Here is a 47776-nt window from a genome sequence, read left to right on the forward strand (position 1 = left end):
CCAGCCGCTGTAGGTCACCAACCGAATGCCGGTGGTCCACCCGTACCACGTCCTGCTCGATGATCGGCCCTTCATCGAGGTCACCGGTCACGTAATGCGCTGTCGCACCGACCAACTTGACCCCACGCTCCTTTGCCCTGCGGTAAGGCGCCGCACCGATGAAGGGCCGATCATCGAGCAGGACGTGGTACGGGTGGACCACCGGCATTCGGTTGGTGACCTACAGCGGCTGGGCGCCGATGTCGAACGCCTGGTGTTGTCGCGGGCGGTGCTGTGGCACTGTGAGGACCGCGTAATCCGGTTCGGGAATCAGACCGTGGTCTTCTGACCACGGGTCGGGAGGAGTGAGCGTGAAAATCTTCAATGGTCTTGACGAGTTCGTGGCGGCAGCGGGTAGCGAGCTCGGCCCGACGGACTGGATGGAGATCACCCAGGAGCGCGTGAATCTATTCGCCGATGCGACCGACGACCATCAGTGGATTCACGTCGATCCCGAGAAGGCGGCCGGTGGGCCGTTCGGCGGCACCATTGCGCACGGCCTGCTCACCCTGTCGTTGTTGCCGCACTTCACCCATCAGCTGTACCGCGTCGACAATGTGAAGTTGGCGGTCAACTACGGCTACAACAAGGTTCGGTTCATCACGCCGGTGCGGGTCGGGGCCAACGTGCGGGCGCGGGCGGCGATCTCCGACGTCGCGCAGCTCGACGGTGCGGTGCAGGCCACCATGACGGTGACGGTCGAGATCGAGGGCTCCGAGAAGCCCGCCGCGGTCGCCGAGTCGATCGTCCGCTTCATCGGCTGAGGTTTCGTTCTTCCGCGAGCAGACGCAAACCTGTCCCGGCTACGCGATTTATGGACAGGTTTGCGTCTGCTCGCGGCGTTTCTGACACTTGTCAGAATTCATTGACGGCCGTCAAAGGCCGCTGCTAGTGTTCTGCATCACAATGTGAAGGAGCACTGTATTGCAGCGTTCACTGCCGCGGACCGCGATCATCGGCTCGGGCATCAGCGGGCTCACCGCCGGAAAGATGCTCAAGGACTACCGGGTCCCGTACACCACGTTCGAGACGTCGGACCGCATCGGTGGAAACTGGGCCTTCGGCAATCCGAACGGACACAGCAGCGCGTACCGCTCGCTGCACATCGACACCAGCAAGCATCGGTTGTCGTTCAAGGACTTTCCGATCCCCGAGCATTTCCCGTCGTTCCCACACCACTCCGACATCAAGGCCTATCTGGACGCCTATGCAAATGCCTTCGGGCTGTTGGAGAACATCGAGTTCGGCAACGGGGTGGTGCACGCGACACGGGTCGACGGGGGCGGTTGGGAGATCGAGGATCAGGCGGGCGCCCGCCGTGAGTTCGACCTGCTTGTCGTCGCCAACGGCCACCACTGGGATCCTCGACTACCAGAATTTCCCGGCACCTTCACCGGTGAGCAGATCCATTCCCACCACTACATCGACCCGAAAGAGCCGCTCGAGCTGACCGGCAAACGGATCCTGGTGGTAGGCATCGGCAACAGTGCCGCTGACATCACCGTCGAGTTGTCGTCCAAATCCCTGCAGAACCAGGTGACGCTGTCCACCCGATCGAGCGCCTGGATCGTCCCGAAATACATTGCGGGACAACCGGGTGACAAATACTTCCGCACCAATCCCTACTTGCCGTTGTCGTGGCAGCGCAAGATGGTCCAGCTGATCGGGCCGATGCTCGGCACCGATCCGACCATGTACGGACTGCCTGCCCCGAACCACAAGCTGTTCGAGGCGCACCCGACACAGTCGGTCGAGTTGCCGTTACGACTCGGCTCCGGCGATGTCATTCCGAAGCCGAACGTTTCCCGTTTGGACGGTGACACTGTGCATTTCGAGGACGGGACCAGTGACGTCTTCGACGTGATCGTCTACGCGACGGGCTACAACATCACCTTCCCCTTCTTCGACCCCGACGTCGTCGATGCGCCCGGCAACCACATCCGGCTCTACAAGCGTATGTTCAAGCCGGGTATCGATGATCTTGTGTTCATGGGTTTCGCCCAAGCGATTCCGACGTTGTTCCCGTTCGTCGAGTGCCAGTCGCGACTGCTCGCGGCCTACGCGGTCGGGCGTTACGCCCTGCCGTCGGTGGCCGAGATGGAACGGGTGATCGACGCCGATCAGCAACTGCACGGCGGACACTGCACGGACCGTCCTCGGCACACCCAGCAGGTGGATTACTTCTACTACGAGCACGATATCCGGGTGCGCGAACTACCTGCGGGTGCCGCACGTGCGGCAGACGGTGGCGGCGTGACCGCAGGGGTGATCGCATGACTTACGCAGAGTTGACGTTCCACTCGGCCGGCGACCGGTGCAGTGCGTGGCACTTCCAGGCTGGAGACGACGGCTTCGCCGGACCGGAGGGCAGACCGGTCGTGGTGATGGCGCACGGCTTCGGTGGCACCAAGGACTCCGGGCTGCAGCCCTTCGCCGAACGCTTCAGCGCAGCTGGCCTGGATGTGGTGGCCTTCGATTACCGGGGCTTCGGTGCTTCTGAAGGGCTACCGCGGCAAAGCGTTTCGGTCGAACGTCAGATGGCGGATTACGGCGCGGCCATCGCGGCGGCCCAACAACTGCCGGGTGTGGACCGTCGGCGGGTCGTGCTGTGGGGGTCGTCGTTCTCGGGCAGCCACGTGCTGCGGGTCGCCGCGCAGTGCACTGATGTGGCTGCGGTGATCGGCATGACTCCGTTGACCAGCGGGCTGGCTGCCAGCCGCGCGGCCGTGGCGCATCGCGACGTCGCATCGGCATTGCGCTGGACCCTGGCCGGTGTGAAGAGTCGCGTGGCCGTGGCGGCGGGCCGGCAGCCGACGCTGATGCCGCTGGCGGCCAAGCCGGGGCAGGCGGGCGCGCTCGCCCTCGACGGGGCCTACGAAAGCTACAGTGCGATCGCCGGGCCGACGTGGCGCAACGAAGTCGATTCGGCCATCGGCATGGAGCTGGTGCAGATCCGCACCGGTGCTGCGGCCAAGGCGCTGAGATGCCCTGTGCTGATTCAGATCGCGGACTTCGACCGGTTCGTGCCGGCCAACTCTGTGATGAAGACGGCGGTCCAGGCCAGGGCCCAGGTCCATCACTATCCGTGTGATCACTTCGACGTGTGGCCGGGGCATGACTGGTTCGACACCGCCGCCGAGGATCAGCTGAGATTCCTGACCGCTCACCTCTCCTCGCGAGCAGACACTTAGGTACCGCCGGCGGGCCAAATCGGGTACATATGTGTCTGCTCGCGGGGCGATCTTAGGTGCGGTACAGCGCCGCGACGTCGGCCGGCCGCACCTTGAGGGCGGCATTGCGGGGGAGTGCATCGACCACCGCCACGGCCACCGGCACGTGATGGCTGGGTAGTTCCTCGCGCACCAGGTCTTTCAGCTCGGCCTCGGTGGGTGTCGGGGCATCCCGGCGTAGCTCGACCGCGGCGAACGGAACCGCGCCCAGGCGGGCGTCCGGAACTCCCACGACGCAGGCGTCGAGCACACTGGGATGTGAGATCAGAACCCGCCGAACCGTTTCCGGCAGGATCTTGAAGCCGCCGCGGTTGATCGCGCCGTCGCCACGCCCGTGGAGCATGACGAATCCGTCCTCGTCCATCGACGCCAGGTCCGTGGTGCGTACCCAGTCCGGACCGATGACGGCGACGGCGGCTTCGAGCACACCGATGGTCCCGGCGGGCACTTCGGCGGCGGTGTCCGGGTCGACGATGCGGACCCGCACGCCTGGAAGGGGCCGGCCGACGCTGTCGGGTTTGTCCGCGCCGTAGCGGCGATGCAGCTCAGGTGTCCAGCTGCATACCGATCCGGCGAATTCGGTTGCCCCATAGGCCCACAGCAAGGGGATCCCGTAGCGCCCCTCGAACTCGGCCCGCAATTCCGGCTCCAATGGTCCGGAGCCGCCCGAGAGTCCCTCCAACGACGCCAGGTCCTCGCGCGGAACGTCGGCCTGTAGCAGCATGCGCAGGATCGCGGGCTGCACACCCGCACGGGTGATTTGGTAGGTCTTGATCGCGTCGACCCATTCGGGGACGCTGAACTTCTCCAGCAACACCATGCGCTTGCCGGAGCACGGCGCGGCCAGCAACTGGCAGACTCCGATGCTGCCGAACGGCCAGTACACCAAGGCTGGTGGGGTGTCGGCTCCGACCACCTCGGTGCCCGCACCGATCGTCATGCTCAGCACGGTGTGCTCAAGTACGTTGGTGGCGACCGGGATTCGTTTGGGCGGACCGGTGGTGCCACTGGTCAGGATGTGCAGGCCGGTCTTTTCCAGCGTCGGGTCGTGTCGGCTGCCGGGCTGCCGCGTCGCCGTCACACCGACCCGCAGCGGATCGCTGGACAGCACGACGCCGGCCGAGCCCGACGAGGCCACCGCGCCATGGAGCTCCGGTGTCCAGTCATCGACATCGGCGAGAACTGCCGGCAGCGCCAGTTTCTCGACGTCCCGGGCGATCGCGGTGGCGGATTGATAGGAGTAGATCATCACCACCGGGCGTCGCGTCGCGATGAACCCGAGGATCGTCGCCGCGTGGGCAATCCGGTTACGCACGACGATGCCGACCGGTTCGCCCGGCAGCACCCCGGCCTCGTCCAATGCGGTCGAGATCTGCTCGATGAACTGCGTGATCTCATTGCCCGAGTACCATTTTCGGGCGAATTCGATGAACGGCCGGTCACCGTACGCCGTCAGCCCGGTGGCCAGCCTGTCGGCGAAGTCCGTGCTTGTCGGGCTGGTCATGCCGGCCTAGAACTGGGTGGAGCCCAGATCGACGGCGACCCGACTGGCGGTGACATACCGTGACTCGTCGCTCGCCAGCCAGATCGCGGCATCGGCGATGTCCTCGGGTTCGGCGATGTAATCCGGCAGGAACGGCGTCACCATCTGCATCAGGCCGGGGTTGGTGTCATTGGCCCGGTTGAGCGCGGCCAGCATGTCGCCGGTGCCCATCGGGATGTTGACCGCACCCGGGTGCAGGCTGTTGACGCGGATCTTGTGCTTGCCCAGCTCTGCGGCGAATGCCCGGGCCATGCCGGCGACCGCGTGCTTGCTGGCGGTGTAATGCACCATGAACGGCTGCATCTTGATGCCGGCTGCTGAGCTGATCAGGATGATCGACCCGCCGCGGCCGCCGTCGATGATGTGCTGGGCACCGGCCATCACGGTGTTCCACGTCCCGGTGACGTTGATGTCCATCACGTCACGGAATGACTCGGGGGTGGTCTCGTTCCAGGGCTCGGGGACGGTGATGCCCGCGTTGGCCACGATGATGTCGAGCCTGCCGAACTCCGCGACGCCTTTGCCGACGATTTCCCGCAGCGCGTCGTGGTCACGGGTGTCGGCGGCGGTGGCGATGATGCGCTTGCCGGTGGCCTCCACGAGGCGGACGGTTTCGGTCAGATCCTCAGGGGTGGCCGAGTCGTAGGGCACGCTCGGAGGCAGTGGACCGGCGATGTCGACGGCGATGATGTCGGCACCCTCTTTGGCCATCCGAACCGCGTGCGCGCGGCCCTGCCCACGGGCAGCTCCGGTGATGAAGGCGACCTTTCCGGCGAGCCGCTCGGTCATAAATTCTCCTTAGTGAATAGGTATTTCAGAGTTGACGTTGGGCGGCCTTGACCAGGCCGCCGCCGATGATGAGTCGCTGGATCTCACTGGTGCCCTCGTAGAGACGCAGCAGCCGGACCTCGCGGTAGATGCGCTCGACCGGGACCTCGCGCATGTAGCCGGTGCCGCCGTGGATCTGCACCGCGAGATCGGCGACGTTACCTGCCATTTCGGTGCAGAACAGCTTGGCCGCCGAGGGGGCGATGCGGCGGTCCTCGCCGGACACCCACTTGGCGGCGGCGTCGCGTACCAAGGCGCGTCCGGCCATCACCCCGGTCTGCTGGTCGGCGATCATCGCCTGTACCAACTGGAAGCTGCCGATCGGCTGGCCACCCTGGGTGGCCGCGGCGGCGTAGGCGACTGATTCATCGAGGGCGCGCTGGGCGGACCCGACCGCGAGCGCCGCGATGTGGACCCGGCCGCGGGCCAGGGAGGTCATCGCGGCGCGGTAGCCGACGTCCTCGCTACCGCCGACGAGTGCGCTGTTCGGCACCCGGACCGCGTCGAAGGTGACGTCGGCGGTCCAGGCGCCCTCCTGGCCCATCTTGGCGTCCTTGGCCCCGACTTCGACGCCGGCCGCGTCCGCGGGTACCAGGAACACAGCGATGCCGGGGCCATCGGCATCGGCGGGGCGAGTACGGGCGAACACGACGAACAGATTCGCGGTGGGCGCGTTTGTGATGAACCGCTTCTGGCCGTCGATCACCCAGTCGTCCCCGTCGCGAACGGCCTTGGTGCGCAGGCCCGCCGGGTTGGATCCGGCGCCGGGCTCGGTCAGGGCGAACGAGGCGACGACATCGCCGGAAGCGATGCCCTCCAGCCACCGGGACTTCTGCTCGTCGGTGCCGAAACCCACCAGGACCTGGCCGGCGATGCCGTTGTTGGTGCCGAACATCGACCGCAATGCCAGCGACGTGTAGCCGAATTCCATTGCCAGTTCGACATCTTGGGCCAGGTTCAGGCCTAGGCCACCCCATTGCTGGGGGATCGCGTAGCCGAACAGCCCCATTTTCTTGGCCTGGTCACGGAGATCGTCGGGTACCTGGTCGGTGGCCAGGATCTCGTTCTCGCGGGGCACCACGGCGGAGCGGATGAAGCTACGGGTCTGCGCCAGGATCTCGGCGAAGTCCTCGTCGCTGACTTCGGAAGTGGCCGCGGTCGTGGTCACAGGTGAGCTCCATTTCGTCGCGCGGAATCCGCGGGGGCGATGAATCGCCAATATCGTATATGAAATATGATCTGGGCCAGACAGAGCCCCCGCGATCGAAAGTTAGGTGATCAGGTGTCGTTGCTGACCGGTCAGACTGCAGTGGTGACAGGCGGTGCCCAGGGTCTGGGCCTGGCCATCGCGAAACGCTTTATCGGCGAGGGTGCCCGGGTGGTACTCGGCGACGTCAACCTTGAGGCCACCGAGGCCGCCGCCCAGGAACTCGGCGGGCCCGAGGTCGCGACCGCGGTGCGGTGTGACGTGACCTCAGGTGCTGAGGTCGAGGCCCTCGTGCAGGCCGCTGTCGAGCGGTTCGGCGGGCTCGACATCATGGTCAACAACGCCGGCATCACGCGCGACGCGACGCTGCGCAAGATGACCGAGGAGCAGTTCGACCAGGTCATCGCGGTGCACCTGAAGGGCACCTGGAACGGCACCAAGTCGGCTGCGGCGATCATGCGCGAGAACAAGCGTGGCGCGATCGTCAACATGTCCTCGATCTCGGGCAAGGTCGGCCTGGTCGGCCAGACCAACTATTCGGCGGCCAAGGCCGGCATCGTCGGGATGACCAAGGCGTCGGCCAAGGAGCTCGCGCACCTGGGGGTGCGAGTAAACGCGATCCAGCCCGGTCTCATCCGGTCGGCGATGACCGAGGCCATGCCGCAACGGATCTGGGATCAGAAGCTGGCCGAGATCCCGATGGGCCGCGCCGGTGAACCCGACGAGGTGGCCAAGGTCGCGCTGTTCTTGGCCAGCGATCTGTCGTCGTACATGACGGGCACCGTGCTCGAGGTGACCGGGGGTCGGCACGTATGACCCGCGACGCGGTTATCTGCGAACCGGTCCGCACTCCGATCGGCCGCTACGGCGGCATGTTCGCATCCCTGTCCGCCGTCGAACTCGGTGTCGTCGCGCTGAAGGGACTGTTGGAACGCACGGGTGTGGCACCGGAGCAGGTGCAGGACGTGATTCTGGGCCACTGCTATCCCAACAGCGAGGCGCCGGCCATCGGACGGGTCGTCGCGCTCGATGCCGGTCTGCCCGTGACGGTTCCCGGCATGCAGGTGGACCGACGATGCGGTTCCGGGCTGCAGGCCGTGATCCAGGCCTGCCTGCAGGTGCGCAGCGGGGACAACGATCTTGTGGTGGCCGGTGGCGCCGAAAGTATGAGCAACGTCGCGTTCTACTCGACCGACATGCGGTGGGGCGGGGCCCGCAGCGGCGTGCAGATCCATGACGGGCTCGCACGCGGACGCACGACCGCCGGTGGGCAGTTCTACCCGGTGCCGGGCGGAATGCTGGAGACCGCCGAAAACCTGCGGCGTGAGTACGGCATCACCCGCACTGAGCAGGACGAGCTCGCGGTGCGTTCCCATCGCAGCGCGGTGGCGGCACAGGAGTCCGGGGTGCTGGCCGAGGAGATCATCCCCGTCACCGTGCACTCTCGCAAAGGCGAGACCGTCATCGACACCGATGAGCACCCGCGCGCCGACACCACGGTCGAGGCCCTGGCCAAGCTCAAACCCGTTCTGCTCAAGCAGGATCCGGAATCCACCGTGACCGCGGGCAACTCCAGCGGTCAGAACGATGCCGCGTCCATGTGCATCGTGACCACTCCCGAGAAGGCCGCCGAGCTGGGTCTGCGGCCACTCGTGCGGATGGTGTCGTGGGGATCGGCGGGCGTCGCGCCCAACGTCATGGGTATCGGCCCGGTGCCTGCCACCGAGGTGGCCTTGGCCAAGGCCGACCTGCAGCTCAGCGACATCGATCTGATCGAACTGAACGAGGCGTTCGCCGCGCAGGCGCTGGCCGTGATGAAGGAATGGAAGTTCGGCGAGTCCGACTTCGAGCGCACCAACGTCCGGGGATCCGGGATCTCGCTGGGACACCCTGTCGGCGCGACCGGCGGGCGGATGCTCGCCACATTGGCGCGGGAACTGGACCGGCGTTCGGCCCGCTACGGGTTGGAGACCATGTGCATCGGCGGTGGCCAGGGGCTGGCCGCTGTGTTCGAAAGGGTGACCCCATGACCAGACTTGCACAAACCCTGGGGCTCACCGAGTTCCAGACCGAGATCGTCTCGACGGTCAGGCAATTCGTCGACAAGGAGGTCATCCCGACCGCGCAGGAGCTCGAACACTCCGACACCTACCCGCAGGCCATCGTCGACCAGATGAAGGACATGGGCCTGTTCGGGCTGATGATCCCCGAGGAGTACGGCGGGCTCGGCGAGTCGCTGCTCACCTACGCGCTGTGCGTCGAGGAGCTGGCTCGCGGCTGGATGAGCGTGTCCGGGGTGATCAACACCCACTTCATCGTCGCGTACATGATCCGGCAGCACGGAACCGATGCCCAGAAGCAGAAGTTCCTGCCGCGCATGGCCACCGGTGAGACCCGCGGGGCATTCTCGATGTCCGAGCCCGAATTGGGCTCCGACGTGGCGGCGATCCGGACCCGGGCCAAGAAGAACGACGACGGCACGTACACGATCGACGGTCAGAAGATGTGGCTGACCAACGGTGGTAGTTCCACCCTGGTGGCCGCGCTGGTGCGCACCGACGAGGGTGCCGACAAACCGCACCGCAACTTGACGGCCTTCCTGGTCGAAAAGCCCACCGGCTTCGGTGAAGTGGTTCCCGGGCTGACCATCCCGGGCAAGCTCGACAAGCTCGGCTACAAGGGCATCGACACCACCGAGCTGATCTTCGACGGCTACCGGGCCAGTGCCGACGACGTTCTCGGCGGCGTCACCGGTCAGGGCTTCTTCCAGATGATGGACGGCGTCGAGGTTGGTCGCGTGAACGTGTCCGCGCGGGCCTGCGGCGTGGGTATCCGTGCCTTCGAGCTGGCGGTGCGCTACGCCCAGCAGCGCGAGACGTTCGGCAAGCCGATCGCCGAGCACCAGGCGGTGGCGTTCCAATTGGCAGAGATGGCAACCAAAGTCGAGGCCGCGCATCTGATGATGGTCAACGCCGCCCGGCTGAAGGACTCCGGTGAACGCAACGACGTGGCCGCCGGCATGGCCAAATACCTCGCCAGTGAGTTCTGCTCGGAGGTCACCCAGCAGAGCTTCCGGATCCACGGCGGTTATGGATATTCCAAGGAATACGAGATCGAGCGGCTCATGCGGGACGCGCCGTTCCTGCTGATCGGTGAGGGCACCAGCGAGATCCAGAAGAACATCATCAGCAAGCGGCTGCTCTCCGACTATCGGGTCTGAACCGTGTCCATACCCGATTTCGCTGCGCGCCCACAGCTGGCCGAGGATGTGGCCCGGCTGATCCGGCGGCGGATCTTCGACGGCACGTACCCGGCGGGGAACTACATCCGCCTCGAACAGCTCGCAGCCGAACTGGGGATCAGCGTGACGCCGGTGCGCGAGGCGTTGTTCGGCCTGCGCACCGAGGGGCTGCTGAAGCAGCAGCCCCGGCGTGGGTTCCTGGTCCTGCCGGTCACCCGTCGGGACATCGACGACGTGGCCGGGGTGCAGGCCCACATCGGCGGGCAGTTGGCGTCACGCGCCGCCGGCCAGATCACCGACGGTCAACTCGACGACCTCGACCGAATCCAGCGGGAGCTGGAGGTCGCCTACACGGACAACGATCATGAGGCGGCGGTCCGGCTCAACCACGCGTTCCATCGCGGCGTCAACCGGGCAGCCGAATCGCCCAAGCTGGCGCAGCTGATGTCCCAGATCACCCGCTATGCACTGGAATCGGTCTATCCGACGGTCGAGGGCTGGCCCGAGCAGTCCACTCATGACCACCGCCGGATCCTGGCCGCGCTCAAGGCGCGCGACGGGGATGCGGCCCGCGACGCCATGGCCGAGCACCTGTGTGCGGCCTCCAGGCCGTTGAGCGATCACCTCGACCGGCTGGGCGTGCTGGAGTAGCAAATTGATCCGCGAGCAGACGCAAACTCGCACATTTCGGTGCAAAAATGTGCGAGTTTGCGTCTGCTCGCCGAGAGAAGGGTGGGCGCATGGCAGGGGTTCTCGACGGGATACGGGTTCTCGACTACGGCCGCTTCATTGCCGCACCGTGGTGCAGCGCGATCCTGGCCGACATGGGCGCGGATGTGCTGCGGGTGGAGAAACGTGAAGGCGGGGAAGACCGTTGGGTGCAGGCCGTCACCGAGGGCGGCGAGGGCGGCACCTTCCTGCAGTGCAACCGCAACAAGCGGTCGTTGACGCTCGACTCCACCACGGCCGAGGGCGCCGAGATCACCCGACGTCTGGTGGCGCAGGCCGACATCGTGATCGCCAACATGCCGGCGGCCGGGATGCGGGCCAGCGGACTAGATTACGAGACCCTCAAGGCGGTCAAACCCGACATCATCCTGGCCAGCGCCACCGCATACGGCGAGGGCGGCCCGTACAGCGACAAGATCGGTTTCGACGGGGCCGGGCAGGTGATGTCGGGTGCGGTCTACCGGCAGGGTCTACCTGACCTGCCGATCCGAACGGTGGTGCCCTACGCGGATTTCGGGACCGCGCTGACCTTGGCGATCGGCGTCATGATGGCGCTGTATCACCGTGACAAGACGGGCGAGGGACAGCACGTCGAGGGTGCCCTACTACCGACCGCGCTGATGCTGTCGAACGCGTTCTTGATCGAGCGCGAACTGCTGCAGGTCGACAAGCCCAGGATGGGCAACAAGGGTGCGTCGGTCGCGCCGTGCGACCTGTATCGCACCGCTGACGATCAATGGGTTCTGCTGCAGGTCGCCGGACAGCCCATGTTCAAACGCTGGTGCCGACTCGTGGGCCGCGAGGAACTGTTCGACGATCCACGATTCGCCAACGACGACATCCGCTGGGCCAACGGCGACATCCTCAACGACATCATGTCCGACTGGTGCGCCGACAAGACCAAGGCGCAGGTGCTGGAGCTGCTGGAGAAGGCGAAAATGCCTGCTGCCCCGTTGCATTCCACCCAGGATGTCCTCGATGACCCGCATGTGCAGGCCATGGGCTACCTCCAACGGATGCCGTTCCCCGGGGCCTCCCGGGACGTGCCGATCATCGAAACACCGTTCCGGATGTCGGCGACGCCCGGTACGATCCGACGGCGCGCCCCGCTGCTGGGCGAGCACACCGACGAGGTACTGGTCGAGATCGGCTACGACGCAACGCAGATCGCGCAGCTCCGGGCGAACGCGATCGTCTAGCGCAGCAGTTCGCGCGACTCCGGGCTTCCGTTCAGTGCCCGGGTGGTGCGGCGCTCGATCTGCCACCGGCCGTCGATGCGACGCAGCGTGAAGTGGTTGGCGCCGGCGCGTGCGACGATCCACTTTCCGTCGCGGTGCACCACGAGCAGCGATTCGCACACCGCCTCCGCGGTATTGCCGTCGACGGTGACCCGAGCCGGACCGAGAAAGTGACAGGCACCGCGCGAGATGAGCGTTTGATGCGCATCCGAGTTCACCATGGCGGCCACGTCGGCGCGACTGCGCATCTGCCAGCCTTCGACGTCGTAGCCGCCGTCCTTGCTCCATAACGCCGCGACGTCATCGGCGGCACCGGCGTCGACGAGGGGACCGTAGGAGGCGATCAGCTGCGTCACCTCGACCTGGTCGGTCAGCTCCTGCAGTCGTCGCTCCAGGTCGTGCAGCCGGGATTCGAAGGGATCAGTCATAGTCCGGTGCCGATGGTGTGCAGGGCTTCGAGCTGATCGCAGAAATGCTCGGCGCTGCGGGCCTGCAGTGTGCAGTTGGCGATCGTGGCCCCGACGTCGTGCAACCGGCTCAGCCGAGCGCGGGTGCTGTTCGGATCGCCTTGCGGGTCCAGCGGAACCCCCGGGGACAGCACGACATCGAAATTTGCCGGCGGGCGCCGTTGCGCGAGGAAGTCGGCGATCGTATCCGGCGGCAATCCGAAAGGCATCCAGCCGTTGCCCAACTCGACGGCTCGGCGCAGCGAGCGCTTGGTGCGTCCGCCCACCCAGATCGTGAGATCGGTGCTGGTGGCATGTGGTTCGATGGCGAACCCGTCGACCACCGGCTGTCCCCACGCGGCACGCAGCCTGGCGATGTCGCGGTCGGCGGCGGCCCCACGCCCTTCCCATGGGGCACCGAGCAACTCGAACTCCTCGGTGAGCGATCCGACCCCGACGCCGAGGACGACTCGCCCGCCGCTGAGCCGGTCGAGAGTCCCGTAGCTCTTGGCCAGCGCGACCGGGTGGTGGTACGGAAGCACCACAACGGCGGTGACCAGCCGGATCCGTCGAGTCCTGGCGGCCAGGAAGGACAGCGTGGCCAGCGGGTCCCAGTACACCGCCCCGCGCACCGCCGCCGCTGAGGCGGGGATGCCGGTGTGCTCTGCACAGGTGATGTGGTGAAACCCCAGGGCTTCTGCTTTCTCGGCGATCAACGACAACTCGTCGGGGCCGGCGGTCGTTTCCCACGGGGAGAACTCACCGGGGTGTTGCATCACGACGGGGGTGGAGAGTCCGAGCTTCACTGTGCGGACCCCTCTTTCGATCCCATCAGCTGCCGCATCATCTTGTCGGTACGCAGGATGGTGGCGGCGCGGTCCGGATCATTGTGGGTATGAGCGACTTTCGCGTGTCGCGACACGACGTGCACTGGGCCCTGGCCGAGCGCGGCGAGACCTTCGCCGGCGACGTCGTCAGGCTCGGACACCACCATTCCTGGAACGTCGAAGTTGAGTCCGACCCGGTCCATCGCCGGGGTGCGGGTCACGCCCAGGACGAGCTCGAGCACGTCGACGTTGTCGTCCCGCAACTCCAGCCAGAGGCTCTCGGCGAAGATCCTGCCGAAGGCCTTGACGCCGCCATAGACCGTGTGCCGGTTCGAGCCGAGGTATCCGGCCATCGATCCGACGAGCAGGATGCCCCCGCGGCGACGGCTGCGCATCGCCGCCCCGAAATGGTGGACCAGGGCCAGCGGGGTGGTGATGTTCAAGTCGATGACCCGCTGAAACGCGGGGAGGTCACCGTCGAGAAACCGTGCGCTGTGGGTGTTGGCGCCGGCATTGTGGACCAGCAGGCCCACCTCGACGTCCCCAACTGCTTCTGCCACAGCGCCGGCCGAGGACGGCTCCGCGAGATCAGTGCTCAGGGTACGGACCTCGACCCCGCGGGCGCGGCAGAGTTCGGCGCACTCTGCCAGCGGCCCGGGCTTGCGGGCGACCAGAAGCAGATTCACTCCCGCCGCGGCGAGTCGTAGCGCGAAGGATCTACCGACCCCTTCCGAGCCGCCGGTGATGACGGCCCACGGGCCGTACTTCTGCGCATCGAACGCCGTCGCGTCGAGTTGGGAGTCTTCTTCGATCACCAGTCTGTTGTAGCATCACTGCGTACTGATTTCTAGAAGCAATTCTAGTTTTGCGAGGAGTTCGTCCGGATGGCGCGCATCGGAACACCCCGGAAACCCGGGCAGGCGTCGACGCCCCGCCAGCAGGCGCGCATCGCCGCGATTCTTCGGGCCGCGGACCGGCTGGGGGCGGTGCACGGGCTGGAGCGAGTGCAGATGTCCGACATCGCCGCCGAGGCCGGGGTCGCTCTCGGCACGCTCTATCGCTATTACCCGACCAAGCATCACCTCTATGCCGCATCGCTCAACGCATCCATTCGGTCGATGCCGGAATCGGGTGGTATTCCAGACGATCCGGTGGCAGCGGTATGCGACTTCCTGGGGGACGCCGCCGAGCGGTTGCTGGCACAGCCGTCGTTGGCCAGGGCAATGCTGGTTTCCATCAACGCTATTCGGTCCTCTGCCGATGCGCCTGCCGATCTGTCCATGCGGGAACGGATCCTGGCCGAGGCAGGGATTGCCGAACCCACTGCCGAGGATCATCGACTGACCAGGATGGTCGAGCAGTGCATGTACGGCATCCTGACCTGGGCCACTGCAGGGCAACTCGACACGGACAACGCGGTCGCCGATGTGCGGTACGCGTGCCGACTGCTGCTGGCCCCGTGGGACCAGCGGTGGCGGCGTTAGTGCGGAGCCGCGATTCAGGTCCGTGCCCGGATTATCGCGAAACTGACCGTGGCGATGACGGCCAGGTCATCATCGGGCATTGCGCGGATCTCGACTTGCACCACCATGGATCGCTTGCCGGCGTGGACAATTCGTGCCACCGCTCTGGCGGCGCCGTCGGTGACCGGTCGTAGGTAGCGCAGGCTGAGGTCCGACGTCACGACACTGTGACCCGGTGGTAGTCGCCGCATTGCCAGCTTCCCGGCCGCGGTGTCGACGAGGGTGGCCAGCAGACCGCCCTGTAATCCGCCGTTGGTGTTGATCACGTGCGGGGCCACCGGGAGCTCGACCACCGCCTCATCGTCCGCGCCCGCGGCATCGCGGTATCCGATCAGCTGAAAAAGTTCGAAGATGTCAGCGGTCATCGGTCAGCCTCGGTGTAGCGGATGACACCGCGGATGTTGCGCCCCTCCAACATGTCGCGGTAGGCCTCGTTGATTTGATCGAGGCGGTACTCGCGGGTCACCATGTCGTCGAGGTTCAACTTGCCCAGCTGATAGAGGGCGAGCAGTTCAGGAATGTCGAACTGCGGGTTGCCGCCGCCGAACAGGCTTCCTTGCAGGCTCTTCTGTAGCAGGGTCAGGCCGGCCAGGTTCAATGTGGTGTCGGAATCGACCACATTGCCCATCGCAGTGAGCACACTCGTACCACCTTTGGCCGTGAGCCGCATCCACGACTCCACATCTCGCCCCTCGGTACGGCCAACGGTCACAATGACCTTTTGGCACATGCGGCCGCCGGTCGCTTCGGCCACTCCGGTCAAGGCAGCCGCTACGTCCGGGTAGCACTCGCGCGCACCGAATTTGAGTGCCTGGTCCCGCTTCCATTCGACCGGGTCGACGGCGAATATGCGGCGGGCGCCGGCGATCGCCGAACCCTGCAGGGCTGCGACACCGACACCGCCGATGCCGATGACCGCTACGTCCTCGCCCGGCCGGACATCCGCGCTCCGTACTGCCGAACCGTACCCGGTGGTCACCCCACACCCCACCAAACAGGCCACCTCGAAGGGGATTGCCGGGTCGATCTTCACCACCGACGTCCGATGCACGACGACGTATGGAGCGAAGGTGCCGAGCAGTGACATGGGAATCACGTTCTTCCCATTGGTCTGTATGCGGAATGACCCGTCGGAGACCGAAGCGCCCGCGAGTAGTCCCATCCCGAGGTCGCACAGATTGCGCAGGCCAACCTGGCAAGCCGGGCAGGTTCCGCAGGAAGGGATGAAGGACATCACCACGTGGTCGCCGACCGCTAGACCCTCGGTTTCGGGCCCCACCTCCACGATCACTCCGGCACCTTCATGCCCACCCAGGATCGGAAAGTCGGCCATCGGGATGTCTCCGGTCATCAAGTGATGGTCGGAGTGGCACAGCCCCGCGGTTTCCAAAGCCACCTTGACTTCGCCTGTGCGGGGGTCGCCGATCTCGATCTCCTCGATCGACCACGGTTGACCGAAGTCCCATACAAGGGCACCTTTGGTTTTCATCGTCGGTTACCTTCCCTCAACATGGCGTGTAGTGCGGCATTGTCGATCTTTCCCGTGGCTCCGCGCGGCACGGCATCTTCGTCGTCCAACAGCAGCCACAGCGTGGGCACCTTGAACGGACTCAGTACGTCCCGTGCGGCGGTGCGTAGCGAATCGGCCGCGAGACTGTCGCCGACGAGTACTGCCCCGACCTGATTGGTCTGACCATCGGGAACATTCACGACATGAGCGGCGCGGACTCCGGGAAGAGACCGAAGCGCCCGCTGTACTTCACTGGGATACACCGTGGCACCACTGACTTTGAACATGTCATCGGAGCGGCCGCGGTAGAACAGGAACCCGTCGCCATCGAGGTAGCCCAGATCTCCGGTGGGGTAGTAACCGTCGGGCGTGAAGACTTCCTCGCGGCTGCGGCGGCAGATTCCACGCATGACATGCCGCCCGCGGATCTGGATCTCGCCGGTGACGCCCGCGGGTTGTGTTGTGCCGGTCGCGATGTCGGCGATGCGAATGTCCATTCCCGGGAACGGTTTACCGCAGCTGCCCCACGCGGAGCGGGGCATGTCGGCATCTGCCGGGTAGCCACAGTACGGCCCGAACGATTCGGTCATCCCGAACAGCGACGCCCGCGCGCCGGGCTCAGCACGCAGGTGCACCGGGAGCAGGGCCTCCAGGCTGCCCGGCCGTAGCGTCGAGAGGTCGGCGCTCGCGGGATGACGAGCGAGAGATTCGGCCTGCCCGGGCCATCCGCGGAACAACGTAACCTGTTCACGCCGAAGGAGTTCCAAGGTGGCTTCGGGGTGGGGAACAGGCTCGGTCACCAGGGTGGCCCCGGCCACCAGCGCCGACAGGATGCCTGCACCGAAACCGCCCACCCAGAAGAACGGCATCGGCAGGTAAAGGCGTGTCTCGGCGGTGATGCACCGCGCACCGAGCCCGGAACGGACCGCAGCCAAGGCGTTTGCATGGGAGTGGACGACGCCTTTCGGTGCGCCACTGCTGCCCGAGGTGAACATGACGACGAGTGGGTCGCTGGGCCGTACCGGTGGCAACGGTGCGGTGCCGGTGAAAGCGAGGACGTCCTCGGGAGTCCACGTGTGGCGCAGCGACGGCACCGGACCGTGTGGGTAACGGCGGCCGCGGAACTGTTCGATGGCGATCAGGTACTGCACGGAGGCGGTCCGCAACTGGGCCGTGAGTTCCTGGCTGGTCAGTAGTGTGCTCAACGGGACGAGGATCGCCCCGATTCTGGTGATTGCCATGGCAATCCGTACCCAGTCCGTCGAGTTGGGCATGATCAGACCGACCCGGGACCCCTTGGCGACCCCGGCCGTCATCAGCCCGGCCGCCAGCTTCCGAGTGCTGGTGTCGAGCTCGGCGTAACTAATGCGGGTGTCCGGATCGATCACCATGGGTTTGGTGGACGGCGCATGGTGACGCAGCAGCGCATCGACGGTGTCCGGCATCGAGTCAGGCAGAGAGTCAGGCATCGAACAGCCCCGCCAACGCCGGCATATCGACCTTGCCACTGGAAAGCGTCGGCAGCTCGGCGGGTGGGCAGACTGCGAATTCCCGCGGAATCTTGTACGCCGACAACATGTCGCGCAGCGCCCTACGCATCGCGTCGAAGTCAACCGGCGTGTCGGTCACGATCACGGCGGCGACGGTCTGACCGCGCACGGCGTCGGGAAGGCCGAGCACGTGCGCGGTGAACCCCAATGTCGCGAGGGCTTTTTCCACCTCTCCAGGTGTCACATTGGCACCCGCCGTCTTGATCATCGAGCCCGCGCGACCGAGGAAGTAGAAGTATCCGTCCCGGTCCACGCGCACCAGGTCTCCGGTGTGGAACCAGCCGTCGGGGTCGAAACAGTCCTCTCTGCTGCGTCCGTGGTAGCCCTGCATCATGTGCGGGCCGCGGATACATAGTTCGCCCGTCTCGAGCAGCTTGGTCTCGAACCCGGGCGCCGGCCTGCCGTAGCTGCCGCGTCGGCGCTCGGGTTGATCGGTCTCGTCGCCGTCGAGCAGCACGACGCTGCCGGACTCCGTCATGCCGAGCATGTTGTGGCGTAGCTCGGGATCCCGCGGACGGACATCCGGCGCCATGATCGGATAGAGGTTGCCGCGGCGGGCCGTGAACTGCCGGCCGGCGTAGCTCGGGTGGTGCGTGAGATGTGCGATCCCGGCGACGAAACCATTGGTGACAGTGGGTCTCTCGGCCTCGATGAGGTCGAGGGTGAGCGCCGGGTCGGTGGCGTTCGAACAGATCAGGGTGGCACCGGCGGACATGGTGGCCAGCAGACCGAACGCGAAACCTCCGATCCAGAAGAACGGTGAATTGCAGAAGAGCCGATCAGAGCTCGTCAGCCCACGGATCGTGTTGAGGTTGCGTTGATGGCCGATCAGCGATGCGTGAGTATGCACGGCCCCTTTCGGCGGCCCGGTCGAGCCTGAGGTGTAGACAATGGCCAGCGGGTCGCAGCCATCGACGTCGTCTTCGAATTCGGCCAATCCCGGAACATCGGCGTGGGGCATCTCGAACAACACGTGTCGCAGGCACGGGCCGTCGATACCGGAAAGCCGTTGCGCATAGTCGTGATTGCGGTAGGAGCGTGCCGACAGCAGGATCGCGGTATCGCTGTCGCGCAGTTGGGTCTCCAGCTCGGCTGCGGTGAGAAACGTGGAGTACGGCACCACGACGGCGCCGATTCGCGCCGCGGCCAGCATGGCCACCACGAAGTCGACCCCGTTGGGATAGAGCAGCCCGATATGTGTGCCCTTGCCGGCCCCCAGCTGGATCAGGCCTCGAGCCGCCGAGGCAGAACGGCTCTCGGCTTCTGCGTAGCTGATCCGGCTGTTGTCGCAGATCAGCAGGGGATGAGCACCCCGGCCACGCAGTCCGGCGAGCATAGCGGCCAGCGTGTCAGCCACCGGTGGCGAAGTGCTCGCGGACGGCACCCAGGTCGGCCTTGCCCGACGGCGTACGCGGGATGGTGTCGACAATCGCGATCCTGGTGGGGATCTCGTACCGCGCCAGCCGTCCCTGCAGATAATCGGTGAGTTCTGCCGAGGGGGCAGGCGTGCGCAGTTCCACCATGGCCACCGGCGTCTCACCGAGGCGCTCGTCGGGAATGCCGATCACCGCGGCGCCGCGCACGGCGGGGTGGCTCTCCAGGGCGGTGCGCACGTCGTCGGGCATCACTTTGAATCCACCGCGGATGATGGCCTGGTCGGCGCGGCCGAGTATCCAGACGAATCCGTCGGCATCGATGCGGGCCAGGTCGGTGGTTCGTATCCAGTCCGCGTCGGCTTCGAATTGCGCCGGTTTGACCTCCAACAGCCCCTTCTCATCGGACCCCAGCGGGGTGCCGTCCTCGTCGACGACGCGCAGCCGGGCCCCCGGATTGGCGCGGCCGACACTGCCCCGCTTGTCTTTCCAGTGTTTCTGGTGGTCGGCCAGCGTCCAGCTCGCCACCCCGCCACCGAACTCGGTGGCGGCGTACGAGGTCAGCACCGGGATGCCGAACTTCTCGGTGAACGCATCGGCATCGTCGGCCGACAGCGGGGCGGTGCCGGAGGTGACCGCGCGGATGCCGGCGAGGTCGTCGCGGGTGAGGTCGGAGTGCAGCACCATGCGCAGTGCGGCCGGCACCAGTGACACCGCTCGCGGCTGGTGCTCGCGCACGGCGTCGGCCCAGCGTTGGAGCTCGAACTTGGGCAGCAGCACGAATGGCCGTGCCTCGGCGATGCACAACAAGACCCGGAACACGCCGCCGACGTGGACCAAAGGCGAGTTGACGATGGCCACCCCGCGTCGCAGTTCGGTTGGTGCCGGGGAGTTTTCGGGATCGCGGCCGATGACGCTGCGGGCGAGCATGTCGTACGTCAGGTCCACGCGTTTGGGAGGGCCGGTGGTGCCGCTGGTCAACATCCACACCGCCACCCCCGGGCGCCCGGCGTCGTGCGCCGGATCCGGGGCGACAACCACCTCTGGCGCGGTGTCGAGATCGCGGATCGTCACGGTCGTCGTCGCGGGGGACGGCGAGGCCAGCGCGGCGATGTCCTCGGCCAGGCCGACGAGTACCGGCAGGTCGAGTGTCTCGATGTCGGCCCTGGTGCGCTCGTCGCCGCGGGAGGGATTGATCACCACGACGGTGCCGCCGGCCGCCAGCACCCCGAGTAGCGCTGCCACATGGGCGGGTTGGTTGCGCAGGAGGATTCCGACGCGCGTGCCGGCTGTCGATGCACCGATGCGCCGCGCGAGCGTCGCGACCTGTCCCCAGGTGAACCACTGGCCGTCGTACTGGATGGCCGGTGCGGCCGGGTCGAGATCGAGTACGTCGTCGATGCGCCGTGAAAGCGGGTGGGGCATCAGCGGATCCGGGGCTGTGTCTTGGGCAGGGGACGCTCGGACAACTCGGCCTTGGCGATCGGATTGCCCAGTCGCGTATAGATGAGGCCCTGGTCCATCGCGGCACGGTACGGCTTGTCCAGGGACTCCCAGATGGCCTTAACCGTGCCCTGGGTGGCAGTCGGCGGTTTCGCCGCGATCGTGGCGGCGATCTCGTGTGCGCGGTCCCACAGCTGATCTCTCGCTACGACTTCGGTGACCAGTCCGATGCGCAGTGCTGTCTCGGCGCTTACCCGTTCGTCGTTGCCCATCAACGCCATCCGCAACGTATCGCCGAGACCGACCCGGCGCATCAGGCCGATCGGCTCCAGCGCCGAGACCAGTCCGGCGCTGACATGAGAATCGAAGAAGGTGGCCTCCTGGGAGCAGATCACGATGTCGGCCTCGTTGACGAAGTACAGCGCCCCGGCGGTGCACATGCCCTGCACCGCGCAGACCACCGGCTTCCACATCTTCTGCCACTTGGGGCTGAGCAGTTCACCGGGATCCTCGTGGTTCCAGACGATCTCGGGCTGTCCGTAGCTTGATTTCACGTCCAGCCCGGCGCTGAAAGCCCGGTCGCCGGCAGCCCGTAGCACCACCGCGTTGATGCCTTCGTCGTCCTTGATTGCATGCCACGCGTCGCGCATCTCGTGGCACATGGCGCGGTTGAACGAGTTCAGGGCCTCGGGGCGGTTCAGCGTGAGCGTGGCCACCCGGGTTTCGTGGTCGAAGTCGAGGAGCAGTGTCTCCATTGCCTGTTACCGTGCCTGCCAGTTGGGCTTGCGCTTCTCGACGAAGGCCCGCGGTCCTTCGAGCGCGTCTTCGGTGCGGACCACCCGCTCGCGGAACGTTTCGGCCAGGATCTCTCCTTCGTGCAGCGGCAGATCCAGGGTCTTGTGAATGGCCAGTCGGGTTCCTCGGACCGCCAGTGGGGCATTGAGACACACGGTGTCGGCGATCTCGTGGGCACGTTCCAGCAGTTTGTCGTGCTCGACGATCTCGGTGATCAACCCGAGTTCGTACGCACGCTCGACGGTCATGCGCTCGTGCTTGCCCATCAGTGCCATCCGCAGCGCCACCGATCGGGGGAGGGCACGGGCCAGGCGCACCATTTCGCGGGCGGCGACCAGACCGATGCTGACGTGCGGGTCGAAGAACGTCGCCTTGTCTGAGGCGATCACGATGTCACCGGTGGTGACCCAGTCCAGTCCGGCGCCGCAGCAGATTCCGTTGATGGCCACCACGACAGGCTTGGCCATGGTACGAAACGGCGGGGTTCCCTCCTGCGGCGCCTCCCACTGTTCGTACGTGGACAGGTAGGGGCGTTCGTTGACGACCTTTCCGTCGCCGGGGATCTCCTTGACGTCGGCGCCGGTGCAGAAGGCCCGACCGGTCGCGGTGACGATCATCAGCCAGACGTCGTCGTTGTTCTCGGCTTCGGTGTAGGCGGCCCGCAGTTCGGTGATCATGTGCGGGGACAACGCATTGAGCGCGTCGGGCCGATTCAGGGTGATGGTGGCCTTGTGGCCGTCCACCTCGTATTTGATGGTCTCGTAATCTGTCATCGATTCCTCTTATCGCCCGGTGAAGTCGGGATCGCGGTGTTCCCGGAACGCAGCCAGGCCTTCTTTGAAATCGCCTGTACGGCAGGAGAGTTCCAGGTTGGACAATTCTTGGTTCATGGACTGGGTCAGGGTGGCGTGCTGGCCGTAGGCAATGGCCTGTTTGGCCAGTCCGATCGCGACGGTCGGCCCGGCGGCCAGGCGTGCCAATAGCGAAACGACTGCCGTATCCAACTCGTCGACGGGCACCGCGCTGTGGATCAGTCCCCAGTCGGCCGCCTGTGATCCGTTGACCTTCTCACCGAGCAGCAGCATGCGCTTGGCCCGGGCCACCCCCGCCAGTCGTGGCAGCAGCCAGGTCGCCCCCGAGTCGGGGGTGAATCCCCGGTTCATGAACGGTTCCCAGAACGTCGCCCCGTCCTCGGCGATGGTGAAGTCGGCGGCGAGGGCCAGGTTGCAGCCCAGGCCGACCGCCCAGCCCCGCACTGCGCATACCACCGGTAGCTGGATAGTGGCCACCAGCTCGATAATCCGGTGCGCGGTGTGCGGGATCCGCCGGACCAGGTCACCGGTACGGGGTCGCTCTCCGGTGCTGTTGGTGGCGACCCAGTCGGCTCCGGCGCAGAAGTTTTCCGCCGCGCCGGTGATGGCGACGGCGCGTAGTGAATCGTCGTGTGCGGCTGCCGACAGGGTCGCGACCAGATCGTCGATCATCTGATGGCTCAACGAGTTACGCCGCGCCGGACGGTCGAGCGTGATGCGCAGGGTGGCGTCCGCACGGGACGTGGTCACCGAACCGTCAGTCACCTGGAAACCAGCCTTTCCGAATCCATACAGTTGCCCATACAGTAGGCGATGCGGTTACAATCTTGTACAAGTTAGCAAGGAAAGGTCGTCGATGGAAGGACGCGTACGGCGCATCCGGCAGCCTCGGGTTGCCGAGATCGTGGCGTCCAAACTGCGCGACGACATCCTGTCCGGCCGCCTGCGTGAGGGTGACATCCTTCCCACCCAGGAGAGCCTGTTCCAGGAGTTCGGGGTCAGCCCGCCCGCGTTGCGTGAGGCGATCCATCTGCTGGAGACGGACGGGTTGATCTCGGTGCGCCGCGGAAACGTCGGCGGTGCCGTGGTGCAGATGCCCTCGGCTGACCGCACCGCCCACATGATCGGCATGGTGCTGCAGACCCGCGCTGCCACGCCCGCCGATGTGAGCGAGGCGCTGCTGCGTCTCGAACCGATCTGCGCGGGCATGTGTGCGGACCGGGAGGACCGTGCCACCGAGGTGGTGCCTTACCTGCAGGCCGAGATCGACCTTCAGGCAGCACAGTTCGAGGACACCTCGCAGTACGTGCCGAACGCCCGGAGGTTCCACGAAGCCCTGGTGTCCCGATGCGGCAACGAGCCGATGATCCTGCTCATCGGCTCGCTGGAGTTGATCTGGTCGACGCACGAATCGTCGGTGTGGACCGGGGAAGACGGCGCCGGCATGTCCGAGAAGACCATGGGGGCCGCGTTGCGCGATCACCAGCGGTTGTTGGATGCGATCGCCGACGGCAATTCGGCGCGGGCCACCAAGCTCGCGGCCGACCATCTCACCGCCGCCCGGCGCACCACGCTGGCCGCCGGTAACGACAAAACCATTGAAGCGAGGTTGATTTCGCATGACAGATGACCGGGTGCTGTTCGAGGTCGATGCGGACCACCGCATCGCCACCATCACGCTGAACAATCCCAGGCAGCGCAACTCCTACGACGCGGCGATGCGCGACGAGGTGGCCCGTTACCTCGACATCGTGGCGGACGACGACGATCTGACCGTGGTGCTGCTGCGCGGGGCCGAGGGCGTGTTCAGCACCGGCGCCGATATGAACAATGCCTACGGCTGGTATGGCGATGAGCGCTCGCGCGAAGAGCAGAGGGCTGGAGCTGAAGGTCCTTCCACGCCCAAGAAGTCCCGTCCGAGCCAGCGGCGCCGACTCACGGTGGACCGCAAGTCGTTTGGCTTCTACCACAACTTCATGGGCTTCCCGAAGGTCACGGTGGGCGAGATCAGCGGCTACGCGCTCGGCGGGGGGTTCGAGATGGCGTTGATGACCGACATCTCGGTGATCGCCCGTGACACCAAGATCGGGATGCCCGCGACGCGGTTCCTCGGCCCCGCCCTCGGCAGCCTGCACATGTTCTTTCACCGCCTCGGTCCGGTGCTGGCCCGGCGGATGCTTCTTACCGGGGACATCGTCGAGGCCGGCTCGATCGAGCACCTCGGCATCTTCACCGACACCTGCGATGCCGACCAGGTGACGGCGCGGGCGCAGTACTGGGCGGCCAAGGCGGCCAAGATGCCCGCCGACGGGGTGGTGATCGCCAAGGAGGCGTTCCGGCTCGTCGAGCAGAGTCAGGCCTACCAGGGCGAGGAGGTGGCCAGCTACATCTTCCATGCCTACGGCACCAACCTGCAGTTTTCGCCCGGTGAGTTCAACTTCGTCAAGACCCGCGCGCAGCATGGCACGAAGGAAGCGTTCCGCCTGCGCGACGAGCATTTCCACGTCCCCGAACCGCAGTAGAAACCCGTCCTGATACCGTTACAGAAACACGATATAGCGTAAAGGTGGAACCATGCCAACACCCGTCATCGTGGGCGCTGCCCGCACAGCGATCGGCCGTTCCTTCAAAGGGACCCTGGTCAACACCCCGCCGGAAACCCTGATCACCACCGTCCTGCCCGAGGTCGTGCGTCGCGCCGGCATCGCCCCGGAGGCCATCGACGACCTGATCTTCGCCGAATCCAATTACGGCGGCGGCGATATCGCGCGCTACGCCGCCGACGCGCTGGGCTGGGAGTCGGTGCCCGGCCAGGCCGTCAACCGGCACTGTGCGGGGTCGCTCACCGCCATCGGTAATGCGTCGGCCCAGATCGGCTCCGGCATGGAGCGGGTCCTGGTGGCCGGCGGTGTGCAGTCGCTGTCCTCGTCGCCGCTGATGAAGTGGCGGGTGCCCGGGTTCGGGCCCGAGATCGAGTTCATCGAGCCGTGGATGACCCCGACGCACGTCGAGACCCCGGACGCACCCATGCGCGACATGTCGATCACGGTCGGCTGGAACACCGCACAGGCCGCCGGGATCACCCGCGAGGACATGGATGCCTGGGCCGCGCGGTCGCACCAGCGCGCCATCGCCGCCATCGACGCGGGCAAGTTCCTCGACGAGATCGTGCCGCTGAAGGTGAACCAACCCGACGGGTCGGTCATCGAGTTCAGCGTCGACGAGCATCCTCGCCGCGGCACCACCGCCGAGAAGCTCGCCGAACTCAAGGTCCTGCACCCGGAGATCGAAGGATTCTCCATCACCGCGGGCAACAGCAGCGGCACCAACGACGCTGCCGCTGCTGTCGCGCTGGTCGGTGACGACTATGCGGCCGCGGAGAACCTCAATGTGCTGGCCACCGTCAGGGCCTGGGGCGCGGTCGGCGTGCCCGCCAAGGACACGGGTCTCGGCGGCGTCGAGGTGATCGGCAAGGTCCTCGGCCGGGCCGGACTCAAGCCCTCGGATGTGGCGCTGTGGGAGATCAACGAGGCGTTCGCCTCGGTGCCGATCGCCGCGGTGCGCAAGTACGGGCTCGACGAGGAGCTGGTGAACTTCTCCGGCAGCGGCTGCAGCCTCGGCCATCCGATCGCCGCTTCCGGTGCCCGCATGGTCACCACGCTCGTCTACGAATTGCAGCGCCGTGGTGGCGGCATCGGCGTCGCCGCGATGTGCGCGGGTGGCGGCCAGGGCGGCGCGGTCGTCATCGAGGTTTAGATCGCTTGACCTGAGCCCGGCGGGGGCGATCCGGCGTGGTCTCCCCGTCTGGCTCAGGTTCGGCAGCGGTCTCCGGGCCGGATTCGGCCTCGGCCTTGCCCGCTGCCTGATACTCGTGCAACTCGGCACGAACAGCTTCGTCGAAGGCGCGGTCCAGGCTGGCATGCGCAAGTCGTCTGGCGGCCCTCCGCATGGTGTCCACCAGGTCGGCGGCCCAAGCGAGCTCGGCATCATTGGTGGGCAGCCAGCCCGGACCCCGCTGGCGGACAACTTCGGTATGACCGCCGCGGGTCAGCTCACGTGCGGCGGCGTCGAGCTTCTTGTCGACCGCGGTGCTGGTTTTCAGAAGTATCTCCAGCGGCATTCCGCGGGATACGAGTGAGCCGAAGTCATCGATGAGCCGTACATCGGGGACCGAGTAGATATTCGCATCGGCCGTCGGCGCGATCATTCCGTGGTTGGTCAGCCGGCGCAGCATCGATGTGTCCAGGTCGCCGAGCCGTCCTTCCAGCTCCTCGAGGGACATGGTGCGTGGCTGCGGGTGCGACCACGGTGCGGTGACCAATTCTTCGAGGTCGGACAGATCCAGCACATCGACGAGGTTCTGTCCGGGCTGCAACCCGGTCAGGAATTTCATGATGTGCTTGAGCGTGAAGCCCTCACTGAGCAACCGGGTGATCGCGCGCAGCTGGCGCAGGTGGCGATCGGTGTAGATCGCCACCCTGCCCCGACGCTGGGGCCGGGGCAGGAGCCCGTTGTCCTGGTAGACGCGAACGTTCCGGGTCGTCGTCCCCGCCTCCCGAGCGAGGTCGTCAATCCGATACTCGGTCACCCCGGAATCCTATCCGGTGGCCGCGGGGCTGCCGCTGACCTGCGCCAGGGGGCTCATGTCGCGGCCCGCCGCGGTCTCGTTGTCGCGACGCGCAGTGATCCTGTAGTCGTGCAGGTTCACCGTCTTCAGCTGATTGACGTATTGGGTGGCGAACCCCGGATACATGGTCGCGTTGAAACCGTCCTCGGTCAGATACCAGCTCTGGCAACCCGAGTTCCAGGTGGTGGAGCCCAGGCGCCGTTGGATGTCCTCGTTGTACCGGTTCTGGGCCTCGATACGGACATCCAGCGATTTCCAGTCGTACCGCAGAAGCGTCGAGATCGCCTCGACGATGTAGTTGATCTGAGCCTCCATGTACACCAGTGCCGAACTGTGTCCGGGGCCGGAGTTCGGTCCGAAGGTGAAGTACAGGTTGGGATAACCCGATACCGCGACGCTGCGGTACGCGTAGGCGCCGCGGCTCCATTCGGCAGCGAGCTCACGGCCGTCGATGCCGGTGATCGGGAACGGGGTACCGGTCTTGCAGACATCGAACCCGGTGGCGAACACGATGCAGTCGAATTGGTGCTCGATGCCCTCGACGGTGCGAATCCCGTTGGGGGACAGCCGAGCGATGGGCCAGGTGACCAGCTTGCAGTTGTCGGCCTGTAAGGCGGGGTAGTACTCGCTGGTCATCAGGAGCCGCTTGCATCCGGCGGAGAAATCCGGCGTCAGCTGGCGCCGCAACCACGGATCCTTCACCTGCAGACGGAGATTGGCGCTGCTGACCGCCTCGACCAGCCGGGTGAACGGGGTGTCCCAGACGACGCCGAGGGCAACCGACTCGTGTCCCCAGTACCAGGCGCTTCTCATCAGGCTCTGGGTCACCGGGAGGTTGCGGTAGAGGCGCTTCAGCCGGCCACTGGTGGGAGTGTTGATCCGCGGCAGTACCCACCCGGGGGTCCGCTGAAAGACCTTGACCGTCTTCGCCGTCTTCACCAGTTCGGGCACGATCTGCACGCCGCTGGCACCGGTCCCGACGACCGCGACCCGTTTGTCGGTGAAGTCGTAGTCGTGATCCCACCGGGCGCTGTGGATCTTGTGGCCCTCGTAGGTGTCGATCCCGGGGATGTTCGGGAAGCTGGCGTTGGCCAGCGGACCGGCAGCGACGATCACACTTCGGGCCCGTACCGGTTCGCGGCCTTCGAGGGCGACGGTCCACTCGCCGGCCTCCGCGTCGTAGGAGATACCGACGACGGTGTGCCCGAACCGGATCGTCGGGCCGATACCGGACGACTCGACCATGCCGTTGATGTACTCCAGGATCTCGGCACTGCCGGAGTACGTGTGTGACCAGTCCGGGTTGGCAGCGAAACTGTACGAATACAGCCGGGACGGAATGTCGCACGCCGCACCGGGATAGGTATTGTCGCGCCAGGTTCCTCCGACTCGGGAATCGCGCTCGAATATCACGAAATCCTCGACGCCCTCGGCCTTGAGCCGGATGGCGGCGCCGATTCCGGCGAATCCGGCACCGATGATGGCAACGGAGATGGATGAAGAAGTCATGTCAGGGCGTCCTTCAGGCGACGGGTTCGTAGGTCAGTTCCTGCGACCAGGTGGGGGTGTTCTCGACCAACGACATCGGGATCATCCCGGTGATCTTGACCAGTGAATCGGCCAGCCAGTGGTACTTGGAGGTCCGGTCGATCACCTTGCGGCTCTGCCACGAGATGATTCGGTACATCGGCAATCGGCGGGCGAATTCGCTGCGTTCGCCGACGCTTTGGAACCTGCGCATCGCCTGGTACAGCCGGTCCTCGTTGACACCCATCTCGACGATGTTGTCGCGCATCTTGTTCAGCAGCGGGAAGTAGCTGAGCACTCCGACCAGGAATGTGGGCTTGATCCAGCCGCCCACCAGCTCGATCAGCAGCTTGCGCATATCGGCATGCCCGAGGATATCCATCACCTCGAAGTCGACGGCCAGGTGCCGGGACTCGTCGGAGTTGATCCGCTTGAACACCTCCTGTGCCACCGGATCTTTGACCTCGTCGGTGATGAACTTGATCAATGCCCCGTCCAGCGCGACCTCGAGCATGGGGATGACGGTGCCGAGGAACGTCAGACCCATTCCGTCGGAATGCTTGTCGAGCCAGTTGATGACCAACTGGACGTTGACGTTCGGCGGTGGGATCTCGTCGTCCTCGAGCATGCCCCACCTGCGCATCAAGGCGAGTTCGGCGTTGGCGTGCTTCTGTTCCTCGGCGTGGAAATGCTCGTAGATGCTCTTGAGCGTCGGATTCGGTGCCTTCTTCGCCAGCGCGGCAAAGCCGCGGGCGCCGACGTTCTCGATCCACATCAGGTCGGTCATGAACGGCTTGAGCTTGGCGTGCAGTTCGGGTTCGATCAGCTCGGCTCCCGGTGCGTCCCAGTCGATGTCGATCAGAGCCCATTGCCGGTCTTTGATCATCTGCAGCATGTTGTCGAGATCCATCGCCATGGTGCGTCCTTTCGGTAGAGCGGGTGTCGGGAAGGGTTCAGTCTTTGGGGAGAACTCGGCCGAGCAGTCCGGCGCCCCGGACGTAGAGACCGGGGAAGTGCCGCTTCAGGTGCCAGATGACAGTGGCGTCGATCTGGGGCACCACGTACAGGCGGCCGCTGTCGTGCGCGTCCAAGGTGCGGGCTGCGACGTTCTCGGGAGACAGCCCGGTCCACCGGGCCAGTTGCTGGCTGAGGTTCATCGAGCCGGGGGTGATGCGGCCATCCTGAAAGACGTTGGTCTTCACGAAGGTCGGGCACAGCACTGTCACCGCGACACCCGTGCCCGCGAGCTCGGCGGCCAGTGTCTCCGACAGCGACATGACGCCCGCTTTGGAGACGTTGTACGGCGCCATCGACGGTGCCGCAGCAAATCCCGCTGCCGAGGCCACGTTGATGATCCCGCCTCGGCCGGCCTCGCGCAGGATCGGCGTGAAGACCTCACACCCGTACACCACACCCCACAGGTTGATTCCGAGCGCCCAGTCCCAGTCCTCGAATCCGATGGCGCCGACGGGCTTGCCGCCGACGCCGACGCCGGCGTTGTTGATCACCAGGGTCGGTGGACCGCCGAAAACACTGGCGGCCTGCTTGGCCAACTGCTCGACAGCGGTGCGATCGGATACGTCGCAGACCACGGCGTGGCCCTTCCCGGTGCGGAGTTCCTCGATCAGCGCCACCGTCTCGTCGGCCCGGTCGGAATCGATATCGGCACAGATGACCTCGCCACCCCTCCGGGCGAGCTCAAGGGCGAACGACCGCCCGATGCCGCTACCTGCGCCGGTCACGACCGCCTTCGCTTCAGTGCAACGCCGATCGCCACGAAAAGCGTTGAGCAGCATGTCGATTCCGAACATCAGCACACCTCCATCTGGGGGTTGGGTCGGTCGTCCGCGAGCACGGCGGAGAAGAACCCCGCCGCCCGCCGCAGCGCCGTCGCTGCTTCGGGCGCCAGCCGGGGCAGTGCCTGGAAAACGTGCACCATGGCGGGCCAGACCTCGAGGGTGCTCACCCCTCCGTTCCGGGTGATCTCGGTATCGAGGTAGCGCGCGTCCGCGCTGAGCATTTCGAACTCCCCGACCTGGATCAGCATGGGTGGCAGGCGATCCGCCTTCTCGAAGTCGAGGCGCAGCCGCGGCTGGTCCGGGTTCTGTGCCGCCGTGTACAGCCCGACCAACTGCCGCGCCGCCGTCGCCGACATCGCCGGATCACGGCGCACCTGTTCCTGCTGTAGCGCGAGTGCCATGGTGAGGTCGATCAGAGGGGAGAACAGCACGACTCCGGCGGGCTGGAAACCGGGTTCGTCGGCGTGCTGGAGCAGCAGGTCGCAGGTCAGGTGGCCACCCGCGGAGTCCGCGCCGATCACGACGTCCGATGCCGAATATCCCTGCGCGAGTAACCACCGATAGCCCGCTTCGACGTCGTCGGCGGCGGCCGGGAATCGGTGTTCGGGAGCCAGGCGGTAGTCGACCGAGAAAAACGGGATGCCGGTGGCCTGGGAAAGCTGTGCCACCAGCTTGCGGTGCGTGTGTGCCGAACAGATCACGTAGGCGCTGCCGTGGATGTAATAGCCGGCGCGCGTGCCGAACTTCACGCCCGGGCCGATCACCCATTCGCCGCGCAGTCCGGGCCGGCGGACCGGGATGACCCTGGTGCCGTCGGGCATCGATCCCAACGTCCCCATGATGGTGGCGATCAGACCGCGGGAGAACCACACTCCCGGACGGTTCATCGGGATCACGCCGGTGAGGCAGCCCAACGTCCACCGGGTGGTGGCGGCCGCGACGACGGCGCGCAGGGAACGGCCACTGGGCACAGCCGGCAGGTCGGGTGAGGCAACTCCGGTCACGAGGGTTACGTCACCACAGACTGTTACATTTGTCAATGTAACAATCGGCGATGACGTCACGGGCCAGGTGAGCTGGGTGCCGGCTCACTTGGAAGCGGTGGGTACGCGAAATCGACCGGCCGCGAACGGAAATCCGGATTGGTGGCGCACGAAAGTGGCCGGAGCGCCAGGGGCGACTTCGGCTCAGGTGAAGGTTGCGCTTATTTGCGCTTGGACTTGGTCGCCGTCGGTTGTGCGATCCGTGCGGCCGCGTGGTCGAGGATGCACTCAAGGCCGTACTCGAAGTTCTTCTCGTCGGCCGCGCCGATGCGGTGTCCCTCGGTGGTGACCTGTGCGAGCAGAGGCGTGACTTCCGGGTCGATGACCATGGTCTCTTCGTAGTCGCCCGGTGCGTTGTCGTTGGCCCGGTTCTTTTCGTAGAGGCGGTGCAGCACCACCGAGCCGCGCACGTGTACGGAGACGGCCGAATAGGTGTCGAAGGCGTCCTCGACTGGCAATCCGGCCTCCACCAGGCCGGAGATCGCGGTCTCCATCTCTTGCACGCCGAGGCGTGCGGCACGCGGGCTCAGGGCGGAGCGAATGAGAATGAGATCACACAGAATCGGGTTGCCCATGAAGGCTTTTCGCATGGTCCTGGCGTGGTTGGCCAACGACTCGCGCCAGTCCTTCGCTTCGACATAAGGAGTGGCGACCACGAACTCGCGGAGTGCGCGGTCGGTCATCGCGTTGAGCAGGTCATCCTTCTTGCGGAAGTACCAGTAGATGCTGGTGACGCCGACGCCGAGATGTTTGCCCAAGAGCGGCATGCTGAGGTTGTCGATCGACACCTGCTCGGCGAGTTCGAATGCACCCTTGATGATGTCTTCGGGATTGATGGACCCGCGTTCGCGCCGTTGACGTTTCTCAGCGGTCGGTTGCTTTGCCACTGCGGGCACCTCCATCGAAATCGATCCTGCTCAAGCCGTCCTGTGGCGCGGGTCAATCGCAGGTGAATTTACCGCCGGCCACCACCTGAACTGCGCCAATGTGCGCGTGTCGCGGGGTCTTGTCGCTGTCGAGCTTACCGGTAGCCTCTCTGTTGCTGCCGTCCACAGTGGGCGCCGAGGCGTCGCTCGGAGGTATTGGACGGGGTTCCGGCTTTTTACTGTAACCCCTATAGTAGGCTTTTCCGGGTAATTGGGCCGCAAGCGAAGGGGCAGTTGGTGTCGGAAGTAGTTCTGCGGGAGCGTCGGGGTCGCACGCTCATCATCACGATCAATCGTCCGGAAGCACGCAACGCGTTCAATCTCGCGGTGGTCCAGGGCCTCGCCGATGCCATGGACGAACTCGACGACACCCCAGAACTGTCGGTGGCCGTCCTGACCGGCGCGGGCGGAAACTTCTGCGCCGGCATGGACCTCAAGGCGTTCGCATCGGGGGAGCTGCCCTACGTGCCCGGTCGCGGCGCCGGCTTCACCGAGCGCCCGCCGCGCAAGCCACTGATCGCCGCGGTCGAGGGGTTCGCGCTCGCCGGTGGTACCGAGCTGGTTCTGGCGACCGACCTCGTGGTCGCCTCCAAGGTCGCCAAATTCGGTATCCCCGAGGTCAAGCGGGGTCTCGTGGCCGGTGGCGGTGGACTGCTGCGACTGCACCAGCGCATTCCGTACCAGAAGGCGATGGAACTCGCGCTCACCGGCGACAGCTTCACTGCCGAGGAAGCCGCCGCGTGGGGTTTCGTCAACAAGCTGACCGAGCCCGGTGAGGCACTCGACGGTGCCCTGGAACTCGCCGATCGAATCACCGCCAACGGCCCACTGGCCGTGGCCGTGACCAAGGAGATCATCGCGTCATCCTCGGAGTGGTCGGCCGACGAGATGTGGAAGAAGCAGGGCGAACTGCTCGGACCGGTGTTCTCCTCCAATGACGCCAAGGAGGGGGCGATCGCCTTCGCCGAGAAGCGGGCGCCCAATTGGACGGGTTCCTGAGACCGGCGGGCAGGAGCGAAGCGACCGGAGAGTAACTGGCCATGGATCTCGGTTTCGCAGGTGCGGCCACCGTTGTCGTGGGCGGTGGCCGTGGGATGGGTTTCGCAACCGCCCAGTGTCTGGCCGAGGACGGCGCGCGCATAGCCATCGTCGGTCGGTCCCAGGACGTACTCGATGCTGCCGCAACGGAGCTGGGTCGGCTGGGATCGCCGGAGGCGGTCGGGATCGTCGCCGACACCTCGGACAGCTCCCAAGTCGAGCAGGCTTTTGCCGAGGTCGGCGACCGGTGGGGTGAGCTGAACGCGTTGATCAACACGGTCGGCCCGGGTGCTGCGGGCAACTTCGAAGAGCTGACCGACGACCAGTGGCGGGACGCATTCGACACCGGTCTGATGGGCATGGTGCGCTGCGTACGGGCGGCGTTGCCGTTGCTGCGCAACGCCGAATGGGCTCGCGTCGTCAATTTCTCCGCGCATTCGGTCCAGCGGCAGAGCACTCGGCTGCCGGCTTACACGGCGGCAAAGGCAGCGCTGAACAGCGTGTCCAAGAATCTGTCGCTGTTGTTGGCCAAGGACGAGATCATGGTCAACGTGGTCTCGCCGGGCAGCATCTCCTCGGAAGCGCTGCGAGGCTGGGCCGACACGGTTGGTGTCGACGGCAACGATCCGTATGCGTTGATGGCGGCCATCGATGAGCATTTCGGGCATCCGGCCCACCTGCCGCGTGCCGGACTTCCTGGTGAAATCGGTCCCGTCGCAGCCTTTTTGGCGTCCAAGCGCAACTCGTACATGACCGGGGCCAACGTCAACGTGGACGGCGGATCGGACTTTATCTAGGGGGCGGTATGGCAACGGCAACCGAAGCGCGGGACTGGGCTCGCTCAGCCTTGCGGGGGATCGGTGACTCGCTCTATACCCCGTTCTGCGGAACCGATGGCGACGACATCGACTGGGATGCCTACCGGCGCCTGGTGCGCTACTGCGTCGGCGACCTCGGCCATCAGATGCTCTGGTGTACCAGCGGTTTGGCCGAGTTCTGGGCGCTGACCCTCGCCGAGCGCAAGCGGCTGCTCGAGGTGGCGATCGACGAGGGGCGCCGCGCCAATCCGGGTGTGGTCGTGCAGGCCTGCACCGCGGCCACGTCGGCCAAGGACTGTCTGGAGCTCACGCTGCACGCACAACATGCGGGCGCCGACATCGTCTACATCCAGACCCCCATGATGGAGGCACACGCCGGGGAGGGCGTTCTGCGCTTCTTCTCCTACATCGCCGAACGCACGGATATCGCCCTGGGCATGTTCAATTCGCCGTCCTCGGGCTATGTCCTGGCGCCGGACGAGAGCGCCCGGATCGCCGAGGCGATCCCGGCGGTGTGCGCCACCAAGGAGGGCGCCTTCCGGCCGGCCGCGAGCCGTCGGCTACACGAGCTGGTGCCGTACCTGGCGGTCTGGGAGTGTGACACCACGGTGTACCGGGCCGGCTGGCTGCGTGAGGGCATCGTCTGCCCGGCCCAGTTGGGTACTGCCGGATATCTCTACGAGACGCCGCAACGCCGCATCTTCACCGAGTACTGGGACCTGGTGTACGCCGACCGGCTCATCGAGGCGATGGACTTCGGCCGGGAGTCCGGGTTGGACCAGTTCGGTCTGGACATGGGTTCCTGGTTCACCTGCTATCCGGGTCGAGCCGACTATTTCACCCACTGGGCCGGCGCGTTCAAACACGCGGCGTCGGTGCTGGGGTTGCCCGTCGGCGGGTACCCGCACTCCCGTCCGCCCCAGGCATTGCTGCCGGATGCGGCCAAGACCCAGATCGAAACCGCTTATCGCAAGCTCGGTTTGATCGATTCCTGAGCCGCCTTTGTGCAGGTCGCGGTGCCGACGCCGGGCTTGCGGAATGCACTACCGATAGGTATACAGTATGTATGTCTGAACGGCTGGTGTGGCATCGGGGAGGTATCGCGGATGACGGTCGCTGACAGTGTCGGAACCGAGGCTGTTCTCTACGAGGTGACGGGTGCCGGCGTTGCTGTCATTACGCTGAACCGCCCCGATCGGCTGAACTCCTGGGGCGCGGACATCTCGGCCGGCGTCTACGCGAGTTTCGATCGCGCCGAAGCCGATCCGGCGGTCCGGGTGATCGTGCTGACCGGGAGCGGCCGCGGGTTCTGCGCGGGCGCCTACATGGGTGCCATGCAGGACCTGGGCGCCAGCATCAACGAAGACACCGATGTCAGCAAGATCGTCGGCGAACGTCACCCGCATTTCCTGACCGAACTGCGCAAGCCCGTCATCGCCGCCATCAACGGGGCGTGCGTCGGCATCGGGCTCACGCACGCGTTGATGTGCGATGTCCGGTTCGCCGCTGCCGGAGCGAAATTCGCCACGGCGTTTCCCCGTCGCGGGCTGATCGGCGAGTACGGCATCACCTGGATCCTGCCGAGGCTGGCGGGCTGGGGTGCGTCGGCGGACCTGCTGCTGAGCGGACGCACCTTCTTCGCCGAGGAAGCCGTCGCGCTCGGTCTGGTGAAAGAGGTTGTGGCGCCGGAAGATCTGTTGAGCCGTGCGCTGGGGTACGCCGAAGATCTGGCTCGCAACTGTTCACCGGCCTCGATGGCTGTCATCAAACGTCAGCTCTACGGCGACGCCCACGACGACGTGCGCGATGTCAGCGCCCGCGCCGAAACCTTGATGCACGAATCCATGGTGCGGCCCGATCTCATCGAAGGCATCACCGCGTTCTTCGAGAAACGACCCCCGAACTTCCCGCCGCTGAAAGAAGGTTGATGACATGACCGACACCCCAGAGCGTCTGCCCTACCTGGCCGTCGATGTCGACAACCACTACTACGAGCCGGTGGACGCCTTCACCCGGCACCTGCCCAAGGAGTTCCGGAGCCGTGGAGTGCAGATGGTCCAGGACGGCAAGCGGACCCTGGCCGTGATGGGCGGAACCGTCAACCACTTCATCCCCAACCCGACCTTCGACCCGATCATCGAACCGGGCTGCCTGGATCTGCTGTTCCGGGGAGAGATCCCCGAGGGCGTCGACCCCGCCTCCCTGATGAAGGTCGACCGGCTCTCCGAACACCCCGAGTATCAGAATCGCGATGCCCGGCTGAAGGTGCTGGACCGGCAGCGACTCGAAACCGTGTTCATGCTGCCGACTTTCGCCTGCGGTGTGGAGGAGGGGCTCAAGCACGACATCGAGGCCACCATGGCCTCGGTGCACGCCTTCAACCTGTGGCTCGATGAGGACTGGGGGTTTGACCGGCCTGACGGCCGCTTCGTATCGGCACCCATCATCTCGCTCGCCGATCCCGAAAAGGCGGTCGAGGAGGTCGAGTTCGTGATCAGCCGGGGCGCCAAGCTGGTGTGTGTGCGTCCGGCCCCGGTGCCGGGCGCGGTCAGGCCGCGCTCCCTCGGTGATCCGTTGCATGATCCGGTGTGGGCCCGGTTGGCCGAGGCCGGTGTCGCGGTGGTGTTCCACCTGTCGGACTCCGGCTACATGGCGGTCCCGGCGTTGTGGGGCGGCAGCGGGGTGTTCAAGGGATTCGGCAAGCGTGATCCGCTCGACATGGTGATCATGGACGACCGCGCCATCCACGACACCATGGCCTCGATGATCGTGCACCAGGTCTTCACTCGGCATCCCAAGCTCAAGGTGTGCAGCATCGAGAACGGCTCCTACTTCGTCTACCGGCTGATCAAGCGGCTGAAGAAGGCCGCCAACAATGCGCCGTACCACTTCAAGGAGGATCCGGTCGAGCAGTTGCGCAACAACGTCTGGATCGCGCCGTACTACGAGGACGACGTAAAGCTGCTCGCCGCCACCATCGGGGTGGACAAGATCCTGTTCGGCTCGGACTGGCCGCACGGCGAGGGGCTGGCCGACCCGACCACCTTCACCGCGGACATCCCGCAGTTCCCGGAGTTCAGCCTCGAAGACACCCGGAAGGTGATGCGCGACAACGCACTCGAGCTCCTCGGTGACCCGACCCGGACTGCGCCCGGCGTCGCAGGCCTGGTGTCGGTCTAGCCGCCGCCATGGCCGAATGGACGATCGGCGCCGTCGTCGACGCGATTGCCGAGGCGGTACCTGACCGGGAGATGACGGTGTGCGGCACTCGTCGCACCACCTTCGCGCAGGGAGCTGACCGGACCAGTCGGCTGGCCAACTTTCTGGCCTCGCGCGGATTGGGCGCGCACCGCGAACGTGGCGACCTGAACCGCTGGGAATGCGGCCAGGACGTGGTCGCGCTCGTCATGCACAACGACCTGTATCCCGAGATGGTGATCGGCTGCCTCAAGGCGCGCACGGTCCCGGTGAACGTCAACTACTACTACTCGCCGGGCGAGGTGGCCGACCTGCTGGCGTACCTGAAGCCACGTGCGGTGATCTACCACCGCTCGCTGGGGGCGAAGTTCGCTTCTGCACTGGGGGACGAAGCGCTGCAGGCCGAACTGCTGATCTCGGTCGACGACGGCGACGGTGCCGAACTGCCGGATGCAGTGCCACTGGAAGATGCTCTGGCTCAGGGGGATTGCGACCACGGCATCACCCCATCTCCTGATGATCTGCTCATGGTCTGTACGGGCGGTACGACCGGGCGTCCCAAAGGGGTGATGTGGCGGCAGGGCGACATCTACGTGTCCTCGATGAACGGTGCCGACCACGAGCAGGTGAGCGAGATCCACGACAAGGTGGTCAATGCCGGCCCACCGTGGTTTGCGGTGTCGCCGTTGATGCATGCCGCCGGGATGTGGACCGCGTTCTCCGGCCTGCTGTCCGGCCAGACGGTGGTCCTGCACGACACCAAACCACGCTTCGACCCGCGCACCGTGCTCGAAACCGCGCAGCGCGAGAAGATCGGGCTGATGACAATGGTGGGCGACGCCTACGCCGCACCGATCGTCGAGGAGCTGGGCCGGCGATCCTATGACCTGTCGTCGATGTTCGCGATCGGCACGGGCGGAGCGGCGACAAACCCGAAACATCAACGCGCACTGCTGGAACACATCCCGCAGATCACCATCATCAACGGATTCGGTTCTTCGGAGACCGGCAACATGGGGTTCGGCCATACTCAGCGCGAAACCCCGACTGCCGAAACCTTCCAGCTTCGGGCTGGAGGTTTGGTCCTGGCCGACGACTACTCCCGGTTCCTGGATCCCGGCGACACCGAGGTGGGCTGGGTGGCACGTAACGGCCGAATCCCGCTCGGCTACTTCAACGACGAAGCGGCGACGGGGAAGACCTTCCCCGAGGTGGCCGGCGAACGGGTGGTGGTCTCGGGTGACCGCGCCTCGCTCGACGCCGACGGCACCCTGCGCCTGTTGGGCCGGGATTCGTTGGTGGTCAACACCGGTGGGGAGAAGGTGTTCGTCGAGGAGATCGAAGAAGTGCTGCGCGCACACCCGCTGGTCGTCGATGCGCTGGCGGTGGGCCGGCCCAGTGAGCGGTGGGGTGAAGAGATCGTGGCCCTGGTGGCTGTGCGGGACGCGGTCGACGCCGACGCCCTCCGGGAGCACTGCGCCACCCAGCTGGCCCGGTTCAAACTTCCCAAGGACGTGCTGTTCGTCGAGGAGATTCGCAGACTCGGCAACGGCAAGGCCGACTATCGCTGGGCCAAGGGCCTGGCCTCGGAACAGGCGGAGATCAAGGCATGACACGCACAGAGAATCGGGTGATCGACTGTCTGGCCAACGTGCATTTCGGCGAGACGGAGAACCAGCCGACCTTCATGAAGAAGGTGCGGGACGATTATTTCAAGGGCCCGCAGTCGATGTACGACCCCATCGACCTGTCGGAGCTGCTCGACGAGATGGACACCCACGGTGTGCAGAAGGCGATCCTGATGGATTCGCTGGCCAAACCGTCGGTGACGGCGCGGAAATTCGTTGAGGCGCATCCGGACCGCTTCGCGCTGGCGATGGGCGGGGTGAACCTGTTGCGTCCCATCCCGTCGCTGCGTGAACTCGCAGCCGTCGCAGCCGACCTTCCGGTCGCCTATACCGTTGTCGGACCCAGCTTCTGGGGAGACGGGCAGTATCCGCCGAGCGATGCCGTGTACTATCCGCTCTACACCAAATGTGCCGAGATGGAACTGCCGCTGTGCGTCAACACGGGCATTCCCGGGCCGCCGATCCCGGGCGAGGTGCAGAACCCCATCCATCTCGACCGCGTGTGTGTTCGGTTCCCGGAGTTGAAGCTGTGCATGATCCACGGCGCAGATCCGTGGTGGGACATCGCGATCCGGATGCTGATCAAATACCAGAACCTGCGGCTGATGACGTCGGCCTGGTCACCCAAGCGGTTGCCGGAGTCACTGCTGCACTTCATGCGGACCCGCGGCAAGAACAAGATCATCTTCGCCTCGGATTTCCCGGTATTGCGCATGCAGCGCGTCGTGCCCGAGGCGCTGGCGCTCGACCTGCCTGCCGATGTGCTGGACAACTACCTCTACAACAATGCCGCGGAGTTCTTCTTCGGCAGAGACGACTAGGACGCCCTCGGCGAAGCCGAGAAAGGAGCACGGATGGACCGCTACGAACTGCGCAGGCTGGATTACAGCCTGACCGAGGACCATGTCGACCTGCAGACCGCGTACCGGCAGTTCTTCAAGACGCACTCCGACATCGAGGCCGTGCGTGCCGCCGAGCCTTCGGGTTTCGACAAGAGTCTGTGGGAACGGTTGTGCGCCATGGGCGCCACCACGATGGCACTCCCGGAATCCGTCGGCGGTGACGGGGCGACCCTGGTGGACCTGACCTTGGTGGCAGAGGAACTCGGCCGCTCGCTGGCGCCCGTGCCGTGGATCGACCATGTCGTCGCGGCGCGGTTGCTGGCCCGGCTGGGCGCATGCGAGTCCGAAGAGATCGTGCAGGGCACCCAGATCGTCGGACTCGATCCGCAGCAGGTGGCGCCGACCGGTGCCCGGCTGATCCCGATCGGATCGATCGCCGACCACATCGTCGTCCGCGACGGACAGGATGTGGTGAAGCTGGAATTCTCCACGCGGCCTGCCCGGGTAGACAACATCGGCAAGCTGCCGATGGCGTGGGTGGATCCAGCCGCCGCAGACACCCGCGTCGTGCTGGCCAGTGGTGCCGATGCCCTTGCGGAATATCAACGGGCGCTGGATGAATGGCGTCTTCTGACCGCGGCGGCGCTGGTGGGTCTGGTCGAGGAGACGATGACGATCGCTGCCGAGTTCGCCAAGTCTCGGTACACCCTCGGGGTGCCGATCGGGACGCTGCAAGGCATTTCGCATCCGTTGGCCAACATCGCGATCACGGTTCAGAGCGGGCGCGGACTGGCGCGTCGGGCGGCGTGGTTCCTCGACAACGAGCCGGACGAGCGGCCGGAGCTGGCTCCTTCTGCATTCGTCTTCATGGCCGAGGAGGCCGCCAAGGCCGCCACCATGGCGGTGCATGTACAGGGCGGACTCGGGGTGTCGGCGGAGGCTGCGGCCACCGCGTACCTGGTGCGGGCGCGCGGTTGGGCGCTGGCAGGCGGTGACCCGGGTGCCACCGCGGTGCACATCGCTCAGATCGTCTCGGCTCGTGAAAGCAAGGTTTAGATATGGATTTCTCAACAGTCGAACTGTCCGCTGAGGACGAGGCGTTCCGCACCGAGGTGCGCGAGTTCCTCTCGAGCATCGTGACCGAGGACGTCATCCGGCGGGACCGCGAGACCGGCGACAACTTCGACGAGGGCGTGCACCTGGCCCTCGGCGCGGCCGGGTACCTGGAGAAGGAGTTCAAGTCCGAAGCCGATGGTGGGTTCACCCGGGTGCAGTCGCGGATCTGGCAGCTGGAGAAGCGCCGGGCCGAGGTGCCGTGGGTGACCTGGGGAACAACGATCATGATCGCTCGTTCCGTCTCAAAGTTCGCCGCCCCGGAGATCCGTGACGACGTGCTGTGCGGGGTGTACGACGGCACCGTCCGGATGTGCCTGGGCTACACCGAACCCGAGGGCGGCTCCGATGTCGCGACGTGTAAGACCCGCGCGGTCCGGGACGGCGATCAGTGGGTAGTCAACGGGTCCAAGATGTTCACCACCGGCGCGCACAACTGCCAGTACGTCTTCCTGATCACCAACACCGATCCGGACGCGCCGAAACACAAGAGCCTCACCATGTTCCTGGTGCCCCTGGACTCCGACGGTATCGAGATCCAGGGCATCCGAACGATCGACGGTGACCGCACGAACATCGTCTACTACTCCGATGTGCGGGTCGACGACAAGTATCGGCTCGGTGACGTCAACGGTGGCTGGACGGTCGTGCGTGAACCACTCGACGCCGAGCACGGGGCGGTCGCGGCCGCCGACGATGGTCTGGCCGATGTCGCGATCATGATGCATCAGGCCGGATTCATGGCTGAGGCGGCAGACAACGTGGCCGCGCTGGTGGGTACTCCCGATGCCAGTGGTCACGCCGCGGTTGACGATGGATCGGTCGCATATCGACTGGGGCGCAGTGTGGCTCGTCTGGAGGCGTCACTGTCGTCGCCCAGCATTTTCGGCCGAGTCGCGTTGGCTCAGACCATGCGCGACATCGCCCCGGATCTGATGGACATCGCCGGATCAGTGGCCGCACTGCCGATCGGGGCCGACGGGGGAGCCGATGACCGCAGTGAGTACGTGTACCGGTTCGCGCCCTTGGTCGGCATCTACGGCGGCACGCTCGAGGTGTTCCGCAACATGATCGCCCAGCACGTGCTTGGCCTGGGCAAGCCGAACTACTCGGCGCCCAAGGCGAAGGCTTCCTGACTGGTCCAGCTTCAGCGCCGAAACGGCATTCCAGCAGGGCTTTACTCGCACTTTTCCTGCTGGAATACCGTTTCGGCGGAGGGGATCGGAGGGGATCAGACCTCGGCCAACTGCTTGTTGAGCTGGTCGCCCTCGATGTCCAGGTTGGGCAGGAAGCACTCCAGCCGCTTGGGAAGCCACCAGGCCTTGTCGCCGAGCATCGACATCACGGCAGGCACGATCGCCATCCGCACCACGAACGCGTCGATCAACACCCCGAACGCCAGCGCGAAACCGATCTGCTTGATCATGGGATCGCCGTTGAACACGAACCCCGCGAACACCGACATCATGATCACTGCGGCGGCCACCACGACCCGGCTGGCCTGGGTGAACCCGTGTGACACCGCGTCATCGCCGCGGTGCCCGTGCACATGGGCCTCCTTCATCGACGACACCAGGAACACCTGGTAGTCCATCGCGAGGCCATAGAGCACCCCGATCACGATGATCGGGAGCAGGCTCAGGATCGGCCCCGTCGCGCTCAAGCCGAACAGCTGTTGGAACCAACCCCATTGGAACAATGCGGTGGTGGCCCCGAACGTGGCCAGCACGCTGAGCAGGAATCCGACGGTCGCCTTGACCGGTATCGCGATCGACCGGAACACGACCAGCAGCACCAGCAGTGACAGGCCGACGACCACGCCGATGTAGAGCGGTACGGCTTCGGCGAGGCGATCGGTGGTGTCGACGCCCATCGCGGTGATACCGGTGACGCCGAGGTCGACGTTGTGCAGTTCGGTCAGCGGGCCGGCGTGTGCGCGGATGTCGCGGACCAGTTGGGCGGTGGCATCATCGGTTGGCCCGGTGTCGGGCACCACCGAAAACAGCGCGAATTCCTCGTTGTCGCTGACCTTTTGCAGACTGACCGATTCGACGCCGCTCAGTCGGCGCAGGTCGTTGTTGGTGTCCACGAGGTCGGCGATGGTGAGCTTGCCATTGCCCGCCGCGGGTTCGGCTACTACGACCAGCGGCCCGTTGTAGCCCTCGCCGTAGTGGGTGGAGACCAGGTCATAGCTCTCGCGTTGAGGTGTGCCCTGGTTGTAGCTGGAACCGGCGGGCAGACCCATCGACATGTTGAGGGCCGGCAGCGCGAGCAGCGCGGCGATCACCACACCACCGACGGCGACGGGCACCCGGTGCCGCAGGACCGCACCGACCCAGGCAGTCGCGAAACGGTGATTGGTGCCCTTCTCGGTGGACTGCGCGCGCCGGGTCTTGTCCGAACAGATGCGCTCGCCGACCAGACCGAGCAGGGCGGGTAGCAGCGTGAGCGCTGCGATCACGGCAACGACCACGGTGGCAGCGGCGGCCAATGCCATCGGGGTGAGCAGCGAGATGCCGACCACGGTCAGCGCCACCAGCGCGATCACCACCGTCGTTCCCGCGAAAATGACTGCGCTGCCGGAAGTTCCAAGCGCCCGCCCGGCCGCCTCGCCGGCACTGAGGCCCTGGTCGATGATCAGCCGCCGCTGTCGATTGACGATGAACATCGCGTAGTCGATGCCGACGGCCAGGCCGAGCATCAATGCCAGCACGGCTGTCATCGACTGCATGTTGACCAGGTGCGAGAACAGGAATGTTCCGCCGACACCCACGGCTACCGAGCTCAGCGCGGTGGCCAGGGGCAGCCCGGCGGCAACCAGTGAGCCGAGGGTGACAACCAGGACCAGGGCAGCGACGGCCAGGCCGATGACCTCACCGGCACCGACGATTTCGGGCATCTCAACCATGCTTGCCGAGGGCAGCACCTTGATCCCTGTGCCCGAGACCGCGTCGCGTGCAGCGGTCACCGTGTGCTCGACGGTGCCCGACGGCAATTCCGCGGTCTGCTTGTCGAATTGGAACTGGTACAGGGCCGCGACGCCGTCAGCAGACACCAGCACGCCGGGCACGGGTTGGCCGTTGACCATCATCGGGTGCGGGGCGTCAGGTCCGGCAACAGCCGGCACCTCGGACCGTGCGATGGCCGCCGAGGCGGTCAGGGTGGGGCTGGCCGGTCCCTTGGCCAACTCGGCCTGGGCCAGTGCGCGGGGGTCGAGCACGTGCTCGGACCGCGAGATGGAGTCGACAGCGCGCAGCACTGCGGCGCTGTTGTCGTGGTCGTCGATGCGCTGGTCCGTCGGGACGGCAAAGGCAATGAGCCCCTGTCCGCCCGAGGATTCGGGCATGCGCTGCGCCAGGTCGTCGATGACCTCCTGGGCAGGTGTGCCGTTGATGCGCATCTCGTTCGAGATCCTCGGTGGATTGGTCACGAGCAGGCCCGCCACCACGGCGATCAGGGCAAGCCAGCCGCCGATCACGAGCCATGGACGACCGAACGCAAAGCGCCCCAGCCGGTACAGATAGGTGGACATATAAGTGAGAGTAGGATCTCAATATGGGAGTCAGCTATCGTTTGTTGCGAAGCCCATCCCCGGTGCACGAACATGACCTGCGCCACGTCCCCCGGAACGGATATGCCTGCTCGTACCAGCCGCCGTCGCACCGACGCCTATGCCAATGAGAGCCGTATCGTCGCAGCTGCTCGCGAGGTCTTCGCCGCGCGGGGTGGGGCAGCGACGTTGACGCAGATCGCCGCGCACGCGGGCGTCGGCAATGCGACGCTGTACCGCCACTTCCCGAACCGACAGGCGCTGGCGGCGGCCGTGTACGAGGACGCATTCGCCACCGAGGTCGAGCCGGTGATCCTGGCGCTCATCGACAGTGACGCCCCACGTGAGGCCTTCATCGATGTGATCGAACGGCTTGCCGAACTGATGTATCTCCAGCGTCCGCTGCTGCCCTCGCTGGACCACCTCACCGTGCTGACTGCCAGATTGTTCAACCGAAAGCGTGACCTGCTGGAGGCGTTGGTGACGCAGGGGCAGGCCTCGGGCGATCTGCGCGCCGATCTCACGGTCGACGACGTTCCGACCTTCGTGGCCATGGTGACTGCCGCCTCGGTGGCGCTCGACCAGCCGCCGCAACTACGCAGGCGTTACCTGAGTTTGATGCTCGACGCCCTCAATCCGGCAGACGCGCAGCCGCTTCCACCGTTGGCCGAGGGCCGCCGCTAACCAGACGGCACCAGGCTCGGTGGGACCGGTACAAGATCCCGGCAAACTTGCTCAGGCCGTGGTGAATACAGGGGGCTTTACCGCACCCGGGTCGGGGTTGGCGATCGGCAGGCCCATGAACCGCCGGGCGTTGTCGCCCATGAAGTCGTATGTGCGCCGGATGTCCATGCCCTCGGCGTACTTCCAGAAACCCTTGGGTTCGGCCAATCCTTCGGGATGCGGATAGTCCGAGCCGAAGAGCACCTTGTCCCATCCGACCGTTTCCACCACATCGGACACACAGCCCTCCCAGAACGGGCTGACCCAGATGTTGCGCCGGAACACATCGTGCGGATGTTCGGGGAAGTTCTGCGGCATCTTCTTGTACAGGTCGGCGAAATCGTGGAACAGCGGGAAGATCCAGCTGCTGCCATTTTCGACGCTGGCGATGCGCAGTTTGGGGAACCGGGTAAGGGTGCCGTGGCAGATCAGCGCCGTCAGCATGTCAGCGATCTCCCGGTGGCCCAGCACCATCCAGCGGAAGGCGCTCTGCGCCATGAAATTCTGGGTGTACGGCGGCTCCCACTTGTTGACGTAATCATCCAGCGGGGGATAGCTGGCATGCAGGACGATGGGCAGGCCGGCGGCCTCGACGTCGCGCCAGAACGGGTCGAACTCCGGCAGGGCGGGGGAGCGCCAGCCATGCAGGCCGTTGACAGGCCCCGGTTTGATCAACGCGACCTTGCCGTCGTGCTCGAGGATCCACTCCAGTTCCCGTTGCGCCGCATCGACTTCGGAAAGGTTGATGATTGGTGTGGAGAACACCCGGTCGGCGTGGTTGAAGCCCCAGTGTTCGAAGATCCACTCGTTGAGAGCGTGGACGATGGCCAGCGTCAGCTGTGGGTCATCGGCACTGGAGTGCTCGACCAGGCTGCCCAGCGTGGGGTAGTTCAGCGCCTCGACCACGCCCTGCCGATCCAGTTCCTTGACCCGGTCTTCCGGGTTGCGGGTGGCCTCGGGTGCGTCGATGGCCTTGCCCTGCATCTCGCGCAGCGTCAGGCCTTCGGTGTTCTCGCCGGCGAAGAACTTTTCGTGCGCGCCCGGTGCGGCGACGCGCTCGAACGTCGGGTTGGGGATGAAGTCGGTGACCCGGTTGTTGATCACGACCCGGGTCTGCCTGCCGAACTGCGCGTACTGCACGGCGCGGCTGTACTTCTCGGGCAGGAACTTGGTCAGTGCGTCCCCGGTCTCGTACATGTGCTGGTCGGCATCGAAAATCGGTGCTTCCCTGAACTGTTCGATGGAATGTTCAGTCACGGTTGTGGTTCCTTTTCTCCCGCGAGCACACGCGTAGGTACCCGAAATGCCGCCCCGGCCGGGTACCTACGAGTCTGCTCGGCCATGAAAGTCAGAGCGTCAGGACAGTGGCGCCGGCGGTGCCGGGTGCGCCGTAGAGCTGGGCGAAACCGACGCGCGGGTTGCCGGGCACCTGCCGGTCGCCGGCCTCGCCGCGCAGCTGGCGCACCAGTTCGTGGATCTGGCGCAGCCCGGAGGCGCCGATGGGCTCGCCGTTGGCGATCAGGCCGCCGTCGGTGTTGACCGGCAGCGATCCGCCGATCTCGGTGGCGCCGTCGGCCAGCAGTTTCTCCTGGTCGCCGTCGGCGCAGAAGCCGCATTCGGCCATGTGGATGATCTCCGCACCGGCATCGGTGTCCTGCAGTTGCACGACGTCGACGTCTTCGGGTGCCACCCCGGCCTTCTCGAACGCGGCGCGGGCGGCGTACACCGTCGGCGCCACATCCTCCTCGACTGGCGCGCAGGTGGTGTTGACCTCGTAGGCACCGTAGCGGCGGGTCCGGACTTCGACGGCCTTGAGATAGACCGGCTTGTCGGTGTAGCGATGGGCGATGTCGGCGCGGCACATGACCACCGCGGCCGCGCCTTCGTCGGGGGCGCAGAACATGTATTGCGTGAGCGGGTAGTTGAGCATCGTCGAGTTGAGGATGTCGTCCTCGCTGATCGGCTTGCGCCGGAACGCGTTCGGGTTCAGTGCACCGTTGCGGAAGTTCTTGTTGGCCACCTTGGCCAGCGTGCGCTGGGAGATGTTGTGCTCGTGCAGGTAACGGTTGGCCTTCATGCCGAAGAACTGGGTGGTCAGATACTGGCCGTTCTCGGCGTACCAGCTGGGCATCCCGACCAGTGACGGGTCTTCGGTGAACGCGCCGCGGGGGTGCTTGTCCAGACCGACGGCGATGCCGATGTCGTAGTCCCCGAGCCGGATGCCGTCGGCGCAGGCCTTGGTGGCGCTGGCTGCCGTCGCGCACGCATTGAACACGTTGGTGAACGGAATGCCGGACAGTCCGACCATCCCGACGATGGCGTCCGGGTTGGCCACGGTCCAACTGCCACCGGTGGCAGCGCCGACGTCCTTCCAGTCCACTCCGGCGTCGGCGACAGCGGCGAAGATGGCGTCCACACCCATCGCCATCGCGGACTTGCCCTCGAAGCGGCCGAACGGGTGAATGCCGACGCCGATGATGGCTACGTCATTGGTCATCGGGCGGAACCTCTCGGTGCGAAGGCGAAGGTGACGACTTCGTTGCCATCTTCATCGGTGGTGAACGGGATCATGGTGAGTTCGACGTCCATGCCGAATTGCAGTTTGGCGGG

The 47776-nt window shown here is 65.7% G+C and carries 45 protein-coding genes and 2 pseudogenes; 23 read left to right on the forward strand and 24 right to left on the reverse strand.

Features of this window, described 5'->3' with window-relative positions; genetic code table 11:
* Positions 1 to 166, reverse strand: a pseudogene (locus A5779_RS23585) (formyltransferase family protein); the annotation flags it as partial.
* Here A5779_RS23585 and A5779_RS34630 point away from each other — a divergent pair.
* From A5779_RS34630 to A5779_RS23600, 4 genes and pseudogenes are all read left to right on the forward strand, one after another.
* Positions 158 to 328: pseudogene (locus A5779_RS34630) on the forward strand (formyltetrahydrofolate deformylase); the annotation flags it as partial. The pseudogenes A5779_RS23585 and A5779_RS34630 overlap by 9 nt on opposite strands.
* 22 nt (positions 329 to 350) lie before the next feature.
* Positions 351 to 803, forward strand: coding sequence for a MaoC family dehydratase (locus tag A5779_RS23590; RefSeq protein ID WP_055119889.1), 453 nt, complete (start codon positions 351 to 353; stop codon positions 801 to 803).
* A 160-nt stretch (positions 804 to 963) separates the two neighbouring features.
* A complete protein-coding gene (locus A5779_RS23595) occupies positions 964 to 2316 on the forward strand; it encodes a flavin-containing monooxygenase (protein WP_064886158.1) in 1353 nt (450 codons plus the stop codon).
* Positions 2313 to 3230, forward strand: a complete 918-nt coding sequence (locus A5779_RS23600; protein ID WP_064886160.1) for an alpha/beta hydrolase — start codon at positions 2313 to 2315, stop codon at positions 3228 to 3230. The genes A5779_RS23595 and A5779_RS23600 overlap by 4 nt, the downstream gene beginning before the upstream one ends.
* A 52-nt stretch (positions 3231 to 3282) precedes the next feature.
* Here the strand turns inward: A5779_RS23600 and A5779_RS23605 are convergent, their stop codons facing one another.
* Genes A5779_RS23605 through A5779_RS23615 form a run of 3 tightly spaced genes read right to left on the reverse strand, consistent with a single transcriptional unit; the run spans position 3283 to position 6808 of the window.
* The gene (locus A5779_RS23605; protein ID WP_064886162.1) at positions 3283 to 4773 is read right to left on the reverse strand and encodes a class I adenylate-forming enzyme family protein; all 1491 of its coding nucleotides are present in this window, start codon (positions 4771 to 4773) and stop codon (positions 3283 to 3285) included.
* 6 nt (positions 4774 to 4779) lie between these two features.
* Positions 4780 to 5601, reverse strand: coding sequence for a mycofactocin-coupled SDR family oxidoreductase (locus A5779_RS23610; RefSeq protein WP_064886164.1), 822 nt, complete (start codon positions 5599 to 5601; stop codon positions 4780 to 4782).
* A gap of 25 nt (positions 5602 to 5626) precedes the next feature.
* Entirely contained in the window at positions 5627 to 6808 is a 1182-nt protein-coding gene (locus A5779_RS23615; RefSeq protein ID WP_064886166.1) for an acyl-CoA dehydrogenase family protein, read from the reverse strand.
* A gap of 66 nt (positions 6809 to 6874) precedes the next feature.
* Here A5779_RS23615 and fabG point away from each other — a divergent pair, with 66 nt between their 5' ends.
* The 5 genes from fabG (at position 6875) to A5779_RS23640 (ending at position 12016) form a co-directional block, all read left to right on the forward strand.
* Complete coding sequence (gene fabG / locus A5779_RS23620) at positions 6875 to 7663, forward strand: 3-oxoacyl-ACP reductase FabG (protein WP_064886168.1); 789 nt, start codon at positions 6875 to 6877, stop codon at positions 7661 to 7663.
* Complete coding sequence (locus A5779_RS23625; RefSeq protein ID WP_064886169.1) at positions 7660 to 8877, forward strand: acetyl-CoA C-acetyltransferase; 1218 nt, start codon at positions 7660 to 7662, stop codon at positions 8875 to 8877. The genes fabG and A5779_RS23625 overlap by 4 nt, the downstream gene beginning before the upstream one ends.
* Complete coding sequence (locus tag A5779_RS23630; RefSeq protein ID WP_036439653.1) at positions 8874 to 10067, forward strand: acyl-CoA dehydrogenase family protein; 1194 nt, start codon at positions 8874 to 8876, stop codon at positions 10065 to 10067. Before A5779_RS23625 ends, A5779_RS23630 begins: the two co-directional genes overlap by 4 nt.
* Before the next feature lie 3 nt (positions 10068 to 10070).
* A complete protein-coding gene (locus A5779_RS23635; RefSeq protein WP_064886171.1) occupies positions 10071 to 10739 on the forward strand; it encodes a GntR family transcriptional regulator in 669 nt (222 codons plus the stop codon).
* Positions 10740 to 10828: 89 nt separating this feature from the next.
* Complete coding sequence (locus A5779_RS23640) at positions 10829 to 12016, forward strand: CaiB/BaiF CoA transferase family protein (RefSeq protein ID WP_064886172.1); 1188 nt, start codon at positions 10829 to 10831, stop codon at positions 12014 to 12016.
* On the opposite strand, the gene A5779_RS23645 is transcribed toward A5779_RS23640, so the two are convergent.
* The 3 genes from A5779_RS23645 to A5779_RS23655 are packed head-to-tail and all read right to left on the reverse strand — an operon-like array spanning position 12013 to position 14143.
* A complete protein-coding gene (locus A5779_RS23645) occupies positions 12013 to 12483 on the reverse strand; it encodes a nuclear transport factor 2 family protein (RefSeq protein WP_064886173.1) in 471 nt (156 codons plus the stop codon). The genes A5779_RS23640 and A5779_RS23645 overlap by 4 nt on opposite strands.
* The gene (locus A5779_RS23650; RefSeq protein ID WP_064886174.1) at positions 12480 to 13307 is read right to left on the reverse strand and encodes a TIGR03619 family F420-dependent LLM class oxidoreductase; all 828 of its coding nucleotides are present in this window, start codon (positions 13305 to 13307) and stop codon (positions 12480 to 12482) included. Before A5779_RS23650 ends, A5779_RS23645 begins: the two co-directional genes overlap by 4 nt.
* A complete protein-coding gene (locus tag A5779_RS23655) occupies positions 13304 to 14143 on the reverse strand; it encodes an SDR family NAD(P)-dependent oxidoreductase (protein WP_236734865.1) in 840 nt (279 codons plus the stop codon). Before A5779_RS23655 ends, A5779_RS23650 begins: the two co-directional genes overlap by 4 nt.
* Positions 14144 to 14212: 69 nt before the next feature.
* On the opposite strand from A5779_RS23655, the gene A5779_RS23660 reads away from it, so the two are divergent.
* Positions 14213 to 14812 carry a TetR/AcrR family transcriptional regulator gene (locus A5779_RS23660; RefSeq protein ID WP_064886179.1) on the forward strand — a complete coding sequence of 200 codons (600 nt, stop codon included), beginning with the start codon at positions 14213 to 14215 and terminating at the stop codon, positions 14810 to 14812.
* A gap of 14 nt (positions 14813 to 14826) precedes the next feature.
* Here A5779_RS23660 and A5779_RS23665 read toward each other — a convergent pair whose 3' ends face one another.
* From A5779_RS23665 to A5779_RS23700, 8 genes are read right to left on the reverse strand one after another with little or no spacing between them, the layout of a single operon-like run.
* Positions 14827 to 15216, reverse strand: coding sequence for a PaaI family thioesterase (locus A5779_RS23665; protein WP_064886180.1), 390 nt, complete (start codon positions 15214 to 15216; stop codon positions 14827 to 14829).
* Positions 15213 to 16340: an NDMA-dependent alcohol dehydrogenase gene (locus A5779_RS23670; protein ID WP_064886183.1), complete on the reverse strand. Its 1128-nt coding sequence runs from the start codon at positions 16338 to 16340 to the stop codon at positions 15213 to 15215. The genes A5779_RS23665 and A5779_RS23670 overlap by 4 nt, the downstream gene beginning before the upstream one ends.
* Positions 16337 to 17806, reverse strand: a complete 1470-nt coding sequence (locus A5779_RS23675; protein WP_064886185.1) for a class I adenylate-forming enzyme family protein — start codon at positions 17804 to 17806, stop codon at positions 16337 to 16339. The genes A5779_RS23670 and A5779_RS23675 overlap by 4 nt, the downstream gene beginning before the upstream one ends.
* Before the next feature lie 16 nt (positions 17807 to 17822).
* A complete protein-coding gene (locus tag A5779_RS23680; protein WP_064886210.1) occupies positions 17823 to 19247 on the reverse strand; it encodes a class I adenylate-forming enzyme family protein in 1425 nt (474 codons plus the stop codon).
* Between the two features lie 13 nt (positions 19248 to 19260).
* Positions 19261 to 20709, reverse strand: coding sequence for a class I adenylate-forming enzyme family protein (locus A5779_RS23685; RefSeq protein WP_064886187.1), 1449 nt, complete (start codon positions 20707 to 20709; stop codon positions 19261 to 19263).
* Positions 20709 to 21482, reverse strand: a complete 774-nt coding sequence (locus A5779_RS23690; RefSeq protein WP_064886189.1) for an enoyl-CoA hydratase/isomerase family protein — start codon at positions 21480 to 21482, stop codon at positions 20709 to 20711. The genes A5779_RS23685 and A5779_RS23690 overlap by 1 nt, the downstream gene beginning before the upstream one ends.
* Positions 21483 to 21488: 6 nt before the next feature.
* Entirely contained in the window at positions 21489 to 22295 is an 807-nt protein-coding gene (locus A5779_RS23695) for an enoyl-CoA hydratase/isomerase family protein (protein WP_064886190.1), read from the reverse strand.
* Positions 22296 to 22304: 9 nt separating this feature from the next.
* Positions 22305 to 23099, reverse strand: a complete 795-nt coding sequence (locus A5779_RS23700) for an enoyl-CoA hydratase/isomerase family protein (protein ID WP_082941820.1) — start codon at positions 23097 to 23099, stop codon at positions 22305 to 22307.
* Between the two features lie 91 nt (positions 23100 to 23190).
* Here A5779_RS23700 and A5779_RS23705 point away from each other — a divergent pair, with 91 nt between their 5' ends.
* From A5779_RS23705 to A5779_RS23715, 3 genes are read left to right on the forward strand one after another with little or no spacing between them, the layout of a single operon-like run.
* On the forward strand, positions 23191 to 23964 hold the full coding sequence (locus A5779_RS23705) for a FadR/GntR family transcriptional regulator (RefSeq protein ID WP_064886192.1): 774 nt from the start codon (positions 23191 to 23193) through the stop codon (positions 23962 to 23964).
* Entirely contained in the window at positions 23954 to 24856 is a 903-nt protein-coding gene (locus A5779_RS23710) for an enoyl-CoA hydratase/isomerase family protein (RefSeq protein WP_064886193.1), read from the forward strand. Before A5779_RS23705 ends, A5779_RS23710 begins: the two co-directional genes overlap by 11 nt.
* 52 nt (positions 24857 to 24908) lie before the next feature.
* Positions 24909 to 26090: a thiolase family protein gene (locus tag A5779_RS23715; RefSeq protein WP_064886194.1), complete on the forward strand. Its 1182-nt coding sequence runs from the start codon at positions 24909 to 24911 to the stop codon at positions 26088 to 26090.
* Here the strand turns inward: A5779_RS23715 and A5779_RS23720 are convergent.
* The 6 genes from A5779_RS23720 to A5779_RS23745 all read right to left on the reverse strand — a co-directional run bounded on the left by A5779_RS23720 (position 26077) and on the right by A5779_RS23745 (position 32232).
* A complete protein-coding gene (locus tag A5779_RS23720) occupies positions 26077 to 26922 on the reverse strand; it encodes a MerR family transcriptional regulator (RefSeq protein ID WP_064886195.1) in 846 nt (281 codons plus the stop codon). The two genes, A5779_RS23715 and A5779_RS23720, sit on opposite strands and share 14 nt — an antisense overlap.
* A gap of 9 nt (positions 26923 to 26931) precedes the next feature.
* Positions 26932 to 28470: a flavin-containing monooxygenase gene (locus A5779_RS23725; protein ID WP_064886196.1), complete on the reverse strand. Its 1539-nt coding sequence runs from the start codon at positions 28468 to 28470 to the stop codon at positions 26932 to 26934.
* A gap of 13 nt (positions 28471 to 28483) precedes the next feature.
* The gene (locus tag A5779_RS23730) at positions 28484 to 29404 is read right to left on the reverse strand and encodes a hypothetical protein (protein ID WP_064886197.1); all 921 of its coding nucleotides are present in this window, start codon (positions 29402 to 29404) and stop codon (positions 28484 to 28486) included.
* Positions 29405 to 29441: 37 nt separating this feature from the next.
* Positions 29442 to 30299, reverse strand: coding sequence for an SDR family NAD(P)-dependent oxidoreductase (locus A5779_RS23735; RefSeq protein WP_110777668.1), 858 nt, complete (start codon positions 30297 to 30299; stop codon positions 29442 to 29444).
* The gene (locus tag A5779_RS23740) at positions 30299 to 31291 is read right to left on the reverse strand and encodes an alpha/beta hydrolase (protein ID WP_064886198.1); all 993 of its coding nucleotides are present in this window, start codon (positions 31289 to 31291) and stop codon (positions 30299 to 30301) included. The genes A5779_RS23735 and A5779_RS23740 overlap by 1 nt, the downstream gene beginning before the upstream one ends.
* A gap of 200 nt (positions 31292 to 31491) precedes the next feature.
* Complete coding sequence (locus A5779_RS23745; protein WP_179964497.1) at positions 31492 to 32232, reverse strand: TetR/AcrR family transcriptional regulator; 741 nt, start codon at positions 32230 to 32232, stop codon at positions 31492 to 31494.
* Between the two features lie 261 nt (positions 32233 to 32493).
* Here A5779_RS23745 and A5779_RS23750 point away from each other — a divergent pair, with 261 nt between their 5' ends.
* The 9 genes from A5779_RS23750 to A5779_RS23790 all read left to right on the forward strand — a co-directional run bounded on the left by A5779_RS23750 (position 32494) and on the right by A5779_RS23790 (position 42029).
* Positions 32494 to 33255 (forward strand): crotonase/enoyl-CoA hydratase family protein, encoded by a 762-nt coding sequence (locus tag A5779_RS23750; protein ID WP_003881296.1) that lies wholly within the window; start codon positions 32494 to 32496, stop codon positions 33253 to 33255.
* Positions 33256 to 33296: 41 nt separating this feature from the next.
* Positions 33297 to 34091, forward strand: a complete 795-nt coding sequence (locus tag A5779_RS23755; RefSeq protein WP_064886199.1) for an SDR family NAD(P)-dependent oxidoreductase — start codon at positions 33297 to 33299, stop codon at positions 34089 to 34091.
* 8 nt (positions 34092 to 34099) lie between these two features.
* On the forward strand, positions 34100 to 35107 hold the full coding sequence (locus A5779_RS23760) for a dihydrodipicolinate synthase family protein (RefSeq protein ID WP_064886200.1): 1008 nt from the start codon (positions 34100 to 34102) through the stop codon (positions 35105 to 35107).
* A 111-nt stretch (positions 35108 to 35218) separates the two neighbouring features.
* Positions 35219 to 36040, forward strand: coding sequence for an enoyl-CoA hydratase (locus tag A5779_RS23765; RefSeq protein ID WP_064886201.1), 822 nt, complete (start codon positions 35219 to 35221; stop codon positions 36038 to 36040).
* Between the two features lie 4 nt (positions 36041 to 36044).
* Positions 36045 to 37292, forward strand: coding sequence for an amidohydrolase family protein (locus A5779_RS23770; RefSeq protein WP_064886202.1), 1248 nt, complete (start codon positions 36045 to 36047; stop codon positions 37290 to 37292).
* An 8-nt stretch (positions 37293 to 37300) separates the two neighbouring features.
* Positions 37301 to 38923 carry an acyl-CoA synthetase gene (locus tag A5779_RS23775; RefSeq protein WP_064886203.1) on the forward strand — a complete coding sequence of 541 codons (1623 nt, stop codon included), beginning with the start codon at positions 37301 to 37303 and terminating at the stop codon, positions 38921 to 38923.
* Positions 38920 to 39759 (forward strand): amidohydrolase family protein, encoded by an 840-nt coding sequence (locus tag A5779_RS23780; protein WP_064886204.1) that lies wholly within the window; start codon positions 38920 to 38922, stop codon positions 39757 to 39759. The genes A5779_RS23775 and A5779_RS23780 overlap by 4 nt, the downstream gene beginning before the upstream one ends.
* A gap of 33 nt (positions 39760 to 39792) precedes the next feature.
* A complete protein-coding gene (locus A5779_RS23785; protein ID WP_064886205.1) occupies positions 39793 to 40836 on the forward strand; it encodes an acyl-CoA dehydrogenase family protein in 1044 nt (347 codons plus the stop codon).
* 2 nt (positions 40837 to 40838) lie between these two features.
* Entirely contained in the window at positions 40839 to 42029 is a 1191-nt protein-coding gene (locus tag A5779_RS23790) for an acyl-CoA dehydrogenase family protein (protein WP_064886206.1), read from the forward strand.
* Between the two features lie 95 nt (positions 42030 to 42124).
* Here A5779_RS23790 and A5779_RS23795 read toward each other — a convergent pair whose 3' ends face one another.
* Entirely contained in the window at positions 42125 to 44425 is a 2301-nt protein-coding gene (locus tag A5779_RS23795; RefSeq protein ID WP_064886207.1) for an MMPL family transporter, read from the reverse strand.
* 102 nt (positions 44426 to 44527) lie between these two features.
* On the opposite strand from A5779_RS23795, the gene A5779_RS23800 reads away from it, so the two are divergent.
* On the forward strand, positions 44528 to 45127 hold the full coding sequence (locus A5779_RS23800; RefSeq protein WP_064886213.1) for a TetR/AcrR family transcriptional regulator: 600 nt from the start codon (positions 44528 to 44530) through the stop codon (positions 45125 to 45127).
* A gap of 51 nt (positions 45128 to 45178) precedes the next feature.
* Here A5779_RS23800 and A5779_RS23805 read toward each other — a convergent pair whose 3' ends face one another.
* Together A5779_RS23805 and A5779_RS23810 are read right to left on the reverse strand one after the other, a co-directional pair.
* Positions 45179 to 46363 carry an amidohydrolase family protein gene (locus A5779_RS23805; RefSeq protein ID WP_064886214.1) on the reverse strand — a complete coding sequence of 395 codons (1185 nt, stop codon included), beginning with the start codon at positions 46361 to 46363 and terminating at the stop codon, positions 45179 to 45181.
* Between the two features lie 151 nt (positions 46364 to 46514).
* Positions 46515 to 47663, reverse strand: coding sequence for a thiolase family protein (locus A5779_RS23810; RefSeq protein ID WP_064886208.1), 1149 nt, complete (start codon positions 47661 to 47663; stop codon positions 46515 to 46517).
* Between the last annotated feature and the right edge of the window lie 113 nt (positions 47664 to 47776).

Source organism: Mycolicibacterium peregrinum, from assembly GCF_001665625.1.
GTDB classification, from domain to species: Bacteria; Actinomycetota; Actinomycetes; order Mycobacteriales; family Mycobacteriaceae; genus Mycobacterium; species Mycobacterium peregrinum_B.

Excerpts from the sequence above, each read along its gene's own strand:
- A5779_RS23610 (WP_064886164.1), bottom strand. The coding sequence starts at position 5,601 with ATGACCGAGCGGCTCGCCGGAAAGGTCGCCTTCATCACCGGAGCTGCC.
- A5779_RS23800 (WP_064886213.1), top strand. The coding sequence starts at position 44,528 with ATGCCTGCTCGTACCAGCCGCCGTCGCACCGACGCCTATGCCAATGAG.
- A5779_RS23640 (WP_064886172.1), top strand. The coding sequence starts at position 10,829 with ATGGCAGGGGTTCTCGACGGGATACGGGTTCTCGACTACGGCCGCTTC.
- fabG (WP_064886168.1), top strand. The coding sequence starts at position 6,875 with ATGATCTGGGCCAGACAGAGCCCCCGCGATCGAAAGTTAGGTGATCAG.
- A5779_RS23630 (WP_036439653.1), top strand. The coding sequence starts at position 8,874 with ATGACCAGACTTGCACAAACCCTGGGGCTCACCGAGTTCCAGACCGAG.
- A5779_RS23660 (WP_064886179.1), top strand. The coding sequence starts at position 14,213 with ATGGCGCGCATCGGAACACCCCGGAAACCCGGGCAGGCGTCGACGCCC.
- A5779_RS23690 (WP_064886189.1), bottom strand. The coding sequence starts at position 21,482 with ATGGAGACACTGCTCCTCGACTTCGACCACGAAACCCGGGTGGCCACG.
- A5779_RS23725 (WP_064886196.1), bottom strand. The coding sequence starts at position 28,470 with ATGACTTCTTCATCCATCTCCGTTGCCATCATCGGTGCCGGATTCGCC.
- A5779_RS23780 (WP_064886204.1), top strand. The coding sequence starts at position 38,920 with ATGACACGCACAGAGAATCGGGTGATCGACTGTCTGGCCAACGTGCAT.
- A5779_RS23605 (WP_064886162.1), bottom strand. The coding sequence starts at position 4,773 with ATGACCAGCCCGACAAGCACGGACTTCGCCGACAGGCTGGCCACCGGG.
- A5779_RS23785 (WP_064886205.1), top strand. The coding sequence starts at position 39,793 with ATGGACCGCTACGAACTGCGCAGGCTGGATTACAGCCTGACCGAGGAC.
- A5779_RS23745 (WP_179964497.1), bottom strand. The coding sequence starts at position 32,232 with ATGGAGGTGCCCGCAGTGGCAAAGCAACCGACCGCTGAGAAACGTCAA.
- A5779_RS23770 (WP_064886202.1), top strand. The coding sequence starts at position 36,045 with ATGACCGACACCCCAGAGCGTCTGCCCTACCTGGCCGTCGATGTCGAC.
- A5779_RS23805 (WP_064886214.1), bottom strand. The coding sequence starts at position 46,363 with ATGTACGAGACCGGGGACGCACTGACCAAGTTCCTGCCCGAGAAGTAC.
- A5779_RS23715 (WP_064886194.1), top strand. The coding sequence starts at position 24,909 with ATGCCAACACCCGTCATCGTGGGCGCTGCCCGCACAGCGATCGGCCGT.
- A5779_RS23775 (WP_064886203.1), top strand. The coding sequence starts at position 37,301 with ATGGCCGAATGGACGATCGGCGCCGTCGTCGACGCGATTGCCGAGGCG.
- A5779_RS23790 (WP_064886206.1), top strand. The coding sequence starts at position 40,839 with ATGGATTTCTCAACAGTCGAACTGTCCGCTGAGGACGAGGCGTTCCGC.
- A5779_RS23670 (WP_064886183.1), bottom strand. The coding sequence starts at position 16,340 with ATGAAAACCAAAGGTGCCCTTGTATGGGACTTCGGTCAACCGTGGTCG.
- A5779_RS23810 (WP_064886208.1), bottom strand. The coding sequence starts at position 47,663 with ATGACCAATGACGTAGCCATCATCGGCGTCGGCATTCACCCGTTCGGC.
- A5779_RS23735 (WP_110777668.1), bottom strand. The coding sequence starts at position 30,299 with ATGTTCGGAATCGACATGCTGCTCAACGCTTTTCGTGGCGATCGGCGT.
- A5779_RS23625 (WP_064886169.1), top strand. The coding sequence starts at position 7,660 with ATGACCCGCGACGCGGTTATCTGCGAACCGGTCCGCACTCCGATCGGC.
- A5779_RS23755 (WP_064886199.1), top strand. The coding sequence starts at position 33,297 with ATGGATCTCGGTTTCGCAGGTGCGGCCACCGTTGTCGTGGGCGGTGGC.
- A5779_RS23645 (WP_064886173.1), bottom strand. The coding sequence starts at position 12,483 with ATGACTGATCCCTTCGAATCCCGGCTGCACGACCTGGAGCGACGACTG.
- A5779_RS23795 (WP_064886207.1), bottom strand. The coding sequence starts at position 44,425 with ATGTCCACCTATCTGTACCGGCTGGGGCGCTTTGCGTTCGGTCGTCCA.
- A5779_RS23680 (WP_064886210.1), bottom strand. The coding sequence starts at position 19,247 with ATGCTCGCCGGACTGCGTGGCCGGGGTGCTCATCCCCTGCTGATCTGC.
- A5779_RS23710 (WP_064886193.1), top strand. The coding sequence starts at position 23,954 with ATGACAGATGACCGGGTGCTGTTCGAGGTCGATGCGGACCACCGCATC.
- A5779_RS23685 (WP_064886187.1), bottom strand. The coding sequence starts at position 20,709 with ATGCCCCACCCGCTTTCACGGCGCATCGACGACGTACTCGATCTCGAC.
- A5779_RS23665 (WP_064886180.1), bottom strand. The coding sequence starts at position 15,216 with ATGACCGCTGACATCTTCGAACTTTTTCAGCTGATCGGATACCGCGAT.
- A5779_RS23600 (WP_064886160.1), top strand. The coding sequence starts at position 2,313 with ATGACTTACGCAGAGTTGACGTTCCACTCGGCCGGCGACCGGTGCAGT.
- A5779_RS23730 (WP_064886197.1), bottom strand. The coding sequence starts at position 29,404 with ATGGCGATGGATCTCGACAACATGCTGCAGATGATCAAAGACCGGCAA.
- A5779_RS23675 (WP_064886185.1), bottom strand. The coding sequence starts at position 17,806 with ATGCCGGACACCGTCGATGCGCTGCTGCGTCACCATGCGCCGTCCACC.
- A5779_RS23695 (WP_064886190.1), bottom strand. The coding sequence starts at position 22,295 with ATGACAGATTACGAGACCATCAAATACGAGGTGGACGGCCACAAGGCC.
- A5779_RS23705 (WP_064886192.1), top strand. The coding sequence starts at position 23,191 with ATGGAAGGACGCGTACGGCGCATCCGGCAGCCTCGGGTTGCCGAGATC.
- A5779_RS23760 (WP_064886200.1), top strand. The coding sequence starts at position 34,100 with ATGGCAACGGCAACCGAAGCGCGGGACTGGGCTCGCTCAGCCTTGCGG.
- A5779_RS23765 (WP_064886201.1), top strand. The coding sequence starts at position 35,219 with ATGACGGTCGCTGACAGTGTCGGAACCGAGGCTGTTCTCTACGAGGTG.